Annotated in this window: 55 protein-coding genes (1 of these 55 running past the window's edge); 31 read left to right on the top strand and 24 right to left on the bottom strand. The window is 62.9% G+C overall.

Going from position 1 to position 56110, the window contains the following annotated elements:
• Nucleotides 1-414 (bottom strand): DoxX family protein, encoded by a 414-nt coding sequence (locus GGI60_RS22480; protein ID WP_183918648.1) that lies wholly within the window; start codon nt 412-414, stop codon nt 1-3.
• A 202-nt stretch (nt 415-616) separates the two neighbouring features.
• On the opposite strand from GGI60_RS22480, the gene GGI60_RS22485 reads away from it, so the two are divergent.
• Complete coding sequence (locus GGI60_RS22485; protein ID WP_183918649.1) at nt 617-1327, top strand: glutathione binding-like protein; 711 nt, start codon at nt 617-619, stop codon at nt 1325-1327.
• A gap of 66 nt (nt 1328-1393) precedes the next feature.
• Here GGI60_RS22485 and GGI60_RS22490 read toward each other — a convergent pair whose 3' ends face one another.
• From GGI60_RS22490 to groES, 3 genes are all read right to left on the bottom strand, one after another.
• On the bottom strand, nt 1394-1840 hold the full coding sequence (locus tag GGI60_RS22490; protein WP_183918650.1) for a hypothetical protein: 447 nt from the start codon (nt 1838-1840) through the stop codon (nt 1394-1396).
• Nucleotides 1841-2532: 692 nt separating this feature from the next.
• Complete coding sequence (gene groL / locus GGI60_RS22495) at nt 2533-4170, bottom strand: chaperonin GroEL (RefSeq protein ID WP_125843878.1); 1638 nt, start codon at nt 4168-4170, stop codon at nt 2533-2535.
• A gap of 71 nt (nt 4171-4241) precedes the next feature.
• A complete protein-coding gene (groES, locus tag GGI60_RS22500) occupies nt 4242-4538 on the bottom strand; it encodes a co-chaperone GroES (protein WP_004675403.1) in 297 nt (98 codons plus the stop codon).
• A gap of 334 nt (nt 4539-4872) precedes the next feature.
• On the opposite strand from groES, the gene GGI60_RS22505 reads away from it, so the two are divergent.
• From GGI60_RS22505 to GGI60_RS22520, 4 genes are all read left to right on the top strand, one after another.
• Entirely contained in the window at nt 4873-5721 is an 849-nt protein-coding gene (locus tag GGI60_RS22505) for a TIGR01459 family HAD-type hydrolase (RefSeq protein ID WP_183918651.1), read from the top strand.
• A gap of 14 nt (nt 5722-5735) precedes the next feature.
• Complete coding sequence (locus GGI60_RS22510) at nt 5736-6719, top strand: bifunctional riboflavin kinase/FAD synthetase (RefSeq protein ID WP_183918819.1); 984 nt, start codon at nt 5736-5738, stop codon at nt 6717-6719.
• Between the two features lie 281 nt (nt 6720-7000).
• A complete protein-coding gene (gene ileS, locus GGI60_RS22515) occupies nt 7001-9907 on the top strand; it encodes an isoleucine--tRNA ligase (RefSeq protein WP_183918652.1) in 2907 nt (968 codons plus the stop codon).
• A 131-nt stretch (nt 9908-10038) separates the two neighbouring features.
• Nucleotides 10039-10668 carry a hypothetical protein gene (locus GGI60_RS22520; protein WP_183918653.1) on the top strand — a complete coding sequence of 210 codons (630 nt, stop codon included), beginning with the start codon at nt 10039-10041 and terminating at the stop codon, nt 10666-10668.
• 38 nt (nt 10669-10706) lie between these two features.
• Here the strand turns inward: GGI60_RS22520 and GGI60_RS22525 are convergent, their stop codons facing one another.
• Nucleotides 10707-11144 (bottom strand): nucleoside deaminase, encoded by a 438-nt coding sequence (locus GGI60_RS22525; RefSeq protein ID WP_183918820.1) that lies wholly within the window; start codon nt 11142-11144, stop codon nt 10707-10709.
• Nucleotides 11145-11234: 90 nt separating this feature from the next.
• On the opposite strand from GGI60_RS22525, the gene GGI60_RS22530 reads away from it, so the two are divergent.
• From GGI60_RS22530 to GGI60_RS22540, 3 genes are read left to right on the top strand one after another with little or no spacing between them, the layout of a single operon-like run.
• On the top strand, nt 11235-13226 hold the full coding sequence (locus GGI60_RS22530) for a pseudouridine synthase (RefSeq protein ID WP_183918654.1): 1992 nt from the start codon (nt 11235-11237) through the stop codon (nt 13224-13226).
• Nucleotides 13207-13767 carry a 16S rRNA (guanine(966)-N(2))-methyltransferase RsmD gene (gene rsmD, locus GGI60_RS22535; protein ID WP_183918655.1) on the top strand — a complete coding sequence of 187 codons (561 nt, stop codon included), beginning with the start codon at nt 13207-13209 and terminating at the stop codon, nt 13765-13767. Before GGI60_RS22530 ends, rsmD begins: the two co-directional genes overlap by 20 nt.
• Before the next feature lie 13 nt (nt 13768-13780).
• Nucleotides 13781-14662, top strand: a complete 882-nt coding sequence (locus tag GGI60_RS22540) for a patatin-like phospholipase family protein (RefSeq protein WP_183918656.1) — start codon at nt 13781-13783, stop codon at nt 14660-14662.
• Nucleotides 14663-14666: 4 nt separating this feature from the next.
• On the opposite strand, the gene GGI60_RS22545 is transcribed toward GGI60_RS22540, so the two are convergent.
• From GGI60_RS22545 to GGI60_RS22570, 6 genes are all read right to left on the bottom strand, one after another.
• On the bottom strand, nt 14667-15125 hold the full coding sequence (locus GGI60_RS22545; RefSeq protein WP_183918657.1) for a copper uptake system-associated protein: 459 nt from the start codon (nt 15123-15125) through the stop codon (nt 14667-14669).
• Nucleotides 15126-15138: 13 nt separating this feature from the next.
• The gene (locus GGI60_RS22550; protein WP_183918658.1) at nt 15139-16512 is read right to left on the bottom strand and encodes a PepSY-associated TM helix domain-containing protein; all 1374 of its coding nucleotides are present in this window, start codon (nt 16510-16512) and stop codon (nt 15139-15141) included.
• Nucleotides 16513-16602: 90 nt separating this feature from the next.
• Nucleotides 16603-17025, bottom strand: a complete 423-nt coding sequence (locus tag GGI60_RS22555; RefSeq protein ID WP_183918659.1) for a DUF2946 family protein — start codon at nt 17023-17025, stop codon at nt 16603-16605.
• Nucleotides 17026-17090: 65 nt separating this feature from the next.
• Nucleotides 17091-17597 carry an EVE domain-containing protein gene (locus GGI60_RS22560; protein WP_183918660.1) on the bottom strand — a complete coding sequence of 169 codons (507 nt, stop codon included), beginning with the start codon at nt 17595-17597 and terminating at the stop codon, nt 17091-17093.
• A gap of 3 nt (nt 17598-17600) precedes the next feature.
• On the bottom strand, nt 17601-17972 hold the full coding sequence (locus GGI60_RS22565; protein ID WP_183918661.1) for a VOC family protein: 372 nt from the start codon (nt 17970-17972) through the stop codon (nt 17601-17603).
• An 87-nt stretch (nt 17973-18059) separates the two neighbouring features.
• On the bottom strand, nt 18060-19874 hold the full coding sequence (locus tag GGI60_RS22570; RefSeq protein WP_183918662.1) for a monovalent cation:proton antiporter-2 (CPA2) family protein: 1815 nt from the start codon (nt 19872-19874) through the stop codon (nt 18060-18062).
• A 119-nt stretch (nt 19875-19993) separates the two neighbouring features.
• Between GGI60_RS22570 and GGI60_RS22575 the strand changes: the two genes are divergently transcribed.
• From GGI60_RS22575 to lpxK, 6 genes are all read left to right on the top strand, one after another.
• On the top strand, nt 19994-21340 hold the full coding sequence (locus GGI60_RS22575) for a TldD/PmbA family protein (RefSeq protein WP_183918663.1): 1347 nt from the start codon (nt 19994-19996) through the stop codon (nt 21338-21340).
• A 29-nt stretch (nt 21341-21369) separates the two neighbouring features.
• Nucleotides 21370-22179, top strand: coding sequence for a 3'(2'),5'-bisphosphate nucleotidase CysQ (locus GGI60_RS22580; RefSeq protein WP_183918664.1), 810 nt, complete (start codon nt 21370-21372; stop codon nt 22177-22179).
• Nucleotides 22180-22242: 63 nt separating this feature from the next.
• Nucleotides 22243-22491, top strand: a complete 249-nt coding sequence (locus GGI60_RS22585; RefSeq protein WP_004673745.1) for a DUF4170 domain-containing protein — start codon at nt 22243-22245, stop codon at nt 22489-22491.
• A gap of 185 nt (nt 22492-22676) precedes the next feature.
• Entirely contained in the window at nt 22677-23996 is a 1320-nt protein-coding gene (waaA, locus tag GGI60_RS22590) for a lipid IV(A) 3-deoxy-D-manno-octulosonic acid transferase (RefSeq protein WP_183918665.1), read from the top strand.
• A gap of 9 nt (nt 23997-24005) precedes the next feature.
• Nucleotides 24006-24728: an HAD family hydrolase gene (locus GGI60_RS22595; protein ID WP_183918666.1), complete on the top strand. Its 723-nt coding sequence runs from the start codon at nt 24006-24008 to the stop codon at nt 24726-24728.
• Nucleotides 24729-24842: 114 nt separating this feature from the next.
• Nucleotides 24843-25886: a tetraacyldisaccharide 4'-kinase gene (gene lpxK, locus GGI60_RS22600; RefSeq protein ID WP_183918667.1), complete on the top strand. Its 1044-nt coding sequence runs from the start codon at nt 24843-24845 to the stop codon at nt 25884-25886.
• Between the two features lie 48 nt (nt 25887-25934).
• Here lpxK and GGI60_RS22605 read toward each other — a convergent pair whose 3' ends face one another.
• Together GGI60_RS22605 and mutL are read right to left on the bottom strand one after the other, a co-directional pair.
• The gene (locus tag GGI60_RS22605) at nt 25935-26165 is read right to left on the bottom strand and encodes a DUF2093 domain-containing protein (RefSeq protein WP_183918668.1); all 231 of its coding nucleotides are present in this window, start codon (nt 26163-26165) and stop codon (nt 25935-25937) included.
• Between the two features lie 67 nt (nt 26166-26232).
• On the bottom strand, nt 26233-28050 hold the full coding sequence (mutL, locus tag GGI60_RS22610; protein WP_183918669.1) for a DNA mismatch repair endonuclease MutL: 1818 nt from the start codon (nt 28048-28050) through the stop codon (nt 26233-26235).
• Nucleotides 28051-28234: 184 nt separating this feature from the next.
• Between mutL and GGI60_RS22615 the strand changes: the two genes are divergently transcribed.
• Both GGI60_RS22615 and GGI60_RS22620 read left to right on the top strand, forming a co-directional pair.
• Nucleotides 28235-29965, top strand: coding sequence for a response regulator (locus GGI60_RS22615; RefSeq protein WP_183918670.1), 1731 nt, complete (start codon nt 28235-28237; stop codon nt 29963-29965).
• 164 nt (nt 29966-30129) lie between these two features.
• A complete protein-coding gene (locus GGI60_RS22620; protein WP_183918671.1) occupies nt 30130-31494 on the top strand; it encodes a putative bifunctional diguanylate cyclase/phosphodiesterase in 1365 nt (454 codons plus the stop codon).
• Nucleotides 31495-31660: 166 nt separating this feature from the next.
• On the opposite strand, the gene GGI60_RS22625 is transcribed toward GGI60_RS22620, so the two are convergent.
• The 5 genes from GGI60_RS22625 to GGI60_RS22645 form a co-directional block, all read right to left on the bottom strand.
• A complete protein-coding gene (locus GGI60_RS22625; RefSeq protein ID WP_183918672.1) occupies nt 31661-32266 on the bottom strand; it encodes a PRC-barrel domain-containing protein in 606 nt (201 codons plus the stop codon).
• Nucleotides 32267-32483: 217 nt separating this feature from the next.
• Complete coding sequence (locus tag GGI60_RS22630; RefSeq protein ID WP_183918673.1) at nt 32484-33371, bottom strand: SMP-30/gluconolactonase/LRE family protein; 888 nt, start codon at nt 33369-33371, stop codon at nt 32484-32486.
• A 4-nt stretch (nt 33372-33375) separates the two neighbouring features.
• The gene (locus GGI60_RS22635; protein ID WP_183918674.1) at nt 33376-34008 is read right to left on the bottom strand and encodes a 2-dehydro-3-deoxy-6-phosphogalactonate aldolase; all 633 of its coding nucleotides are present in this window, start codon (nt 34006-34008) and stop codon (nt 33376-33378) included.
• 13 nt (nt 34009-34021) lie between these two features.
• Complete coding sequence (locus GGI60_RS22640; protein WP_183918675.1) at nt 34022-34936, bottom strand: 2-dehydro-3-deoxygalactonokinase; 915 nt, start codon at nt 34934-34936, stop codon at nt 34022-34024.
• Entirely contained in the window at nt 34936-35706 is a 771-nt protein-coding gene (locus GGI60_RS22645; protein ID WP_183918676.1) for an SDR family NAD(P)-dependent oxidoreductase, read from the bottom strand. Before GGI60_RS22645 ends, GGI60_RS22640 begins: the two co-directional genes overlap by 1 nt.
• Nucleotides 35707-35806: 100 nt before the next feature.
• Between GGI60_RS22645 and GGI60_RS22650 the strand changes: the two genes are divergently transcribed.
• From GGI60_RS22650 to GGI60_RS22700, 11 genes are all read left to right on the top strand, one after another.
• On the top strand, nt 35807-36604 hold the full coding sequence (locus GGI60_RS22650; RefSeq protein ID WP_183918677.1) for an IclR family transcriptional regulator: 798 nt from the start codon (nt 35807-35809) through the stop codon (nt 36602-36604).
• A gap of 220 nt (nt 36605-36824) precedes the next feature.
• Entirely contained in the window at nt 36825-37556 is a 732-nt protein-coding gene (locus GGI60_RS22655; RefSeq protein ID WP_183918678.1) for a LuxR family transcriptional regulator, read from the top strand.
• Between the two features lie 530 nt (nt 37557-38086).
• The gene (locus GGI60_RS22660) at nt 38087-39271 is read left to right on the top strand and encodes an Mrp/NBP35 family ATP-binding protein (protein WP_183918679.1); all 1185 of its coding nucleotides are present in this window, start codon (nt 38087-38089) and stop codon (nt 39269-39271) included.
• Nucleotides 39272-39724: 453 nt separating this feature from the next.
• Complete coding sequence (locus GGI60_RS22665; protein WP_183918680.1) at nt 39725-40702, top strand: magnesium transporter CorA family protein; 978 nt, start codon at nt 39725-39727, stop codon at nt 40700-40702.
• 18 nt (nt 40703-40720) lie between these two features.
• Nucleotides 40721-42619 carry a potassium transporter Kup gene (locus tag GGI60_RS22670; protein WP_183918681.1) on the top strand — a complete coding sequence of 633 codons (1899 nt, stop codon included), beginning with the start codon at nt 40721-40723 and terminating at the stop codon, nt 42617-42619.
• A gap of 274 nt (nt 42620-42893) precedes the next feature.
• Nucleotides 42894-44123, top strand: coding sequence for a cell wall hydrolase (locus GGI60_RS22675; protein WP_183918682.1), 1230 nt, complete (start codon nt 42894-42896; stop codon nt 44121-44123).
• A gap of 271 nt (nt 44124-44394) precedes the next feature.
• Nucleotides 44395-44733: an AtpZ/AtpI family protein gene (locus GGI60_RS22680; protein ID WP_183918683.1), complete on the top strand. Its 339-nt coding sequence runs from the start codon at nt 44395-44397 to the stop codon at nt 44731-44733.
• Between the two features lie 62 nt (nt 44734-44795).
• Entirely contained in the window at nt 44796-45548 is a 753-nt protein-coding gene (locus tag GGI60_RS22685; protein WP_183918684.1) for a F0F1 ATP synthase subunit A, read from the top strand.
• A gap of 67 nt (nt 45549-45615) precedes the next feature.
• Nucleotides 45616-45843: a F0F1 ATP synthase subunit C gene (locus tag GGI60_RS22690; protein WP_010026583.1), complete on the top strand. Its 228-nt coding sequence runs from the start codon at nt 45616-45618 to the stop codon at nt 45841-45843.
• Nucleotides 45844-45920: 77 nt separating this feature from the next.
• Nucleotides 45921-46544 (top strand): F0F1 ATP synthase subunit B, encoded by a 624-nt coding sequence (locus tag GGI60_RS22695; protein WP_183918685.1) that lies wholly within the window; start codon nt 45921-45923, stop codon nt 46542-46544.
• 3 nt (nt 46545-46547) lie between these two features.
• On the top strand, nt 46548-47039 hold the full coding sequence (locus GGI60_RS22700) for a F0F1 ATP synthase subunit B (protein ID WP_097605506.1): 492 nt from the start codon (nt 46548-46550) through the stop codon (nt 47037-47039).
• 450 nt (nt 47040-47489) lie between these two features.
• Here GGI60_RS22700 and GGI60_RS22705 read toward each other — a convergent pair whose 3' ends face one another.
• Complete coding sequence (locus GGI60_RS22705) at nt 47490-48179, bottom strand: ribonuclease HII (RefSeq protein ID WP_183918686.1); 690 nt, start codon at nt 48177-48179, stop codon at nt 47490-47492.
• Between the two features lie 164 nt (nt 48180-48343).
• Nucleotides 48344-49501: a PA0069 family radical SAM protein gene (locus GGI60_RS22710; RefSeq protein WP_183918687.1), complete on the bottom strand. Its 1158-nt coding sequence runs from the start codon at nt 49499-49501 to the stop codon at nt 48344-48346.
• A gap of 139 nt (nt 49502-49640) precedes the next feature.
• On the opposite strand from GGI60_RS22710, the gene GGI60_RS22715 reads away from it, so the two are divergent.
• Complete coding sequence (locus GGI60_RS22715; protein WP_183918688.1) at nt 49641-50159, top strand: glycosyl transferase; 519 nt, start codon at nt 49641-49643, stop codon at nt 50157-50159.
• A 395-nt stretch (nt 50160-50554) separates the two neighbouring features.
• Entirely contained in the window at nt 50555-50890 is a 336-nt protein-coding gene (locus GGI60_RS22720) for a hypothetical protein (protein ID WP_183918689.1), read from the top strand.
• A 28-nt stretch (nt 50891-50918) separates the two neighbouring features.
• On the opposite strand, the gene moaB is transcribed toward GGI60_RS22720, so the two are convergent.
• The 4 genes from moaB to GGI60_RS22740 form a co-directional block, all read right to left on the bottom strand.
• A complete protein-coding gene (gene moaB / locus GGI60_RS22725; protein WP_183918690.1) occupies nt 50919-51470 on the bottom strand; it encodes a molybdenum cofactor biosynthesis protein B in 552 nt (183 codons plus the stop codon).
• Complete coding sequence (locus tag GGI60_RS22730) at nt 51470-52366, bottom strand: 4-(cytidine 5'-diphospho)-2-C-methyl-D-erythritol kinase (RefSeq protein ID WP_183918691.1); 897 nt, start codon at nt 52364-52366, stop codon at nt 51470-51472. The genes moaB and GGI60_RS22730 overlap by 1 nt, the downstream gene beginning before the upstream one ends.
• Before the next feature lie 12 nt (nt 52367-52378).
• Nucleotides 52379-54214 carry a tetratricopeptide repeat protein gene (locus tag GGI60_RS22735; protein WP_183918692.1) on the bottom strand — a complete coding sequence of 612 codons (1836 nt, stop codon included), beginning with the start codon at nt 54212-54214 and terminating at the stop codon, nt 52379-52381.
• Nucleotides 54215-54345: 131 nt separating this feature from the next.
• Nucleotides 54346-55362, bottom strand: a complete 1017-nt coding sequence (locus GGI60_RS22740) for a polyprenyl synthetase family protein (protein ID WP_183918693.1) — start codon at nt 55360-55362, stop codon at nt 54346-54348.
• A gap of 108 nt (nt 55363-55470) precedes the next feature.
• Here GGI60_RS22740 and GGI60_RS22745 point away from each other — a divergent pair, with 108 nt between their 5' ends.
• Both GGI60_RS22745 and GGI60_RS22750 read left to right on the top strand, forming a co-directional pair.
• Entirely contained in the window at nt 55471-55698 is a 228-nt protein-coding gene (locus GGI60_RS22745; RefSeq protein WP_097663693.1) for a DUF2007 domain-containing protein, read from the top strand.
• A 7-nt stretch (nt 55699-55705) separates the two neighbouring features.
• Nucleotides 55706-56110 carry the 5' portion of a tRNA1(Val) (adenine(37)-N6)-methyltransferase gene (locus GGI60_RS22750; protein ID WP_183918694.1) on the top strand. The gene runs 393 nt beyond the window's last position, so the window shows 405 of its 798 coding nt (coding positions 1-405); it begins with the start codon at nt 55706-55708; its stop codon lies off the right edge, out of view.

Below are 56110 nucleotides of genomic sequence, written 5' to 3' on the forward strand. Positions count from 1 at the left end.
TCAGGCAGCCGCATAGGCGCCGCGGCGGGCGTCAATCGAATAGGCACCGGCACCGACGGTGGCGAGCAGGATGTACGCGCCGGCCAGCGTGATGTTCTTCATGACCATGATCTGGTTGAGAATGTTCACGAGTTCCGTGCCGCTTGCGTAGGGCAGGTGGAAGGCAATGCCCGTGAAGACGCAGAAGCCGGCGAGCAGCCAACCGGCAATGCGGACCTGGAAGCCGGTGAGAACTGCAAGGCCGGCCAGCAATTCGAAGAGGCCCGCGACGTAGGCCAACAGGGTTGCTGCCGGCAGGCCGGCACCGGCGATCATGCCGGCAGTACCGGCAGGATCGGTTAGCTTCATGAAGCCGGAAAGAACGAACATGAACGACAGAAGAATGCGGGCAATCAGGATAATGGCGTTCGACATGGATGTAGTCTCCGTTGAATGGCTCTCAAGATCTTGGTGCCCCCGGGCACACTGTGGATCTCTGATATCCCTATCTCGCCGATTTCCTTCGTTATGCAAAGATAGACGGGAGGGGACACTTCGTTCAATAATATGAAACGATGTCTCGCTTGCGTTTCCAAAGCCTCGTCTCCTATGGTCGGCGCCTAACATGGAGACTCCGATGGCAGATCTTTCCGCTTTTCCGATCACGAGGCGATGGCCGGCTAGAAATTCCGACATCATCCAGCTCTATTCCCTGCAGACGCCGAACGGGGTGAAGGTGTCGGTCGCCCTCGAAGAACTCGGCCTCGCCTATGAGCCGCATTACATTTCCTTCGACGCCAACGAGCAGAAATCACCCGAATTCGAATCCCTCAATCCGAACGGCCGTATTCCCGCGATCATTGATCCGAACGGGCCGGACGGCAAACCGATCGGGCTGTTCGAATCCGGCGCAATCCTGCTTTATCTCGCGGAAAAGACCGGGAGGCTCATCCCTGAGAATGCCGCCGGTCGCTATGAATGCATTCAGTGGGTGTTTTTCCAGATGGCCGGCATCGGCCCGATGTTCGGTCAGTTCGGCCATTTCTACAAATCCGCCGCCGACAAGGTCGCCAACAATTCCTATCCGGTCGAGCGCTATCGCGACGAATCCAAACGGCTGCTCGGTGTGCTCGAAGGCCGGCTGAAGGGTCGGCAGTGGATCATGGGCGATCTGTATACGATCGCCGACATCACCACCTTCACCTGGGTTCGCGGCGCCGATATCTTCTATGGTGGCCGCGAGGTCCTCGACTATGCGAGTTTCCCCGCCGTTTCCGATTGGCTGGAGCGCTGCATCGCCCGGCCGGCAAGCGAAAGGGGCCTGAACATCCCGGTCAAGCCGGAGTAGCAGGCGATCGGCTGGAAACACGAAAGGCCGCCCCTGCGAGCGGCCTTTTCTGTTCGCGGTGCCGGTTTATCGCCGACCTGTGATCTGCCTAGCACCTTCGAGCTTGAAGCGGGGAAAGATGAAGACACCGGTCATGCAGCCGCTGTATTTCTCCTCGAGCCCGTTCGACTCGCCCATGCAGAACAGCGGCTGGCGCAAGCCGTTCGGCATGATGATCGTCGTTGAAAAGCAGAAAGAGGAGCAGTGCGTCGCCGCCTGCTCGAACAGTTCCAGCACGCGGGCGCGATCCTTGGTATCGTAGCAGCGGATCAGATTCAGCAGCCCGCATTCCTCGGCGGAGAGGCCGTGCAGCATCGCGCTCCATTTGCCGAGACGGATCAGGCCGCTCGAAAAATCTCCGGTCCAGCTTTCGGAAACCGACAACTGCGCCAGCATCTGGTGATTTTGATGGTTGTCGTTCAGCGAGCCGGTCATCAAGGGCACAGCTGCATTGGCTTTGGCGATCTTAAACAAGGGGTTCCCCAGTTCGGATGCGGCTCCTCCGCCGCACGCTCGGCAAACACAAGAAACAGGATCATGTAGCAGCGGGCATTATGTCCGCGCGGGCGTTCGCCGTTCATCGCCACAGAATCGGGCCCCCGAAATGGAGCCTTCGCCGAGCGCTATGGCGTCGCTTTTCGCACTCCGGCCTCGTTTGCGACTAAAATGTCGCCGGGGCGCACGTCAATTGCTGCGGCGGATTTATAGGAGCTTTTAAACAAACGGCAACGCCTTTTTCAGGGGCGGTTGGGCCGTTGTCTTCTCTGAGGCTTCCGTACTGTCCCGGCCGTTTTGCCAAAAAAATCGGAAAAATCGCTTCTTTTGGCGGTTTGAAACGTTTTTGATCCGCAGTGTACGACAGATGACGCCATCTGCCGCCCATTTCCTCGGATAGGAAAACAAGCGGTGACGCAAGCCTGACGAAAGCTCCGAGATCGGCTGACGCGCTGCACGGCATAAAATAGTGCGCAACGGATCGAATCGTAGCGGGCAAGCGAAAAGGGCGACCCGAGGGCCGCCCTTCCTGTCCAGTTTCATGAACGATGTGCGAAAGGCCTTTGGCCGATCACATCATGTCCATACCGCCAGTTCAGCGCGCTTGACGCGCTGAACCATCTTAGTGATGGGCGGTTTCATGGACGATGCTGTGAAAGGCCTGAGGCCTATCACATCATGTCCATACCGCCCATGCCGCCCATGCCGCCCGGCATAGCCGGAGCGTCCTTCTTCGGCAGCTCGGCGATCATGGCTTCGGTGGTGATCAGCAGCGATGCGACGGAAGCGGCATCCTGCAGGGCGGTGCGAACCACCTTGACCGGGTCGATGATGCCCATGCCGATCATGTCGCCATATTCGCCGGTCTGGGCGTTGTAACCCCAGTTGTCCTGATCCTTGTCGAGGATCTTGCCGATGACGATCGATGCTTCGTCGCCAGCGTTCTCAGCGATCTGGCGGGCCGGAGCCTGCAGAGCGCGGCGAACGATGTTGATGCCGGCTTCCTGGTCGTCGTTGACGCCCTTGGAGGTGATCTTGACGGAAGAACGCAGCAGGGCAACGCCGCCGCCCGGTACGATGCCTTCCTGAACGGCAGCGCGCGTCGCGTTGAGGGCGTCGTCGATGCGGTCCTTCTTTTCCTTGACTTCGACTTCCGTCGAACCGCCGACGCGGATGACGGCAACGCCGCCGGCGAGCTTGGCAAGGCGTTCCTGCAGCTTCTCGCGGTCGTAATCGGAGGTGGTTTCTTCGATCTGGGCCTTGATCTGGGCAACACGGCCTTCGATGTCGGACTTGGCGCCCGAACCGTCGACGATCGTGGTGTTTTCCTTGGAGATCGAAACCTTCTTGGCACGGCCGAGCATGTCGAGCGTGACGCTCTCGAGCTTGATGCCGAGGTCTTCGGAGATGACGGTGCCGCCGGTCAGGATGGCGATGTCTTCAAGCATGGCCTTGCGGCGATCGCCGAAGCCCGGCGCCTTGACGGCAGCGATCTTCAGGCCGCCACGCAGCTTGTTGACGACGAGCGTTGCGAGGGCTTCGCCTTCGACGTCTTCTGCGATGATGAGGAGCGGCTTGCCGGTCTGGACGACGGCTTCGAGAACCGGCAGCATCGACTGCAGGTTCGAGAGCTTCTTCTCGTGGAGGAGAATGAAGACGTCTTCGAGGTCGGCGATCATCTTTTCCGGGTTGGTCACGAAGTAGGGGCTGAGATAGCCGCGGTCGAACTGCATGCCTTCGACGACTTCGAGTTCGGTTTCCGCGGTCTTGGCTTCTTCAACCGTGATGACGCCTTCGTTGCCGACCTTCTGCATGGCTTCGGCAATGTCGAGACCGACCTGACGTTCGCCGTTTGCGGAGATCGTGCCGACCTGGGCGACTTCTTCCGAGGTGTTGATCTTCTTGGCCTTGGCCTGGAGATCCTTGACGACTTCGGCAACGGCGAGATCGATGCCGCGCTTCAGGTCCATCGGGTTCATGCCGGCGGCAACCGCCTTGGCGCCTTCGCGAACGATTGCCTGGGCAAGGACAGTTGCCGTCGTGGTGCCGTCACCGGCGATGTCGTTGGTCTTCGAAGCAACTTCGCGGACCATCTGGGCGCCCATGTTTTCGAACTTGTCTTCGAGTTCGATTTCCTTGGCGACCGAAACGCCGTCCTTGGTGATGCGCGGCGCGCCGAAGGACTTGTCGATGATGACGTTGCGACCCTTCGGGCCGAGCGTGACCTTCACTGCATCGGCGAGAATGTCGACGCCGCGCAGCATCTTTTCGCGCGCGGTGCGGCCAAACTTGATTTCTTTAGCTGCCATGTTTGTGACTCCTGAATTCGATTTGTTCGGGCAAAAGCCCGTCAGTCATTTCGGGAAAGCGGATCGGCCAATCAGCCGATGATGCCCATGATGTCGGCTTCCTTCATGATCAGAAGGTCTTCGCCGTTGATCTTGACTTCGGTGCCGGACCACTTGCCGAACAGCACGCGGTCGCCAGCCTTGACGTCGAGTGCGACGACCTTACCGGACTCGTCACGAGCGCCGGAACCGACGGCGACGATTTCGCCTTCCTGCGGCTTTTCCTTGGCGGTGTCGGGAATGATGATCCCGCCCTTGGTCTTCTCTTCGGACTCGACGCGACGAACGACGACGCGGTCGTGAAGCGGACGGAAATTGGTGCTTGCCATTGTCTAATCCCTCGATCGAATGACATTCGCGGGCCGGAGCGGCCCACATGGATAGGTGTTAGCACTCCCTTGCGGTGAGTGCTAGCGACGTGCATTTAGGGATGGCTCCGAAAGGAGTCAATGAGAGCAATCACGAATTTTTGTGCCGGAATTGTGAAGAGACCGGAGAAATGCCGGAGATTTCCGCCGAGCCCTCTGTCGGGCCGAGCCTTGCCGATCACGCGCCGGATTGTCGCGACAGGGCTTTGCGGTGGCTGATGGCGAAGAAAATGCCTTGCCATCGTCCTGCGCCTTTGCAATGTCACCGGTGACTGCAGCAACTCGGGAAATTGGAATGGCCAAGCGGATAGAAACCTTCTCTGAGATCACCGATCGCTATGATGTAGTGCTCTGTGATGTCTGGGGCGTCGTTCACAACGGCGTCGATCCGTTCCCCAAGGCTGCCGCGGCCCTTCAGGCCGCCCGCGAGAGCGGCCTCGCCGTCGTCCTTATCACCAACTCGCCGCGGCTTTCCTGGCAGGTCGTCGAGCAGCTGCGCCAGATCGGCGTGCTCGACAGCGCCTATGACAGGATCGTCACCTCCGGCGACGTCACGCGCGGGTTGATTTCCGAGGGTCCGAAGACGGTCTTTCTTCTCGGCCCCGAGCGCGACAAGGCGCTTCTCGAAGGCATCGGCGTCGAGCGGGTGCCGGCCGGCGAAGCGCAATCGCTCGTCTGCACCGGCTTTTTCGACGATGAGACCGAGAAGCCCGAGGATTACACCGACATGCTTCTGGATTTTCAGGCGCGCGAAGTGCCGATGATCTGTGCCAATCCCGACCTCGTCGTCGAGCGCGGCCACCGCATCATTCCCTGCGCCGGCGCCATGGCCGCCTATTACGAACAGCTGGGCGGCAAAACCCGCATCGCCGGCAAACCGCACCGGCCAATTTACGAGGCGACGCTGGCCGCAGCCCGCGAGCTTCGCGGCGATTTCTCCGCCGAGCGCGTGCTGGCAATCGGCGACGGCATGCCGACCGATGTCCGCGGCGCCTTGAATTTTGGCCTCGACCTTCTCTACATCAGCGGCGGGATCCACGCCAAGGAATACACCTTGAACGGCGAAGCCGACGAGGCAATCCTCAAAGCCTACCTCGAACGAGAAAACGCCGCGCCGAAGTGGTGGATGCCGCGCCTTGCATGAAGAGAAGCCAGCCGATGACCGTCTTCCACCGCAATGAAACCCGGGATCCCTTGCCCGCCCATCTCAAGGGCGGGGTGATCGCCATCGGCAATTTCGACGGAGTGCATCGCGGCCATCAATCGGTGCTGGACCGCGCGCTTGAGATCGCAAGGGCGCGCGGCATTCCCGCCTTAGTGCTGACCTTCGAGCCACATCCGCGCACGGTTTTCCGGCCGCAGGCGCCGGTGTTCCGCCTCACACCCGCACCGCTCAAGGCCCGCATCCTGGAAACGCTGGGGTTCAACGCCGTCATCGAATATCCCTTCGACTATGAATTCTCGCAGCGCTCGGCCAATGATTTCATCCATTCGATCCTGAAGGACTGGCTCGGCGCCTCCGAAGTCGTCACCGGCTTCGATTTCCACTTCGGCCGCAACCGCGAAGGCGGCCCCGCCTTCCTGATGAATGCCGGCCAGACCTACGGCTTCGGCGTCACCCTGATCGATGCCTTCCGCGACGAAAACGCCGACGTCGTCTCGTCGAGCCATATCCGCACGCTGCTGAAGGACGGCGAGGTCAGCGAAGTCGCCGGCATGCTCGGTTACCGTTATACCATCGAAGCGGAGGTTATCGACGGCGAAAAACTCGGCCGCCAGCTTGGCTTTCCCACCGCCAACATGCGCCTGCCGCCGGAGGCCGAGCTTGCCGCCGGCATCTACGCCGTCCGCTTCCGCCGCCAGGACGGAACGCTTCACGACGCGGTCGCAAGCTACGGCCGCCGCCCGACGGTGACGGAAAACGGTGCGCCGCTGCTCGAAACCTATATCTTCGATTTCAGCGGCGATCTCTACGGTCAGCTCTGCGCCGTCTCCTTCTTCGGCTATATTAGACCGGAGCTGAAATTCGACGGCCTCGATCCGCTCGTCGCCCAGATCAGGCGGGACGAGGAGGAGGCGCGGGCGCTGCTGGCGGGTGTCAAGCCGCTCGGCGAACTCGACCGGAAGCTCTGCTTTTCCTGAGGCCGTGGTCAGCGCAAGGTCCTTTGAGCGCAAAAACTCCGGCGACCGGGGATCGCATCGCAGAATTCTTCTCTTCCTTTTCCGCCGAAAAACGCCTATGAACCGGCCCGATGAGAAAATTTCGGCTGGCGATCACGATACGAATTATCGGCCCGGCCTTCCGCGCGCGCTAAGCGGCCGGGAGGTCCGGGTTTTCGGCGCTTGGATACAAGCGCTTCCGTCACCAGCTTTTTCATACCCGTTGCGCCCCTTTCTGGGCCGCCAGAAACGATTGTCCCGATATGACCGACACAGCCGAAAAGATCGATTACTCGAAGACCCTCTATCTGCCCGAAACCGATTTCCCGATGCGCGCCGGCCTGCCGCAGAAGGAGCCGGAGCTTGTCAAGCGCTGGCAGGAGATGGATCTCTACAAGAAATTGCGCGCCTCTGCCGCCGGCCGCGAGAAATTCGTCCTGCATGACGGCCCGCCCTATGCCAACGGCAACATTCATATCGGCCACGCGCTGAACAAGATCCTCAAGGACGTCATCAACCGTTCGTTCCAGATGCGCGGTTATGACGCCAACTACGTGCCCGGCTGGGATTGCCACGGCCTGCCGATCGAATGGAAGATCGAGGAGGAGAACTACCGCGCCAAGGGCAAGGCCAAGCCGGATCTCAAGGAGCCGGCGGCGATGATCGAGTTCCGCCGCGAGTGCCGCGCCTATGCCGAAAAATGGATCAAGGTCCAGGGCGACGAATTCCAGCGCCTCGGCATCGTCGGCGATTTCGACAACCCTTATCTGACGATGAATTTTCACGCTGAGAGCCGCATCGCCGGCGAGCTGTTGAAGATCGCCGCAAGCGGCCAGCTCTATCGCGGCTCCAAGCCGATCATGTGGTCGGTGGTCGAACGCACCGCGCTTGCCGAAGCCGAAGTCGAATACCACGACTACGAGAGCGACACGATCTGGGTGAAATTCCCGGTCGAGAAGGGTTCCGACGGCGTCAAGGATTCCTTCGTCGTCATCTGGACGACCACGCCCTGGACGATCCCCGGCAATCGGGCGGTCGCCTATTCCTCGCGTGTTGCCTATGGTCTTTACGAAGTCACGGCTGCCGAGAATGATTTTGGCCCGCGCCCAGGCGAGAAGCTGATCTTCGCTGACAAGCTGGCCGAGGAATCCTTTGCCAAGGCGAAACTGCAGTACAAGCGTCTTGCCGATGTTACGGCTGCCGATCTTGCCGGGATCACCTGCGCGCATCCGCTCAAAGGTCTCGGCGGCGGCTATGAATTTCCCGTGCCGCTGCTCGAGGGCGACCATGTCACCGACGATGCCGGTACGGGCTTCGTGCATACGGCGCCCAGCCACGGCCGCGAAGACTTCGACGTCTGGATGGCGCATGCCCGCGAAATCGAAGCGCGCGGCATCGAGACCAAGATCCCGTTCCCGGTCGACGACGGCGGCTTCTACACATCGGATGCCCCCGGCCTCGAAGGCGCACGCGTCATCGACGATAACGGCAAGAAGGGCGATGCCAACGATCGCGTCATTAAGGCGCTGATCGAACGCAGCGCGCTCTTTGCCCGCGGCCGCATGAAGCATCAGTATCCGCATTCCTGGCGCTCGAAGAAGCCGGTCATCTTCCGCAACACGCCGCAGTGGTTCGTCTATATGGACAAGACGCTGCCGGATGGAACGACGCTGCGCACCCGTGCGCTCAGCGCGATCGACGATACCCGCTTCGTCCCGGCTGCAGGCCAGAACCGCCTGCGCGCCATGATCGAACAGCGTCCGGACTGGGTGCTTTCTCGGCAACGAGCATGGGGCGTGCCGATCTGCGTCTTCGTCGATGAGCACGGTGCCGTGCTGCAGGACGAGGCCGTCAACGCCCGCATCCTCGATGCCTTCGACGCCGAAGGCGCCGACGCCTGGTTTGCAGAAGGCGCCAAGGAGCGCTTCCTCGGCAATGAGCATGACCCGGCCAAGTGGTCGCAGGTCATGGATATCCTCGACGTCTGGTTCGATTCGGGGTCGACGCACACCTTCACGCTGGAAGACCGCCCGGACCTGAAGTGGCCGGCCGATCTCTATCTCGAGGGCTCCGACCAGCATCGCGGTTGGTTCCATTCCTCGCTCCTGGAATCGGCTGCCACCCGCGGCCGCGCGCCTTACGACGCCGTCCTCACCCATGGCTTCACCATGGATGAGAAGGGCGAGAAGATGTCGAAGTCGAAGGGCAACGTCACCTCGCCGCAGGAAGTGATGAAGGACGCCGGCGCCGATATCCTGCGCCTTTGGGTGATGACCTCGGACTATGCCGACGACCTGCGCGTCGGCAAGACGATCATCCAGACCAATGTCGATGCCTATCGCAAGCTGCGCAACACCATCCGCTGGATGCTCGGCACGCTGGCGCACGACAAGGGCGAGGAGATCGCGCTTGCCGATCTGCCGGAGCTGGAGCAGCTGATGCTGCATCGGCTTGCCGAGCTCGATCAGCTCGTGCGCGAAAACTACGACGCTTTCGACTTCAAGAAGATCGCCCGCGCGCTCATCGATTTTGCCAATGTCGAACTCTCGGCCTTCTACTTCGACGTCCGCAAGGATGCGCTCTATTGTGACGCGCCCTCGAGCCTGCGCCGGCGCGCCAGCCTGCACGTCATCCGCCAGATCTTCGATTGCATGGTGACCTGGCTTGCCCCGATGTTGCCCTTCACCACCGAGGAGGCCTGGCTGTCGCGCAATCCGTCCGCCGTTTCCGTGCATCTGGAGCAGTTCGCCACCGTTGCCAAGGAATGGCGCAACGATGCCCTGGCCGAGAAGTGGAAGAAGATCCGCGCCGTGCGTTCGGTTGTAACCGGCGCGCTGGAAATCGAGCGCAAGGACAAGCGCATCGGCTCCTCGCTGGAAGCAGCTCCCGTCGTCCATATCGCCGATGCCGAGCTTCGCAAGGCGCTCGCGGGTCAGGACTTCAGTGAGGTCTGCATCACTTCGGGCATCACAATCAAGGCAGACGTCGGTCCGGCGGAAGCCTTCCGCCTGGCCGAAGTGGCTGACGTCGCCGTCGTGCCGAAGCTCGCTGAAGGTGTCAAATGCGCGCGTTCCTGGCGCATCACCACCGATGTCGGCTCCGATCCTGATTATCCCGACGTCTCGGCGCGCGACGCTGCGGCATTGCGCGAACTCGGCATCCGCGCCTGAAGATATTTGCCGGGTGAATTGCCTTTATGGCGTTCATCCGGTAAAAGCTGCCTGAAAATGGCCGGATTTTTGCGTCAGGGGGACGGTTGTCCGGTTGGGCAACGATTGCACCGGTGGCTGGAAGGGTTTTCATGTTCGCAACGCATTGGTTCCGTATGGGCGCCTGCCTGTCTTTTGTGGTGGCGGGATGCTCCCTGGTCTCCAGTTGCGCCAGCAGCCCGACCTACGGCACCGACAAGACCGCCATGGAGCAGCTGACTGACGACCTCGGCCAGTCGGTGTCGCTGACCGGCCCTGATCCGAAGAACAAGGGCGTCAAGTACACGCCGCGCCCGACGCTGGTGCTGCCGGCTGAGGCGCAGCGGGAGACCCTCGTTCAACCGCAGCAGACGGTTGCCAACAAGGACAATCCCCAATGGCTTGAATCGCCGGAGGAAACCCGCGCCCGCCTCGTTTCGGAGGCCGACGCGAACTCCGACAATCCGAACTACCGCTCGCCGCTCGCCAGCTCCGCCATCGAAGGCGGCCGGCGCACGACGGAAGCCCAGACCCAGGCCTATCGCGAGGCTCGCGCGCTGCAGAAGGGCTCCTATCTCGATCAGCGCCGCTATATTTCCGATCCGCCGCCCGGTTACCGCACCGTCGACGACCCGGCCAAGCTCGATGACCTCGGCGAGCCCGAGCTCAAGAAGCAGAAGAAGCGCAAGAAGGATGCGGCAATCGCCAACAGCGGCAAGCAGTGGTGGAACTTCCTGCAATAGCGGCAAGCTCGAAGGCCGAAGATGACGCGTGCCGCGGATTACGGCGCCTCCCTCTTTTGCGAAAAGAACCTCCGTAAAATCTCCGCCGACTGCACCTCGTTGAAGCCGGAATAGACCTCCGGGACGTGGTGGCAGGTCGGCTGCGCGTAGAATCGGACGCCATTGTCGACGGCGCCGCCCTTCGGGTCCTCGGCGCCGTAATAGAGCCTGCGGATACGTGCAAACGAGATGGCTGCCGCGCACATGGTGCAAGGCTCCAGCGTCACATAGAGATCGGCGCCGGCAAGGCGCTCCTGTCCGAGCGCTTCGCAGGCGAGCCGGATCACGGCGATTTCGGCATGGGCGGTGACGTCATTGAGCTCGCGCGTGCGGTTTCCCGAGCGTGAAACCGCAATATCGTCGATGACGACCACCGCGCCGATCGGCACTTCGCCGCGCTCGCCGGCGGCTCGCGCCTCTTCGAGCGCCATCTCCATGAAACGATTTGTCTTCACGATCGCAAGAATTTCCACTTAACCGCAGATGCGTGACCTGATAGACAGGCCCAAAAGGCAGGCAAACAACAAATGACACCCAAAGACAAGCCAAAACGCCCGGGCGCAAAGCCCTTTTCACGCGACGCCGGGGCCAAGGCCGGCCCGAAAGCGGGCGGCGCGAAGCCGGCAAAGGCTGCGGCCGCGCGCCCGGCCGCCGCCGAAACGGACGGCGAGGCCAAGGCCGAACGCATTTCCAAGGTGATGGCGCGCGCCGGCGTCGCCTCCCGCCGCGACATCGAACGCATGATCATGGAGGGCCGCGTGACGCTGAACGGCAAGGTTCTCGACACCCCGGTCGTCAACGTCACGCTTGCCGACCGGATCGAGGTCGACGGCGTGCCGATCCGCGGCATCGAGCGCACCAGGCTGTGGCTCTATCACAAGCCGGCCGGTCTCGTGACCACCAATGCCGATCCGGAAGGGCGCCCCACCGTCTTCGACAACCTGCCGGAAGAACTGCCGCGCGTCATGTCGATCGGGCGCCTCGACATCAACACCGAAGGCCTGCTGCTGCTGACCAACGATGGCGGTCTTGCCCGGGCGCTCGAACTGCCGGCGACCGGCTGGCTGAGGCGTTACCGCGTGCGCGCCCATGGCGAGATCGATCAGGAGGCGCTCGACAAGTTGAAGGACGGCATCGCCGTCGAAGGTGTGCTCTATGGTTCGATCGAGGCGACGCTCGACCGCACACAAGGCTCGAATGTCTGGATCACCATGGGCCTTCGCGAGGGCAAGAACCGCGAAATCAAGAACGTGCTCGGCGCCCTCGGTCTCGACGTCAACCGCCTGATCCGCATTTCCTACGGCCCGTTCCAGCTTGGCGATCTGCCGGAAGGCCATGTCATCGAAGTGCGCGGCCGTACGCTGCGAGACCAGCTCGGCCCGCGCCTCATCGAGGAAGCCAAGGCGAATTTCGACGCGCCGATCTACAATGCGCCGGCTGTTGCCGCCGAGGAAGTGGCTGAGGCCGCGTTACCGGAGAAGCGTGAGCGGCCGCGCCGGGACGAGGACAAGCGCGAGCGGGCGCTGAGCCGCCTCGACACCAAGCGGGACGACCGCCGCGGCGCGGGGCGCAGAGATGACGACCGCCGCGACGGCGGCCGCCGGGATGACGAGAAGCCGAAGCGCTCCCAGCCGCTCGGCCAGCGCCGCAGCGCCAATGTCTGGATGGCGCCCGGCGCCCGGCCGCTCGGCGAAAAGGCAGCGGCCAAGGCTGCCAAGAACGCGCAGACCGCGCGCCGGCGCGGCGAAGAGCGGCCGGCAAAGGGTACTGGTTTCGATCGCATCGAGGATCGTCCGCGCACCCAGATCAATCGCGTGCGCGAAGAGGACGGCGAATGGATCCGCTCGAGCGAGCAGCCTCACCGTAAGGATGAGGGCGAGGGCTCCGGCCGCAAGCGCTCTTTCGGGGACCGCCCGGCGCGCGGCGAACGCCGCCCCCGCGAAGGGGCTGACGAACGCCCGCGTGCCAGAAGCTCTGCCGGTGAAGGCCGTCCGGAGCGTCCGCGCGGCGACCGGCCTTTCGGCGATCGTCCCTCGCGTGGCGACCGGCCCTTCGGCGACAAGCCGCGCGGTGATCGCAAACCGCGTGCGGATGGCGACGAACGTCCTCGTGCCGCCAGAGCTTCCACCGGTGAGGCCCGTTCGGAGCGTCCGCGCGGCGATCGGCCTTTCGGTGACCGGCCTTCGCGTGGCGACCGTCCATTCGGCGACAAGCCTCGTGGCGACCGCAGGCCGCGCGAGGACGGAGATGGGCGTCCGCGGGCAGCCAGAAGTTTTGCTGGTGAGGGCCGCTCCGAGCGTCCGCGCGGCGAGAGATCGTTGGGCGATAAGCCTTCGGGTGACAAGCCGCGCGGCAAGAGCTTTGGCGCCAAGCCGGGCGGGGCGAAGAGTTTTTCGGGCAAGCCGAAGGGCGCCAAGCCAGCCGGCGACAGGCCGGGTGGTGACAGGCCTGCTGGCGGCCCCTCCAGAGGTGGTGCAAAAGGAAAGGGAATGACGCGCGGTGCGGATCGTCGGCGGTGAGTTTCGCGGACGGCCTCTTGCCGTGCCAAAATCCAACGATATCCGGCCGACTGCCGACCGGACGCGCGAGAGCCTGTTCAATATATTGAGCCATGCCTATCCGGAATGCGTCGACGGCACCCGGATCCTCGATCTTTTTGCCGGAACCGGCGCCGTCGGCCTCGAAGCCGTGTCGCGCGGCTGTCGCCATGCGCTCTTCGTCGAAAACAGCGTCGAGGGCAGGGCGCTGCTCTGGGAAAACATCGACGCACTCGGCCTGCACGGCCGCACGCGCATCCTGCGCCGCGATGCGACCGATCTCGGCAGCGTCGGCAATCTCGAAGCCTTCGACGTGCTGTTTGCCGATCCGCCCTATGGCAAGGGGCTCGGTGAAAAGGCGATGGCGGCGGCGGCCGAAGGCGGCTGGCTGAGACCGGGCGCGATTGCGGTGCTCGAAGAGCGCGCCGACGTTGTCGTTTCCGTGCATCCTTCCTATGTTTTCCTCGAAGACCGCATCTTCGGCGATACCAGGGTGCATTTCTTCCGGTATCAGCCGCAATAAGCGGGGGCGGGGCGTGCAGCAGGCAGAATTCATCAGCCCGAAACTGCCCGCGATCAGCGACCTTCCGACGGTCGCGGTCGCTTTCGGCGGCGGCGGTGCGCGCGGACTTGCCCACATCCATATCATCGAGACGCTCGACGAACTCGGCATCCGCCCGGTGGCGATATCGGGCTCGTCGATGGGGGCGATCATGGGGGCGGGTATGGCCGCCGGCATGTCGGGGGCCGAAATCCGCGAACATGCGCTGACGACCGTCGGCAACAAGACGGCGGTCGTCGCCCGCATCTGGGGCCTGAGGCCGGCGACGGTGCGCGATGCGGTGGCCAAGGGCATCCGCATCGGCCAGTTCAATCTGGAGCGGATCCTCAAGGCCTTCCTGCCGTCCGAACTGCCGGCCCGCTTTGAGGATCTGTTGGTGCCGATGAAGGTCATCACCACGGATTATTACGGGCAGAACGAGGTCATCATCGAAGACGGCGAGCTGTTTCCGGCGCTCGCCGCCTCATCCGCTATCCCCGCCGTCTTCATGCCGGTGCGCCTGCGCGGCCGGGTGATGATCGACGGCGGCATCAGCAATCCGGTGCCCTATGAACCCCTGATGGATCTTGCCGATATCGTCGTCGGCATCGATGTCGTCGGCGCGCCGGAAGGCGACGGCACCCATATTCCGAACCGCATGGAGAGCATCTTCGGCTCCGGCCAGTTGATGATGCAGACGGCGATCTCGCTGAAGCTGAAACTCTGCCAGCCGCACATCTTCCTGCGCCCGACGGTCGGCCGCACCGGCGTCATGGATTTTTTGAAGGCCCGCGACGTGCTGGCCATGTCGGTCGGCGTCAAGGACGAGCTGAAATTCGCCCTTGACCGGGAAATCGAAGCGCGGCTGAAGCGCTGAAGCATTACTGGGCGTGGCCTTCATGGCCTCCGCCCGCGTCATCCGATGCTTCGTTCATCATCATCATCACCGTGCCCTCGAAGCTTGAGAGCAGTGCAAGCGCGGGGGGATCGATGTTTGCCTCGGCATCGCGCAGTTTCGCAGCCAGCGCGGCCGCGTCATTCGCCGGGAGCCCGATCTTTTGCAGCGTACCGGCATCCTTCAGGCTATCGCCGCTGCAGAGATAGATGCTCCAGCCGTGATGCGTCCTCTTCAACAGGGCGCGTCCGCCGCGTCCGTCCTGCCGCCAGCCGACGATCGCCCAATCGGCCTGAACGGCGACGACCGGCGTGAGCTCCAGGGGCTTGTCCGCCGTTTCGAACATCAGCTTCAGCCTTGCCGGGATCACCTGCTGCGGATCGTCGTCCGCGGACGCCATGGATGCGAAGAGCATGCAGGCAAGAAGAGCAATGATCGACTTCATCTCTTGGTCTCCTTCAGGCGAGAACGCGTTTCAATACGGGCACGAAGCGCACGACGATCTGGTCGAAGGCGATCATGACGACAATGGCAAGCCCGCTCATCGGGAAAGCGACGGCGAAGATAGCGGTAATCACCCATAGGCCGTGGTAGACCGAGCGCCTTGGCGGCATGGGTGGCACGCCGAGCCGGCCCGCCGGGCGCCGTTTCCACCACATGACGACTGCTGTCACGCAGCTGAGCACAATGGCCAGGCAGGTTGCGAGCATCAGCAACTGGTTGAAACGCCCCCATTCCTGTCCCTGGTGGACATTGATGCCCCATTCGATCGCCTTGCCGAGGAGCGGATACTGGCCGAAGCCGATATCGATCAGCGGTTTGCCGGAATACTGGTCGATATGGATGGTGCGTTCGTCTGCGAGATCGTCGGGATAAAGCGAGGCGGTATAGACGCCGGTCTCGTCGGAGGGGATCGCCATGTCGAAACCCGGCGCCATGCCCAGCCGCCTGGCGATCTCCACGGCCCTGTCGAGCCCGATCGGCCTGGCCGATTGCGCTGCGGCGATATCGGAAAGCGGAACCGGCGCTTTCTCGACGATCCAGCCGCTCTTCGGCAGGATGTCCTCGGTGACTTTCTGCGACTTCGGCACGTCGTCCCAGAGCTGGACGGGATAGCCGAGGCCGTGTTCGGTCAGCCAGGCATTGGCATTCGTGCCCCAATAGCCCGACCACGGCATGCCTGTGATCGCCAGGAAGAAGATCAGCAGGCCGGCAAAAGCCCCTGTCACCGCATGCAGATCACGCCAGAAAACCCGGCGCCCCGGCGTTCCCCGCACGCTGACGACGCCACCCGTCTGGCGGCGCGGCCACCAGAGATAAATGCCGGTCGCGACCAGCACCATGGCAAAGCCGCCGGCGATCTCGATCAGCCGGTTCGCCGCCTTGCCAAAATAGGCGAGGCTGTGGATACGCTTGACGACATAATTGAACTCGTCCGTCGACCCGACCACATCGAGCACCTTGCCATCATAGGGATTGACGAAGACCAGCATTGCGCCGGCATCTCCGGAGAGGGTGACAATGGCCGATCGTTCGGGTCCGGCCGGGTCCTTGTAGGCGGTCGCCGTCGAGCCCGGCACGGCGGCGGCGGCGATCGCAGCAACCCTCTCCGCCGGCAGCGCCTGGCCGGCCGGCTGGACAATGTAGCGGTGGGCGAAGACGGTGCTGTTGATCTCGTCCTTGAAGAGATAAAGCGACCCGGTCACGGCCAGATTGAGCATGAAGGGAATGACGAGAAGCCCGGCAAAGAAATGCCAGCGCCAGATGGCGCGGTAGAGCGAAACGCCACTGGCGGCGTGCTGCTCCGGTTCGGCGGCAGTAATAGTCGACATGAGAATGGATCCGAATCCACGGGCGACTGCGGGAGCGCAGCTCGGCCGGCGTTGAAAGGCGTGTTGCGGCGCCTGCCGCAACACGGGAGTTCAGGCAGGGATAGGATCGGAAGGGGGCGCGCGAGGGCCGGTATTGGGCGCAAAGAGCTGGCGATGGAAGGCCCCGGCCCGGATCGGCAATTCAACCGCAACTGCAAAGCCGATCGGCGCGCCGGCCACATCCGTCGGCGCCGGCAGCAGTGTGGCGGCGCCGATCCGGCAGGCTTCGCAGCCATGCGAATGCGCCTTGTCGTGCTCGCCGGTGCCGGATTTGTCGGTGCCTGACTCATCCGCAACGGTCACACAAAGCGTCGGCAGGGTCCCGTCCGGAAGGACGTATTGGGCGAGCTCGGCCGGATCGAACGCGGCGGCGGCAGCAGCGGGGGCCTGGTGGGCGATCCCGACGAAAACAAGCGCGACGGCGCACAGGATGCGCAGTGCCCATTGCTCGATCTGTTTCGCCCGCCTGATCAAATTTCCCTCTCTGATCGCACCGATCGCGCGTTTGAATAAACGCCGCTCTCGTCAGATTCAATGCGTCAATTTCGCAAATGCTCGATGCGTGGTCGAGGAAGCCGTGGCTCTCCTGAGGCTCGATGCAGGTCGAGCAGCTGAAACGCCTCCGACATTGCTTCGATCATCGCTTCGGCTATCAGGTCGGCATCGTTATTGCCGATTTCGAACAGACCAAAGCGGAGTTGATAACCCCAGCCTGGCCGGCCACTTGTGAAGGACAGTCGGTCGAGCAGTGGCCGGATAGGTGTTTCCACCGCCGGCCACCACGCGACATCCCGCCTCCAGGGGTGAAAGTCGGCGCTGACTTCTACCTGATATGCATCGGCTGCCTTGACGATGCCAATTGCCGTAAATGCTTGCAGGCGATCCGTGCCGCCGAATGTTTCGGTCGGCGAGTAGTAGATTACGCGATCGCCGGGCGCGCTCCGCCGAAGCGGAGCCGCCTTTCCGTGACAGACCTGCATGAACCCTGCTTCGCGCCCGGTGCGGACGTGATTTGCTGAGGCAACGGCGATCCAGCTCCGGGACATGACTCAGTTCTCAGTCACGTTATAGACGCGCAGGCGATGCCCATCGGGATCCGCGGCGACAAAGCTGCGGCCGAAATCGAGGTCGCTCGGCGGAAAAAGGATGGTCGTTCCCTTGCCTTGCCATTCGGCATGCAGCGTATCGACCATGTCCGCGGTCGCCACCTTGAAGCCGAGATCACAGCCGCCGCCTGCCGCCGTCGGCGCCGGCTTAACACCCGCTTTGCCCCAGAGACCAAGCGCCAAGCCCGAAGGCAGGACGAACATGGCGAAGGTTGGGCCGGACTCGACGGGATCCAGTCCGAGCAGTTGCTTGTAGAAGCTGGCGCTTTTTGGCGCGTCGGTTACGAAGAGGAGAATGCTGTTGCTGTCGATCATGGTAGGCTCCTGTTTGTGGGACAGGAGGGCTTCTACAGATACCTACTGACAGGATCTGGCAGTAGCAACCGTCTGAGCGATGTCGTTCTACGCGTCCGCTGTCGCGTCCGCCGTGCCCGCCAGCGGGTCTTCCTCGAAAAGATCGGCGGCGCGCTTCGGTTTGACCAGCGGTTCGGGTCGCACCGGATGGGAAAACAGCATGTCGCGTCCGGCCTGCAACCCTTCGGTGACCTGCAGGGCAAGCCGCGCCTCGTCGCGCTTGCGGATATCCTCGCCGATCTCATAGGCGTCGACCTCGGAGACGCCGAGCGCCTCCAGCGTCCGCCGTCCGAAGAGCAGGCCCGATTCCAGCGTTTCGCGCAGCTCGTAATCGACGCCCTTGTTGCGCAGCTCGATCGAATGGATGCGGTCGTAGGAGCGCACATAGAGCCTTGTGTGCGGATAGTCGGCCTGCACCAGTTCCACCACCTTGTCGGTGATCTCCTTCTTCTGCGTGCAGACGAGCACGATCTTTGCCCGGTCGATGCCGGCCGAGCGCAGCACGTCCTTGCGCATGCCGTCGCCGAAATAGATGCGGAAGCCGAAGGAGGAGGCTTGGCGGATGCGGTCGGCCGAAAAATCGATGACGGTGACGCTGCGCCCGCCGGCAAGCAGGATCTGGGCGGCGATCTGGCCGAAGCGCGAGAAGCCGACCATCAGCACGTCGGCGCCCGCACCCTCGAAATCCTCGTCCAGCTCCTCCTGTGCGTCGCCGCTGAGCAGCCGCTTCGAAAGGGCCGCTCCGATCGGTGTCAGCGCCATGGAGAGCGTGACGATCGCCACCAGCAGCGATGCCGTGCTCGTCGACATCAGCCCGGTCGCTCCCGCCGTTGTGAACAGCACGAAGCCGAATTCACCGCCCTGCGGCAGCAGGAAGGCAATGCGGATCGCGTCATCGTGCGGCGAGCCGGAGATCCGGCAGAGCCCATAGATGATGGTCGCCTTGACGGCCATGACGATCGGCACGGCGACGATGACGAAGAGCGCATTATCGAAGAGAACGTCGAGCTCCAGCGACAGGCCGACGGCGATGAAGAAGATGGCGAGCAGTACGCCGCGGAACGGCTCGATATCGGCCTCCAACTCGTGCCGATACGAGGATTCGGCCAGCATCACGCCGGAGAGAAAGGCACCCATCGCCATTGAAAGTCCGGCAAGCTGCATCAGGCTTGCCGATCCCATGACGACGAAGAGGGCGGCAGCGATCATTGCCTCGCGCGCGCCGGTGCGGGCGATGACCTGGAAGAGCGGCGTCAGCAGGTAGCGTCCGGCGACGACCATCGCCGCCACCGCGCCGACGGCGACCGCAAAATCGGTCAGCGGTGCGTTGCTGGCTTTGTCGCTGCCGTCGAGGACGGTGATCAGCGCCAAGAGCGGCACGATCGCCAGATCCTGGAACAAGAGCATCGAGAAGGAACGCTGCCCGTATCTCGTATTGACGTCGCCGTCGCCCTCGAGGATCTGCATGGCGAAGGCGGTCGAAGACAGCGCCAGGCCGAAGCCGGCGACGATGCTGCCGCGCCAGTCGAGAACGCCGGAGAGAAAGGCAAGCGCAGTCAGCGCCAGCCCCGTCACCACCACCTGCGCCGTGCCGAGGCCGAAAATGTCGCGCCGCATCTGCCAGAGGCGGCTGGGCTTCAATTCCAGCCCGATGATGAACAGCAGGAAGACGACGCCGAGCTCGGCGACGCCGAGGATCTGTTCGCCGTCGGTAATGCCGTGGAAGACAGGACCGATAACGATGCCGGCAGCAAGATAGCCGAGGACGGTGCCGAGCCCGAGCCTCTTGAAGATCGGAGCGGCGACCACCGCACCGCCGAGCAGCAGGATCGTTTCGGAAAAAAGGTCATTGGGCGCTGACATGCTGGCAATTTCTTTCAGGTGGCGGGAAACATCCGGCAGCTCTGATAAAGAATCGGCGGCGGCGGCCTTGATGCATGGGAGAGTGCACAATAAATGGAAGCCGAAGGAAAGGCCAAATCATGTCCTCTGAAATCGATTCCTCGACACTTCTTTCCCGCGCAAGTCAATTGATCGATCTGGCAAGGAAGGCAGGGGCCGACGCCGCCGACGCCGTCGTCGTTCGCTCGCGGTCGCAATCGGTCAGCGTTCGTCTTGGCAAGGTCGAGGGAACGGAATCCTCCGAAAGCGATGATTTTTCCCTGCGCGTCTTCATCGGCAAACGCGTCGCCAGCGTTTCGGCCAATCCGGGCTTCGATCTGCAGGCGCTTGCCGAACGCGCCGTCGCCATGGCCAGGGTTTCCCCGGAGGATCCCTTCGCATGCCTCGCCGATGAGGCGAGCCTTGCGAAATCATATCCCAACCTGCAATTGTTCGATGCCACAGAGGTGTCCTCCGAGATGCTGCGCGAGGCGGCTCTTGCCGCCGAGGCTGCGGCCCTTGCGGTCAAAGGTGTGACCAATTCCTCCGGCGCCGGCGCATCCGCCGGCATGGGCGGCCTTGTCCTCGCCACCTCGCACGGTTTTGCGGGCAGCTATATGGGCTCCCGGTTCGGCCATTCCGTCAGCGTCATCGCTGGCGAAGGCACCGGCATGGAACGCGACTATGATTTCGACAGCCGCCTCTATTATGCCGAGCTCGACGACCCTGCCGACATCGGCCGCCGTGCCGGCGAACGGGTGGTGAAGCGTATCAATCCGCGCCAGGTGCCGACCGGCAAGAACGTCACCGTCATCTTCGACCCGCGTGTCGCCCGCGGCTTCGTCGGCCATATCGCCGGCGCGATCAATGGCGCCGCCGTCGCCCGCAAGACCAGTTTCCTGCGCGACAGGATGGGTCAGCAGGTGCTGAAGTCGGGCCTGTCGATCACCGACGATCCGCTGATCGTGCGCGGCCCCGCCTCGCGGCCCTTCGACGGCGAGGGTGTGTCCGGCGAGCGGCTGGCGATGATCGAGGACGGTGTTCTGAAGCACTGGTTCCTTTCGACCTCGACCGGCCGCGAGCTCGGCCTTCCAACCAATGGCCGCGGCGTGCGCGGCGGCACCGCCGTTTCGCCGTCCTCCACCAACCTCGCCCTCGAACCCGGCGACATCTCGCCGGAGGAGCTGATCCGCAGCGTCGGCAACGGCTTTTACGTCACCGAACTGATCGGCCACGGCGTCAACATGATCACCGGCGAATACAGCCGCGGTGCCACCGGCTTCTGGATCGAGAACGGCGAACTCACTTTCCCGGTTTCCGAGGTGACGATTGCCTCGAACCTCAAGGACATGTTCATGCGCCTGACGCCGGCAAACGACGTCGACCGCAAGTTCGGCGTCGCCGCACCCACCCTCGCCATCGAAGGCATGACCCTCGCGGGACAGTGAGGAGCGGCGAGAAGGAAGTGATTGACGCGATGAGCGATAGCGAAAAGCTCCGCTGGCAGGGCGATCTCGCCTTGATCGCCGAGGCTGCGAAGGAGGCCGGCGCGGTCGCCTTTGGCTTCTTCAACCAGTCTCCCGAGGTCTGGTGGAAGAACGGGGATCGCTCGCCCGTCAGCGCTGCCGATTTCGCCGCCAACAAGACGCTCGAGTCGATCCTGCGCAAGGCCCGTCCGGATTACGGCTGGTTGTCGGAGGAAACGGAGGACGATGCCGAGCGCCTCTCGCGCGAGACGCTGTTCATTATCGATCCGATCGACGGTACACGCGCTTTTCTCGCCGGGCAGAAGGTCTGGTGCGTCAGCGTCGCGGTCGTCCATCGCGGCCGGCCGGTCGCCGGCGTGCTCTACGCCCCGGCGCTCGAAGAGCTTTATGAGGCCGCCGATGGCAGCGCGGCGCTGAAGAACGGCGAGCCCTTCATCGTCTCCGCCGCAGGGCCGGAGGAGACGAGCCGGCTGGCGATCGGCGAAGACGTGCTGAAGACCCTTCCCGCGACGTTCCGCGAGCGGGTCAGGCGCGAAAAACATGTTCCGTCGCTTGCCTATCGCATCGCCATGGTGGCGGACGGCCGCCTCGAAGCCACCTTCGTCAAGGGCAATTCACATGATTGGGACCTTGCCGCCGCCGATCTGATCCTTAGCCGTGCCGGCGGCCGCCTCGTCGACCTCGACGGGAATCCGGTCGTCTATAATCGCTCCGAAGTCACCCACAAGGTGCTGTGTGCGGCGCCGGCGCCTCGCATCGATGAGTTCCTTGCGGCCTTTGCCGGGCGACGAGACAGTTGACGTTTCCGTCAAAATCCCGCAGATGGGGTGGCGGAGGAGAATGGGCAGAAAGAGAACAAGAAAATGACTGAGTCCGGTGACAAGAAGCAGCTTTTGCATCTCGTTTTTGGCGGCGAACTGGAAAGTCTCGATGACGTCCAGTTCCGTGACCTGAAGGGTCTCGATATCGTCGGCATCTTTCCCGATTATGCCACGGCGCTGACGGCCTGGAAGGCGAAGGCGCAGCAGACGGTCGACAATGCGCATATGCGCTATTTCATTGTCCACATGCATCGTTTGCTCGATCCGCAGGAAAAGGCCGGCGGCCACTGACCTCGGCCATCGATTCCCCACCAAGTGCCGGCGGCGGCTGCCATCGGTCGCGCCGGCTTGCTGCATCGGGCGCCGTCGATCCGGATCGTTTGACGCATTCTGAACAAATTAATCGGCCATTTCGGCCGCAACGATAATCAGGGAATGGGTTTGATGTCGATCGTCTTGGATCGGAGGCTGGCGCAATGAGCTCCCGGATGGCGCGGTTCGGTCTGAGCGCATATCGTCTGGCGGGAACCGTAGCCTCTCCGGTCGTCGGCCTTTATATCACCTACCGCACGGCCAAGGGCAAGGAAGACCGCGCGCGCCGCCTGGAACGCTTCGGCTATCCGAGCGCCAACCGGCCGCAAGGCCCGCTCGTCTGGTTTCATGCCGCAAGTGTGGGCGAAACCAATGCCGTCATTCCGCTGATCCGCGAAATCCGCCGCCGCGATATTCACGTCATCCTGACGACCGGCACCATCACTTCGGCCAGGCTCGCCGCCGAGCGCCTCGGTGATGAAGCGATCCATCAATATGTGCCGCTCGATCTGAAGCCGTCGGTCAGCCGCTTTCTCGATTATTGGCAGCCCGATTGCGCCATCATCGCCGAATCCGAGATCTGGCCGGCAACCGTGCTGGAGCTCGGCCGCCGCCGCATTCCGCAGATCCTGATCAATGCCCGCATGTCGGACCGCTCCTTTGCCCGCTGGCGCCGCCGCCCAGCGATTGCCGAAGCCCTGTTCGAAAATCTCGCCCTCGTCATCGCCCAGTCCGATGTCGATGCCGAGCGTTTCCGCGATCTCGGCGCCGTTCCCGTCATCACCTCGGGCAATCTCAAGGTCGATACCGACGCTCCGCCCTATGACAGCGCTGTCCTCGCCCGCTACAAGAAGCAGATCGGCGATCGTAAGACCTGGGCGGCGATTTCGACCTTCGACGGCGAGGAGAATGCCGCCGGCATTGTCCATCGCGCCCTGAAGGAACGTGACCGCCAGTTGACGATCATCGTGCCGCGCCATCCCGAACGCAGCGACGAGATCGAGGCGGCTCTGGTCAAGCAGGGCCTCAAGGTCGCCCGCCGCACCCGCGACGACGTCCTGTCGGCCGATATCGATATATTCCTCGGCGATACGATCGGTGAAATGGGCCTTTATCTTCGCCTGACGGAGATCGCCTTCGTCGGTCGTTCGCTGTTTGCCGAAGGCGGCCAAAACCCGCTGGAGCCGGCCATGCTTGGCTGCGCCATCCTCTCCGGCGGCAATGTTCAGAATTTCCGCGAGGCCTATCAGAAGCTTGCCCGCAGCGGCAGCGCCCGCATGGTGCGCGATACCGAAATGCTGGCCAAGGGTGTGCATTACCTTTTGATCAATGACGACGCCCGCCGCAAGATGATCGAAGCCGGCATCGCCACCGTGCACGAGATGCGCGGCGCGCTCACGGCGACGGTGAAGGGGCTGGAACCCTATATCAATCCGCTGACGGTCAAGGCGCGCCTGCTGCCCAAAGCCGTCGCCCAGCTCTGAGGAGGCGCGATGTCAGGCCCGGCGCGTATCAAAGGGATCCTCTTCGACAAGGACGGCACGCTGCTCGACTATGACGAGAGCTGGTTGCCGGTCAATCGCGAGCTTGCCCGCATCGCCGCCGAGGGCGATCCGCTTCTCGCAGACCGGTTGCTTTTCGCTTGCGGCATGGATCCTCAGACCGGCCATATCGTTCCCGACAGCCTACTCGCTGCCGGCAATACCCGACAGATTGCCGAGGGGCTCGTCGCCGCCGGCTCGATGGTCGATGTCGGCGAACTGACGACCCGCCTCGACGATCTCTTTTCCGGCGCTGCCGAGTTTTCCGTGCCGGTGACCGATCTTGCCGGCTTCTTCGCAAGGCTGCATCGGCGCGGCTTCAAGCTCGGCGTCGCCTCTAGCGACAACGAGCGCTCCATCCGCCAGACGGCCGAACGCTTCGGTTTTGATCGCTATGTCGATTACATCGCCGGCTACGACAGCGGTTTCGGCGTCAAGCCGGAACCCGGCATGGTGCTCGGCTTCTGCGCCGCGACCGGTCTTTTGCCGGAAGAGGTCGCGATCGTCGGCGACAACAATCATGATCTGCATATGGGCCTGAATGCCGGGACGGGGCTCAGGATTGCGGTGCTGACCGGCACCGGCTCGCGCGATTCGCTTGCCGCCGCTGCCGATCATGTGCTCGACGATATCACGGCCATCGAGTCATTGCTGCCGGACCTGCAACCGGCTTAAACCGCGCGCGATCTTGGCAAGGACTTGCATTTTCACCGGTTTTGGCTTCTCAATCCGGCCGGTCGAAAAGCAAGGGGCCGGTTCTGAAGCCGGGCAGGGGAGCGGGACGGCACGATGATATCCGAAGCGCCGCCGTTCTGGTGGAGGAAAGCCGATTGGCGGGCCTGGATACTGGCGCCGCTTTCCTTTCTCTACGGCCGTGTCGCCGGCTACCGAATGGCCCATGCGCGCCGCGCCTCCGTATCCATTCCCGTCATCTGCGTCGGCAATTTCACCGTCGGCGGCGCCGGCAAGACGCCGACGGCGCTGACGATCGCCCGCGCCGCAAAGGCGAAAGGCCTGAAACCCGGCTTTCTCAGCCGGGGCTACGGCGGCTCGCTCGACGTGACGACGGTGGTCGATCCTCATCATCACCGGGCCGTCGCCGTCGGCGACGAGCCGCTGCTGCTTGCCCAGGAGGCGTTGACGGTGATTTCCCGGCGGCGCATCGAGGGGGCTCGGCGCCTGGTCGCGGAAGGCGCCGACCTCATCATCATGGATGACGGTTTCCAGAGCGCCCGGCTGGCGATCGACTATGCCCTGCTCGTCATCGACGCGACGCGCGGTCTCGGCAACGGCCATATCGTGCCGGCCGGCCCGGTCCGCGCCCCGATCCGCCAGCAGTTGCGCTCGGCGACGGCTCTGCTCAAGGTCGGCGGCGGCCATGCAGCCGACAGGATCGTCCGCATGGCGGCGCGCGCGGCAAAGCCTTATTTCACAGCATCGCTCAAGGTACGCGGCGCCGATAGGCTCGCCGGCGTCAGGGTGCTGGCCTTTGCCGGCATCGCCGATCCCGCCAAATTCTTCCGTACCGTCGAATCGCGCGGCGCCGAAATCACAGTCGCCAAGACCTTCGGCGACCACGAGCACCTGACCGAGGAAGAGATCGGCGATATCCTGACGACAGCCGAGCGCCAGGATCTTCTGATCGTCACCACCGCGAAGGATTTCGTCCGCCTGTCCGGCCATCACGGCAAGTCGGAAGAGCTGGCGCAAAAGTGCCGGGTCATCGAAGTGGACATGGTCTTCGACGATCACCTCGCTCCAGGCTTAATCATCGACCGGGCAATAGTCGCCTGCCGCGAACGGCGCCTGCGGGAGATGAAGGCGAAAAAATAAAGACCTGAAGCGCAAGCAGCGACTCTGAACAATCGCGACGCGCCTGCTTTAGCGCCGCTGGTTCGGCAGCACGCCGGCGCGTTTGTCGCCTTCGATCGCCGAGATCACGTCGGCATAGGGTTCCTGGCGGGCGACGCTCCAGTAGCGCAGTTCGTCAAGCGGAATTTGTTTTCCGGTCATCGCGCAGACGACATAGGAGCCGGGCGAGACAATCTGGAAATCGCCGTCGAGATAGCGGATCTTCGCCTCGCGGTTTCCGTGCCCTTCGAACAAATTCATGCGCTCCGTTCCCTGCTGCCTGTCATGCGTCTGCCATACTCCCGCAGCAGCGGCTTTGCCAGCTTTTTTAGCTTCTGCCGAAAAGCCGCTCGATATCGCTGAGCTTCAATTCGATATAGGTCGGCCGGCCATGATTGCACTGGCCGGAGCCGGGCGTCACTTCCATTTCTCTCAGCAGCGCGTTCATTTCCTCCGGCCGCAGGCGCCGTCCGGAGCGAACTGATCCATGGCAGGCCATGGTCGCCGCCACATATTCGAGCTTTGCCGACAGGCCGGACGCCGTGTCCCATTCGGCGATCTCGTCGGCAAGCTGGCGGATGAGGCCATGGGCATCGACCTCGCCGAGCATTGCCGGCGTTTCGCGCACGGCGATCGCCCCGGGACCGAAGCGCTCGATTGCCAGGCCGAGTTCCGAAAGCTCGGCCGCATGCTGCATCAGCCGGTCGCAATCCTCCTCGGGAATATCGATGATCTCAGGGATGAGCAGCACCTGCGAGGCCAGCCGCTTCGAGTGGAGCGCCTTGCGCATCGCCTCGAAGACCAGCCGCTCATGTGCCGCATGCTGGTCGACGATGACGAGCCCGTCCTCGGTCTGGGCGACGATGTAGTTGGCATGGATTTGCGCTCGCGCCGCGCCGAGCGGATAGCGCCCGGTTGCTTCGGGAGAGGCCGGTTCGGGCGCGGCCGGCTGCGGCGAAGGCGGCGGCTCGGCCCGCGCAGTCGGCATTGATAATCCGTCGAAAGAGGCCTGCGGCCGTTCGCTGAGACCGCTTGCCGGCTGGTAGGGCCGAAAGGGCGAGGTTTCGGCCGACCATGGCGCTTGCGGCCGCTGCGCAAAAGGTTGGAAGCCGGGGCGAAAGGCGCGCAGCATCTCGCTCGCTCCTGTTGTCGCTGCTCGGCTGCCATCGCGCGCCAGCGCCTCGCGGATGGCGCCGACGATCAGGCCGCGCACCAGGCCCGGGTCGCGGAAGCGCACGTCGGATTTAGCCGGATGCACGTTGACGTCGACGAGAGCCGGATCAAGCGTGATCGACAGCACCGCCACCGGATAGCGTCCTGAAGGAATCGTCTCGGCATAGGCGCCGCGGATCGCCGAGAGGATCAGCTTGTCCTGCACCGGCCGGCCGTTGACGAAGGCATATTGATGAGCGGAGTTGCCGCGATTGAAGGTCGGCACACCGGCAAAGCCGGTCAGCGCGATATCCTCGCGCACGGCATCGAGGAGAATGGCGTTGTCGCGGAATTCCTGGCCGAGCACCTGCGCCATGCGCGCCAGATGATCGTCGCCCGTCGCCGGAAATTCCAGCGTCGTGCGGTCCGAACCCGACAGCACGAAGCGCACGGCGGGAAAGGCAATCGCCATGCGCTTGACGATTTCGGTAATAGCGCCGGCCTCGGCCTTTTCGCTCTTCAGAAATTTCAGCCGCGCCGGCGTGGCGAAGAACAGGTCGCGCACTTCGACGATGGTGCCGGGATTGGCGGCGGCCGGCCGGAGATGCACGATCTTGCCGCCGGCAACGGTGATCTCGTGGCCGCCGGCGCTGTCGCGCCTGCGGCTGGCGATGCTGAGCCTGGCGATGGAACCGATCGACGGCAGCGCCTCGCCGCGGAAGCCGAGTGTGCGGATATCCTCGAGCGTCTCGGAGATCTTCGAGGTGCAGTGGCGCCGGACCGCCAGTTCCAGATCGGCCGCCTCCATGCCGGAGCCGTTGTCGCTCACCCGCAGCAGCGCCTTGCCGCCGCCTGCCGTGGCGATCTCGATGCGCGTCGCCCCGGCGTCGAGCGCGTTTTCGATCAGTTCCTTGGCAGCGCTCGCCGGCCGTTCGATGACCTCGCCGGCGGCGATCTGGTTGATGAGCGTTTCGGAGAGCTGTCTGATGGCCATGGGCTATTTTCGGGGATTCGCGGGCTGGAGGGAAGGGGATTCCATAGGCTTTACAGAAGCGTGATCTGTGGCTCCCCAGTTTCGACTGATCGGCGGTGTTAAGCCGGTTTTAACAGAAAAATGGCATTTTTATTCATATACCTCCGGAAGCTGCGAAAATCGAACAAATGTGGGACGCAAGAGAATGAGTGCCGGCTTCGAAAAGGCGGACACGTCATCGGAAGTCGACGGGACTCCCGCCGAGGCCGATCTGCAGACGGCGCTTTTCGATGTCGTATGCGACGGTCTTTCGGCAGCGTTCATCATCTACGACAAGAACGATCACCTGATCTTCGCAAGCCGCCAGATCCTCGAATTCTTCCCGCTGCCGGCCGAGATGCTGAAGCCGGGCACACGGCTGCGCGATTTCCTGGGCGCGATCTACGATACCGGCGTTCGTCAGCAATATGATGTCAGGCAGGGCGGCTCGCTCAGCCGCGAGGACTGGCTGTCGCAGAAGATTGCCTCGCATTGGCGCGAGCGCTTCGATGCGGTCGAGCGTCATGGCGCCGACAGCTGGGTCCGCTTCGTCAAGCGCAGGCTGCCGGGCGGTTACGGCGTCACCATCGTCTCGGACATTTCCGAAGACAAGAAGCGCGAGGAGCAGTGGCGCTCGGATCTGGAACGGGTGCAGCTCACCGAGGATATTCTCGACAATCTGCCGTTTCCGCTTTTCGTCAAGGACCGCAATCTTACCTATGTCGCGGTCAATCTCGCCTTCTGCGAGAAGTACCAGACCACCGCCGACGAGGTGCTCGGACGCAAGAGCGGCGATCTTTTTTCGCCCGAGATCGCCAAACGCTTCGAAGAAAGCGACCGTCACGTGCTGGAAACCGGCGAGATGTCGATCTCCCGCCAGCGACAGATCTCCCGAGACGGCATCGAGCGTGACATCGTCAGCCGCAAGCACCGTATCGGCAAGCCCGGTCGCTATTTCCTGGTGTCGACGACGCAGGACCTGCCGCGCGACGGCGCTGATCTCGAGGAGTTCGACCGCGCCTCGGCGATGACCACATCCGCCAACCAGAGCTATCGCCGCGCCTATGTGCCGGTGCCGAGCGCGGTGGAGCGTCGCGAGCCGGCGGCGATGGAAGCGATCGTTCCGGAGAATTTCTCCGGCCGCAAGATCCTTGTCGTCACCGCCGACCTCGCCGCCGAGGCCGCGGCCTTGCGCACGCTGTCGAAATACGGTTTCGAATCCTGTTCGGTGCGCGGCGAGGACGAGGAGGAGCGCTTCCTGGAAATCGCCACCTCCTCCGGCATCTCGCTCGATCTCTTGATCATCGACAATCAGATGGGCATGCGCTGCCTCGAGCTCTCCGAGCAATACGGCATACCGGCGCTCGTCATGGACGGCTTCCAGATCGCCAACGAACTCACCTTCCAGATCGCCCGCCATTTCAATCGCAACAGCCGCAACGACGGCGCCGGCACGGATGCCGATTGGGAAATCAGCATCTCCGATGACATGGTCGGCCTGCAGGTTCTCGTCGCCGAAGACAATGATATCAACCAGATCGTCTTCACACAGATCCTCGAGGGACTCGGTTATCGCCATATGATCGCTGCGACTGGCGACGAGGTCGTGCGCCTCTGGGCCGAACACAGGCCGCAGGTGGTGCTGATGGATATTTCCCTGCCGGGCTTCAACGGCTTCGAAGCCGCGCGCCTGATCCGGCAGATGGAGGAAGTCGGGGCCGCAGCTCGCACCCCGATCATCGGCGTGCTTACCCAGGCCTTCGAGCGCGATCGAGCCGAATGCGTCAAATCGGGTATGGACGATGTCATCATGAAACCCGTCAGCCCCGACATGCTCGAGGCGATATTTCAGAAATATCTGGTGGAAGAGGGCGCCCGGGTTCGAACGAGCGCGTGATACTGAAATATGGCCGTCTCCTCATGACGGCATCCTGGTCTCGCCGATAGCGTCAGCTCCTAAATTTAGGGCGAATCGGGCTGTCCGAGCAGCTGATTTACTAGCGAATTGTTAAGAAATGCCGGTCATTCTTTGCTCGGCTGCGGAGGAAAGCTCGGGTTTGCATGAAGAAATCGGCGGACATGGCTTCCTTGACCGTGAGTCACAATGAGCTTCAGGCGATGGCCTATACCGATCCGCTGACCGGATTGGGGAACCGCAATCGCATGCGCGAAAAGGTCCTGCAGATTTCTGCCGAGCGCGCCAGCGATCCGGCTCCCTTCACCATCGGCATTGCCAATCTCGACAGCTTCAAGCCGATCAACGATCTTTTCGGCTCGTCGGCCGGCGATGAAATCCTCTGCCAAGTCGCCCATCGCCTCAAGGCCTGTATTCCGGACGGCGCGCTGGTCACCCGTCACGACGGCGACGAATTCGCTTTTGTGCTGCCGTTGATTTTCGAACGGGCGAGCGCGGAGAAATTCGGCCAGATGATCCGCGAGGTGCTGTCGGCGCCTTATGATCTCGGCGATCGCAACGTCCGTCTCTCCGCCTCCTTCGGCTTTGCCATCTATCCTTTTGCCGGAGAGGACTGCGAGGAGCTGCTGAAGAGCGCCGAAACGGCGCTCTATCGGTCCAAGCGCCGCGGCCGCGGCCAGATCACCGTCTATTCGCGCGAGATCGCCCAGGAGATGAAGCGCGCCACGCAGCTGGAGCAGGCGCTGAGAAACGCCATCATATCGGACGCGATCGATGTGCATTTCCAGCCGATCGTCTCGCTATCAAACAATCAGGTCGTCGGCTTCGAGGCGCTGGCGCGCTGGAACGATCCCGATCTCGGCTTCGTTTCGCCCGGCGTCTTCGTGCCGCTCGCCGAAGAGCGCGGTTTCATTGACGCCCTGTCGGAAACGCTGCTGCGCAAGGCCGCGGAAGCGGCGCTCTCCTGGCCGCGCGAACTGTTCCTGTCGTTCAATCTTTCTTCGGCGCAGCTGATGGATCCCGGCACGAGCGGCAGCATCCTGTCGATCCTCGGCCGGGTCGGCTTCGATCCGCATCGTCTGGAATTGGAGATCACCGAGACGGCGGTGATGGGTTCGGCCGACACCGCCCACCGCATCATCGCCGATCTGCGCGCCGCCGGCGTGCGCATCTCGCTCGACGATTTCGGCACCGGCCAGTCGAGCCTCGGGCGCCTGCGCGACTTCATCTTCGACAAGATCAAGATCGACCGCGCCTTCGTCTCGCGCATCAATTCCGACCGCGCCTCCGAACACATCATCAAGGCGATCCTTGCCATGTGCGACGGCCTGGAACTGGAAGTCGTGGCCGAGGGAATCGAGGATTACGCCGAGGCGGTGAAACTGCGCACACTCGGCTGCGGCATGGGCCAGGGCTATCATTTCGGCCGCCCGGCCGACGGCATCGCCACACTGCGTTTCCTGCACGAGAACTACTACGATGCGGCGATGGCCGAGCGCGTCAGCGCATAAGCAATTCCAGCAAAAGTGCACAGCGGTTTTGCGTCCGGAATTGCGTAGAGCAGGCAAGCCCAATTCCAGCAAAAGTGCAACGGTTTCGCTTTGCCATCAAGCGAAACAGAAATAGCGATGGCGCCCCTAGGAGCGCCATCGCCTACGCTATACTACCGCGCGTGGTTTACTTAGGCGTGGTCGAGCCGGTTGCCGTCGTATCGGTACCGGTTGCGGCCGGGGCCTTTTCTGCGGCCTGCATTGCCAGCGTCTTGAATTCAGGCGCGGCCTTCAGCGATTCGGCCGTTTCGGTGGTCGTCAGCTTGAGGCTGCCGTCCTGGGTGTTCTGGGCGACCGTGATCTTTTCCATCGGAACGGCAACATCCTTTTCGCCAATGCCAAGGAAGCCGCCGACGCCGACGATCGCGGCAATGATGCCGCCGTCCTTCTTCAGAATCAGGTCGTTGATGCTGCCGATGCTTTCGTTGTTGGCGTTATAGACCGACTGGCCGATATAGGTGTTGGCGCTGATCTGGTCCGGAGCCTGCTCCGTCAAATAAGTGCCCTGAGCCATATCGGTGCTCGGGGTTGCGGCCGGAGCCTGTGCGGCATCGCCTGCCGGTTTGGTGACATCAGGAGTGACCGGTTTCGGCGCTGCCGGATCAGCAGGCGCTGCCTGGGTTGGAGCAGCGGGATCCGCAGGCTGCGGCGCGGTCTGCGAGAATGCCGCTGGTGCGAAAGCCGTGGCAAACAGCGCGCCAGCGGCAACGGTCGTCAAAAGTTTGCGTGTCATTTCGAACCTACTTTCATTTCCCTAGAGTGAGCGCGACCCGGCAATGATCCTTGCCACGCCGGTTCCTAGGGAAAATGAGTGGTGCGCCGATTGGTTCCGGTTGAAAACACGGAAAATTTCTCGATTTTCACGGAACTTTTATCCACGGATGGCGGCTGAAACGAAAAAGCGCCCCCCTTTCGGGGGCGCCTCGAATTGTGGTCCCAAGGCGCCGTCTTCAGATGACGTAGACGGGATCGAACACACCCTTGACCTCGATGCCGAGTTCGAGCAGCGCGCCGGCCGAGGGCTGGGCCGAACGGGCGTCCTCGTCGAGCCCTTCCCAGGCTGTCGTCACCGCCAGCCGGTCGGCATTGACGCCGATGAAGGCCGGGCAGGAGGGTTGGACGGCGGGAACCTTGTAGCGCGAGATGCGCAGCCCATCGGGATTGTAACGATCGACGACGCCGGCGCCCCAGCGGGCATTCCAGATATAGCCGTCGGCATCGACCACCGAGCCGTCGATGTCGCCGGGCTCGTTCATGCTGTCGACGAGCACGATCGGCTCGCCCGCCGGCAGGCCGGTGTGCGGATCGACCATGACGCGCATCAGCCGGTTGATGCGGGAATCCGTGTAGTAGCCGATCGCGCCGTCGGGCGAGAAGCAGATCGAATTCGGGATGCTGATGCCATTGAAGATCTTCGTCACCTTGCCGCCAGCGACATGATAGATGGCGCCGGCCTGGTTTTCCGCCCGCTTGCTCATCGTCCCGATCCAGAGTGCGCCGGAGGGATGGGTGCGGCCGTCATTGGAGCGGTTTTCCGGCCTGTCGTTTTCGAGAGCGGCGTAGAAGGTGAGGTTGCCGCTTGCGAGATCGCGCACGAAAAGCCCTTCTTCGGTCGCGATCAGCTGCCGTCCGGCGTCGATGCGGGCGAGCACGCTTGCCATCACCGGCAGCGGGTGGACCTTTTTTTCCCCCGTCGCCAGTCTGAGTTCGTGCAACTCCTTGCCGAGGATGTTGAACCACCAGACCGTATTGCTGTCCGGATCATAGGTCGGCCCTTCGCCAAGGACGGAATTGGTGTTGCAAAGGGTCTTGCCTTCGAACTCGTAGATGTCGGTCATACCTTCACGCTCCTATGGCTGCATCATAGGCGTAAATGGTCGTCTTGGCACGCTCGGCAACCTCTGCCGCGCTCATTCCCGGCTTGTAGAGGCTGGTGCCGAGGCCGAAGGCGAAGATGCCGGCCTTGGTGTAATCGGCGAAATTCTTGTCCGATACGCCGCCGACGGCGGCAATCGTCAGTTCCGGCGGCAAGATCGCGCGGATCGCCGTGATCCCGGAGGGACCGAGCACGCTCGCCGGAAAGAATTTGAGCCCGGTGGCGCCTGCCCGCGCTGCGGCCAGTGCCTCGGTCGGCGTGAAGACGCCCGGCATCGTCACCATGCCGTATCGGCGCGCCCGGATGATCACCTCGGGTTCGACATTCGGCGTCACCAGCAGCTTGCCGCCGGCCGAATTCAGGCTGTCGACCGCCTCGACCGTCAGCACCGTGCCGGCGCCGATCAGCACCTCAGGCGGCGCCATCTTGGCGGCGATCTCGATGGATTTGAACGGCTCCGGCGAGTTCAGCGGAATCTCGATCGCCGTCAGGCCGTTGTCGATCAGCGCGCCGACGACGCTTTCGGTCTCGTCCGGCCGGATGCCGCGCAGGATGGCAATCAGCGGGCGCTTCATATCGGGGAAGGGGATACGGTTCATCGTGTCAGCTTTCTCAATTCGGCCAGATGGCTTCGGCGGCGGCCGACAGCCCGCGGCGCACGGCGGCGTCCGCATCGATGGCGGTGAAGGCGAGGGAAAGGATTTTGAAGGCCTGTTCGTAGAGCGCCTGCAGGCGTCCGGAGGCGACGAGGATGATGCCTGAGTCGGTGGCATCCTGCAGCGCGCCGGCGATTTCGAGGCCGATCAGCGTGCCGGAGAGCCGGGCTTGCGCGGCAGCGGCGGAGATCCCGTGCAGCAACTGGCCGGAGCGAGCGGTAAACAGCAGGTTGGAGGCAAGAGCCGGGCGCGCGAAGGCGGCCGAGACCGCCGCCTCGAAGGCCGCCGCATCCGCCGGCTGCGCCTCGGCCCCGGCAACGGCATGCGCAAGGATCGTGTGTTTGCTGACCGCGTCGAAGAGTTCGCCGGTCATGAAGGTGGAAAAGCCGCTGACCTTGCCGTCGCTGACATGCACCCATTTCGAATGCGTGCCGGGCATGCAGACCGCCTGGGCGCCGGCACTGGTGCTGCCGAGTGCGCCGAGAAGCTGGGTTTCCTCGCCGCGCATGACGTCGGGTGTCGCCGCCTGCCGCTGGGCAAGGCCCGGCAGAATGCGGATGTCGCGGCTTTCGCCGGGCACGGAGACCGCGCCGGTGAGGATGGCGGCAAGCGGCGCGGGCACGTCGACGTAACCGGCCTCGATCCAGCCCTGCCTGGCGCCGGCCATGCCGCAGACGATAACCGGCAGATTTTCCGGTGCCTCGACAGCGGCGAGATGGCTGGCAAGTACGGCGGAAAAGCCGGTTTTTGCCGCGCTCGTCATGCCTTCGCCGCTGCGGCGCTCGGCAAGGACGCTGCCGTCCCGGCCGATGAGCCACAGCCGGAAGCTGCTGGTGCCCCAGTCCACCGCGACATAAGCGGGATTCGTCATTACAGAATGCCTCCATCGACAATCAGGGACTGGGCGGTCATTCCAGCCGCGCAGTCGGATGCAAGAAACAGGCAGGGGCCGACAATCGCATCGGCTTTGAGCGCGACCTTTAGGCATTGCTGCTCGACTGAGCGGGCGATGCTCTCTTCGGTCAGCCAGAGCTGCATCTGCCGTTCGGTGACGACCATACCGGGCAGAATGCAGTTGACCCGGATATTCTCCGGGCCGAGCCTGCCGGCCATGCTCTTCGTCAATCCGACGACCGCAGCCTTCGCTGCCGCATAAGAGGGAAAACCGCCCATGTTGAGCTTGAAGGCGATCGACGACATATTGATGATCGCGCCGCCACCGGCGGACCGCATCGATGGCGCCACAGCCTGCGAGGCGAAAAACACATGCCGCAGGTTGACTGCCTGGTTGTTGTCCCAATAGGCCTCGGTGACCGCGTCGAATTCGTGGCGGTCGTCCCAGGCGGCATTATTGACGAGCACCCGGATCGGCCCGGAAGCGGCAACGACGGCATCGACGGTGCGCCGGATCGCCGCGATGTCGCGCAAGTCGGCATGATAAAAGGAAACCGAATACGCCGTCTCACGCGACAGCCTCTCGGCAAGTGCGCGCCCGGCGGTCTCGGCAATGTCGATGAAGGACACCTTGGCGCCCTGGCGCGCGAAACCTTCGACGATCGCCGCGCCGATGCCCGATCCGCCGCCCGTCACGAGCACGGCTCGGTCTTTGAACTCCGGAAACTGGGCTGACGTCGCGGTCATCGTCTTCTCCCGAAGAGGTGTTGTTCCATTATTCGGAACTTAATTTGACTATATGGAATTATCGAATTATGCTGCCCTTTCTGTCAAGGGCGATGAGACGATGAATGCAGACGGCGACGGCATGGCGCAGGCACGCGAGACCGGCACACTCGGCAAGCTGATGGTCCTGCTCGATCTCGTCACCCATGCGGATGGGCCGCTGCGTTTTACCGATATCCTGTCGCTCGCCGGCCAGCCCCGCGGCACGCTGCATCGCCAGCTCAGCCACCTGGTCGAGGAGGGGCTGCTCGAGCTCGACGGCGACGGCCGCTATGCGCCGGGCCTGCGCCTGCTCGATTTCGCCGCTCGCAGCTGGGCGCGCAACGAGTTCCGCCTGATCGCCGAACCGCATCTTGTCGATCTGCAGCAGGCGACCGGCGAGACCGTGCATCTGGGCGTTCTCAGGGGGCAGTCGATCATCTACCTCGACAAGGTCGAGGGCCGCCAGCCGGTGCGCATGTATTCGCAGATCGGCAATGCCTCGCCCTGTTACTGCACCGGCGTCGGCAAGGCCGCCCTTTCGCTGCTTCCGGCCGAAAGCCTGGTCGATCTCCTCGCCGGCGTGAATTTCACCCGCTTTACCGCCGCCACCCACGCAACCGCAGCAAGTCTGCTCGCTGAAATCCGTGAGATCGCCGATCAGGGCTATGCGTTCGACCGTGAGGAGCACGAGGCCGGCATCCGTTGCGTCGCCGCGCCCATCTGGTCGGAAGATCGGACTTTTCTCGGCGGCGTCTCGATCACCGGCCCGGCCTACCGCCTGTCGATGGAACTTCTCGCCCAATGGGTCGTTCCGGTTCAGCGGGCAGCCGAAAGGATCATGGAAGGCATGCGTATCCGCCTCGGCCCCCGTCGCTAGCCAGATGGGATGAGCCGCGGTCCTGGAATTAACGACATGGATAAGACAAAAGACTGACACGGAAAAAATTGAGATTTGCCGACGAATCACGACACTGCAAATCGTCCGCGAAATCGATGACACTTAACGGCCGAATGCTTAAACGCCGCGGCCGATTGACCCACGGCAATCGTCATTCCCCCACAAGCAACGGCCGCGGCGCGGAAGATGAAGAAATGTGATGGAACCCTTGTCGCAAACGGAAGAAGAAGTCGATTACATCAACGAAATCGCCGGCCTGAAGACGCAGTTTGATATATTCCGCTTCTTGAAACGTGTTACCGAAGCCTATCGCAGCCGCGCCTTCATGGTTCTCAACCTGCCGCCGATCACCTCTCTCGACCTGCAGGGCAGCACCGTCATCACCAGTTGGCCGGCTGAGCTTCTGGCGCTCTACGATCAGGAAGCGCTGATGGTGAACAGCCCTGTTCTGAGGCGGCTGAGAACATCGACGCGGCCGTTCTTTTACGACATGTCACGGGAGGCCTGGTCGCGTGACGACGGGAAGTCCGCTCTGGTCACGGGGTTGTTCGAGCGTTTCAGGATGATACGCGGGGCCTATTTCCCAACGCATGAGGCCTCCGGCCTGCGCGGCGCCGTCTCCTTCTCCGGCGACCGCGAACCGTTCAGCGCCGCTGAGATGCGCGAGCTTTGCTACATCGCCATCCATGTCTTCGATAGGCTTGCCGAGGTCCGCAACCTCGATACCCGCATAACTGATGCGCTGACCGACCGTGAGATCGATTGCCTGAACTGGACGGCGGCGGGCAAGACCAGCGCCGAGATCGCCGAAATCCTGGCGCTGTCCGAGCATACGATCAATCATTACCTCAACCGCGCCACCAAGAAGCTCGACACCGTCAACCGCACCCAAGCCGTCGCCAAGGCGCTGCGGATCGGCCTGATCAAATAAGTTGCAAAGACGGCGATCCGCTCCGGCCGGCCGCCCAGCGCGTAGGCAAATCGGAGCGTCGTCCCGGCGCTTCCGACCGCGTTTCCCGGTTTTTCCAGCTGGCACGCTTTCTGCATCTCTTCTGCCAGAGGTCCGGAGGGGACTTTGATGACCAGCGCCAGCAAATGGCGCGGCCGACACACTGCTCGCCGACGCCGATGCCGCTTCTCTCCCGGCACTCGGCGTCGGCGGCGGTTGTTGCCTTTCGGCACCGCTTCTCGCGCAGCTGTTCACGATCTCCTGCTGCCGGTCACTTTTTTTCTGGCCTTTTTTTCCCCTTGCGCTAGTTCGCCCCGCATTGTGCCGGTTCTCGGGGAGAGAGGCCGTTGCGGCCATCAGGGCGAAAGCCCGGCGGACTTGATGGCCGCAACGGATTCAATCCCGGCCGGCGTTTTTGAAAGCCGGCAAATCGATTTTCCTCCCGATGATTTTGTTTGGCGAAGACGTGCGCCTCCACTATCTGTGATCCAAGAAGAAGCAGTGAGGGTGGAATGACCGACGTCACCAAGGAACAGGTTCTCGAAACGCTGAAGACCGTGCGCGGACCGGATCTCGAGCACGACATCGTCGCGCTCGGCATGGTCTCCGATGTGTTCATCTCCGACGGCAAGGTCTATTTCTCCATCACCGTCCCGGCCGAGCGCGCCAAGGAGCTGGAGCCGATGCGGCTCGCCGCCGAGCGCGTCATCAAGGAGATGCCGGGTGTCAAGGGTGCGCTCGTCACGCTGACGGCGGACAGGAAGGCGGCGGCCGCAGCACCCGCTGCCCGCCCGGCGCCGAATCCGCCGCACGGCCATGCCGGTCATGATCATGGCCGCCACGATCATCAGCATCACGCTCATGCGCCCCAGCAACAGCCGCCGCGGGCCGGCAAGATCGGCGTGCCCGGCATTGGCGCCATCATCGCCGTCGCCTCCGGCAAAGGCGGGGTCGGCAAGTCCACCACCGCCGTCAACCTGGCGCTCGGCCTGCTCGCCAACGGCCTTCGCGTCGGCATTCTCGATGCCGATATCTACGGGCCTTCCATGCCGCGGCTCCTGAAGATATCCGGCCGCCCGACGCAGATCGACGGCCGCATCATCAATCCGATGGAGAATTACGGCCTCAAGGTCATGTCGATGGGCTTCCTCGTCGACGAGGAGACGGCGATGATCTGGCGCGGGCCGATGGTTCAGTCGGCGCTGTTGCAGATGCTGCGCGAAGTCGCCTGGGGCGAGCTCGACGTCCTCGTCGTCGACATGCCGCCCGGCACCGGCGATGCGCAATTGACCATGGCCCAGCAGGTGCCGCTTGCCGGCGCCGTCATCGTCTCCACGCCGCAGGATCTCGCTTTGATCGACGCCCGCAAGGGCCTCAACATGTTCCGCAAGGTTGAGGTGCCGGTGCTCGGCATCGTCGAGAACATGAGCTATTTCATTGCACCCGACACCGGCACCCGTTACGACATCTTCGGTCACGGCGGCGCGCGCAAGGAGGCCGAGCGCATCGGGGTGCCCTTCCTCGGCGAAGTGCCTCTGACGATGAATATTCGTGAAACCTCTGACGCCGGCACCCCGCTCGTCGCCTCCGACCCGAACGGCGTCGTCGCCGGCATCTATCGCGGCATCGCCGCCAAGGTCTGGGAGCAGCTCGCCGGCCAGTCCCAGCGCCCGGCTCCGGCGATCGTCTTCGAATAACGCTGGCCTGCCGGAACTGGCATGGTGGAGCCGGCGTAAGGGCATACCGGACGGCCAAGCGCCGAATCACCGCGGCGATCACCCCAATCGGGGGCGAAACGTGGTGAAAAGCCGCGCTTCACGGAAGATGTCTTGATTATTTTACGGCTTTGCTTCATATGCCGCGGCGCCATGATGGCGTTGCTGCAGATGCTCAAGACGGCCGTCTTCGTTTTCGAAGGGTCCGGCCCGCCTGCAAGATCGAAGGATTGGTAACTGCGATGCGGTGGAGCACAATGCGCATGCTGGCCTTGAAGGCCGGATGCAGCCGGAGTTTTATGAACTTTCTTGATCCGCTTCCGTTTGGACCTGGGACGAGCCGCCCTCGCATTGCCGCGATGGCGGCCGCATGGAAAGGCTTTCGATGACAATGGCGATGACCACGAAGTGTCGTGAGCATCGGAGACGCTGCCGGTGATCACCGCTTACAGTTCCAGTTGTAAATCGGTCGATATCCGGGATCTGTCGCAGCCGGCATCCTTTCCCAAGGATGTCGTGTGGATCGACATGATTGAGCCGACCCGCGAAGAGGAACTTTATATCGAGAAAGTTCTCGGCATCGAGGTGCCGACCCGCGACGACCTCAAGGATATCGAGCCTTCGGCCCGTCTTTACGTCGAAAGCGACGCCGTTTTCATGACCGCCTCGCTCGTCTGGAAAGCCGATACTGACGCGCCGACGCTCACCGATGTCGCCTTCATTCTGGCCGGAGACCGCCTGGTCACCATCCGTTACGCCCACCCTAAATCCTTCGCGCTTTTCATCGCTGCCCTTCACCGGCTGCCGGAAAACTGGCGCAGCGGCGCGGCTCTCCTCGCCAAGCTCCTGGAGACGATCGTCGACCGGACCGCCGAAATCCTCGAAATCTCCGTCTCGCGCATCGACATCCTGTCAATCCATGTCTTCGGCGACCGGGCGAAAAAAGTGCGCAAGCCATCGAACTACCTTGAGGAAAAGTTGCGGGATATTGCCGGTTATCACCGCATGATCAGCAAGCTGCGCGACAGCCTCGGGTCGCTGTCCCGGCTGCTGACCTTCTTTCACACGATCCCGGCGATCCAGCAGGATCACGAGGCGAAGGAACTCTGCCGCACCATCTCGCGCGATATCCAGTCGCTGTCGGAGCATGCCTCCTTCGTCGCCGCCAACATTACCTTCCTGCTCGACGCCTCGCTCGGCCTGATCAACATCGAACAGAACTCGATCATCAAGATTTTCTCCATCGCCTCGGTCGTGTTCCTGCCGCCGACATTGGTCGCATCCGTCTATGGCATGAACTTTCAGGTCATGCCGGAGCTGGCCTGGACGGCGGGTTACCCCTTCTCGCTGGCTTTGATGGTGATATCAGCCGTGATCCCCTTTTTCTTTTTTCGCTGGAAAGGCTGGCTCTGAGGAGCCTGTTGAAATTTCATGTCCGAAGAGAGCCATCAGCACGACCGCCATATGACGCCGCGCAAGCTGTTCTATCTCGCGCTCGGTTCCGTCGGCGTCGTCTACGGCGATATCGGCACCAGCCCGCTCTATGCATTTCGCGAGGCGCTGAAGCCCGTTGCCCATGACGGCGTCACCCGTTTCGAGGTGATCAGCCTGATCTCGCTGATGATCTGGGCGCTGACGATCATCGTCACCATCAAATATGTACTTTTCCTGCTGCGCGCCGATAACGACGGAGAGGGCGGCACGCTGTCGCTGCTTGCTCTTCTGATGAAGACCGCCAACGGCCATACCGCCCTACTGATGCTGCTCGGCCTGATGGGCGCTGCCCTCTTCCTCGGCGATGCGATGATCACGCCGGCTCTGTCGGTGCTGTCGGCGGTCGAGGGCCTGAAGCTCGTCACACCAAGGCTGTCGGAATATATCGTGCCGATTTCGGTGGTGATCCTGGCGCTGCTCTTCGTCGTGCAATCGCGCGGCACCGGCGCCGTCGCCAAGTTCTTCGGCCCGATCACCGCCGTCTGGTTCCTGGTCATGGCCGCCGCCGGCATTTCCCACATCTCCGATGACTACGGCATCCTTGCCGCCTTCAATCCCTATTATGCTGTCAGCTTCCTGCTGCATGAGGGCTTTTACGGCGTCGTCGTGCTCGGCGCCGTCTTCCTGACGGTGACCGGCGCCGAGGCGCTTTATGCCGATCTCGGCCATTTCGGCCGCCGCCCGATTCAATGGGCCTGGTTCGCACTGGTGTTTCCGGCGCTGACTCTGAACTATCTCGGCCAGGGCGCCCTCGTTCTCGGCAATCCGATGACGATGTCCGATCCCTTCTACCTGATGTATCCGAAATGGGCGCTGCTGCCGGTCGTCATCCTGGCGACCGCCGCGACGATCATCGCCAGTCAGGCAGTCATCACCGGCGCGTTCTCGATGGTGCGTCAGGGCATCAATCTCGGCTTCCTGCCGCGCATGGAAATCCTCTTCACCTCGGAAACCAATACCGGGCAGATCTTCGTACCGTCGGTCAATGCCGTGCTGTTCTTCGGTGTCATCTTCCTGGTATTGGGCTTCAAGACCTCGGACGCGCTGGCGACCGCCTACGGCATTTCCGTCACCGGCGCCATGGTCGTCACCTCGATCATGGCCTTCGAATTCGTCCGCGCCCGCTGGAACTGGTCGCTTCCCCTCGCGGTGGTCGCGCTTGCGCCGCTGGTCATGCTCGAATTGATCTTCCTTGGCGCCAATCTTTTGAAGATCCACGATGGCGGCTATATCCCGATCCTGATCGCCACCGCCTTTACCGTCGTCATGTGGACCTGGCGCCGCGGCACCGCGATCCTGCTGGAAAAGACCCGGCATACAGATATTCCGCTCGCTTCCTTCGTCAGTTCCATCGAGCGCAAGAGCGAGCATTCGCCGGCCCAGGTTCCCGGCACAGCGATCTTCCTGACCAGCGATCCGGAATCGGCTCCCGCCGCGCTGCTGCACAATCTCAAGCACAACCACGTGCTGCATGACCGCAACGTCATCCTGACGATCCGCACGGTCAACAAGCCGCGCGTGCCGAGCCACGACCGCTACAAGGTCGAGCAGATCTCCGAGCGCTTCTCGCGCGTCGAACTGCTGTTCGGCTTCATGGAATCGCAGAATGTTTCGCAGGCCTTAGCGACGCTGCGCAAGACCGGGCTGAAGTTCGACATCATGTCGACCTCCTTCTATCTCGGCCGCCGCAAGCTGGTGCCGGACGCCAAGTCAGGCATGCCCTACTGGCAGGACCGGCTCTACATCGCCCTTGCCAACGCCGCCGCCAACCCTTCGGACTACTTCCGCCTGCCGGCAAACCGCGTGGTGGAACTGGGATCGCACGTCATTATTTGATGGGTGCGGGCGACGGCCTTGACGCGGTTCTTCCCGCTGTTTTGCACTTCCGTCACCTCGTCCTCCGTCACGCTCGGCCTTGAGCCGAGCATCCACACGGCACCCACCATCAGCCGCGGCATGGATCCTCGGCTCAAGGCTGCTCAAGGCCGAGGATGACGGAGATTGGGAGATGCGTCCCGTCAAACCAGCCAAATTAGAATATCCAAAACCGCGATGGTCACATTCCGGCACGGCTCGTTAACCGGACGTCAAGGTTAATGAGAGATTTTCGATGGAATGTTCCCGCGTTCCATGCCCGGAGTTGGTGTTGCGTCGAAAGAGCTCTTCCCGTAGCAAGCTGCGTCTTCTTCCCGAGAACTGGGTGTCACCTGTCATCTTCGGGCTCGCCGGCTGGCTGATCTTCCCGAGCGTTGCCTCTCACGCGGATCTCGCCACCATGCTCGCCGGTCTCGATCGTGAGGGCGAGAGCTGGCGCATGGTTCTGACCAATTCTCCGGCCGGCTCCATTCATCAGGCCGAACTCGCCTTTGCCGATCCTGATGTCACGGGCTCGATCTCGTCGGGCGCCGGCATGGTGCTGCCCGATGGCCGCAAGGTCGCTTTCTCTGCCCAGGACAAGGGCACCGCCAAGGAGAAGGGGCACGAAGACACGCCGGACGAGGATCGCGTCAACCGCAGCATGAAGAAGAGCCGCATCGTCGCGGTGGAAAAGATGCAGCCGCCGAAGGATTTTTCCGCCGGCTCCATTCTCGAGCGCACCAAGATGCTGTTCACGCCGAGCTTCGACCTCAAGGACCGATCGGCCTTCGTCAAGCCGAAGATCCAGGGCAAGGAAATCGAGATCGCCACGTCTTTTTATAAGAAGCAGCCGGTGATCGAGGAGAACGGCGTGCCGGCGATGCTGGCAAGCCTCGTCACCAGCAACAAGGCCGATGTGCTGGCCACGGCTTACGCGCCGGCAGCACCCGACTATGCCCGCCAGTCGCCGTTCGATTCGATCCTGAGCGAACCGGATAGCGGCCGCTTCGTACCGGAGATCGGCCCGCGTGATCACGCCTGGGCCGCAAGCGTGCTGCCGGCAAGCGTCTTTTCCGCCCGCGAGCAGCAATGTCTTGCCTCCGGCATCTATTTCGAGGCGCGGGGAGAATCGGTGAAAGGGCAGGCGGCCGTTGCCCAGGTCATCCTCAACCGCGTCCGCAATCCTGCCTATCCGAAGAGCATCTGCGGCGTCGTCTATCAGAACGAGGATTGGCGCAACCGCTGCCAGTTTTCCTTCGCTTGCGACACCATCAAGGACAGGGTGAATTCGGAATATCACTGGCGGATGGCCCGCGACGTGGCGATGGCGGTGACATCAGGCAAGATCTGGCTGCCGCAGGTGGGCTCGGCGACTCATTACCACGCCGTCTACGTCCGACCGAAATGGGCAAAGACCATGGAAAAAGTCGGCCGCATCGGTCTCCACGTCTTCTACCGCACCTATGGCGGCGGCTGGAGCTGAGATAAATCGTCCGGGTCCGGCCGATTTCCCGCCCCGAAAAGCGGATTCTTTCCGTCGAATTTACGCGATCGACTAGTGATCGCTTTATCCGTTTGATTCTATAGGATTATTTTCTCGCTGGACAGAAGCTGTCTACGCCTTGACTATACTAATCCCTAAAACTATGTTGCGCGCGACTTCAGAACGGGCCGGAAGGGTCTCAACCTTCGCGTCCGGCGTCCGAATGACCGGGGTAGCGGGAGTGCGGGCGACGGCAGGTGAGGATAGATCCATGGCGGATGACCGCGAGGAAAGTCTTGAGAAGCGCCGTGCGCAACTGGAAGCGGAACTCGCGACCAAGCGCGTCGAGGCGAAAGTGGACGAGGCAAACGAAGCCCGCGCCGAGGTAAGCCGCAAAGGTTATGCCCAGGCGATGAAGCTTTCCAGCGAGTTCATTGCCGCCATCATCGTCGGTGCCGTCCTTGGCTATCTCCTCGACCGTTTTGTTGGCACGGCGCCTTGGGGGTTGATTGTTCTTCTGCTTCTCGGATTCTGTGCCGGCGTTCTGAACGTGTTGCGGTCTGCGGGGGTGGTGGCCCATCCCCTGGACGACAAGGACGACAAGAAATAAGGACCGGTCCCGGTCCAGTGCAATGACCCCGCGTCCTGCGGGCCAAAGAGAGAGAACAAGCGGTGTCTAACGATCCGACTCATCAGTTCCTGATCCAGAAGATTGTCCCGATCGAAATCGGCGGAATTGATTTTTCGTTCACCAACGCCTCGCTCTTCATGGCCGCTTCGGCTGCCGTTGCCGTAGGCTTCCTCTATTTCGCGACCTCGAACCGCGCCATCGTGCCGGGTCGTTCGCAGTCGGTCGCTGAAATGTCCTATGAATTCATCGCCAATATGCTGAAGGAAGGCGCGGGCAAGCAGGGGATGAAGTTCTTCCCGCTGGTCTTCTCGCTCTTCATGTTCGTCCTGACGGCGAACCTGCTCGGCATGTTCCCCTATTTCTTCACGGTGACGAGCCAGATCATCGTGACCTTCGCGCTGGCGATCCTCGTCATCGGCACGGTCCTGGTCTACGGCTTCTATAAGCACGGCTTTCACTTCCTAAACGTCTTCGTGCCCTCCGGCGTGCCGGGCCTTCTGCTGCCGCTGGTCGTCCTGATCGAAATCATTTCCTTCCTATCCCGCCCAATTTCGCTCTCCGTTCGTCTTTTTGCAAACATGCTCGCCGGTCACATCACGCTGAAGGTGTTCGCAGGCTTCGTTGCCTCGCTTGGAGCCCTCGGTGCAGTTGGTATTGGCGGAGCCGTTCTTCCCCTCATCATGACCGTCGCCCTGACCGGTCTCGAGTTCCTCGTTGCCTTCCTCCAGGCTTACGTCTTTGCGGTGCTGACTTGCATGTACCTCAACGACGCGATCCATCCGGGCGGGCACTAAGGATAACGACATCGACGTCAAAGGGCGTCAGTCATTCGCCGCAACAACCAATTCAAAGGAGTTCAACATGGAAGCGGAAGCAGCAAAGTTCATCGGTGCAGGTCTGGCTTGCTTTGGTATGGCCGGTACGGCTCTCGGCCTCGGCAACATCTTCGGCAACTACCTCTCCGGCGCTCTGCGCAATCCGTCTGCCGCTGACAGCCAGTTCGGCCGTCTGGTATTCGGCTTCGCCGTTACGGAAGCTCTGGGCATCTTCTCGCTGCTCGTCGCTCTCCTCCTCCTCTTCGCCGTCTGATTTCGGCGGATAGATGGATCACGGCCTGCGACCGCAAGCCGTGATCCTTTGCATTTGCAGTCCACCTGGAGGTGAGCATGTTTTTTGTGACCCCGGCTTACGCTGAAGAAGCACCGGCGGCAGCGACCGGCACGGATGCGCATGCCGCACCGGCCGCAGGCGAGGTCCATACCGAGACCGGCGTAGCCGAAGGCGAACACGCCCGTGGCCCGTTCCCGCCCTTCGATTCGACGACCTTCGCGTCCCAGCTGCTCTGGCTGGTGATTACGTTCGGCGTCTTCTACCTCCTTATGCAAAAGGTCATCGCGCCGCGCATCGGGGCCATTCTCGATCAGCGCCACACGCGCATCTCCCAGGACCTGGAAGAAGCAGGCCGCCTGAAGGCGGAAGCTGACGCTGCCGTCCAGACCTACGAAGGCGAACTGGCGGCTGCCCGCGCCAAGTCGAATGCGATCGGCTCCGCCGCCCGCGACGCCGCCAAGGCCAAGGCCGAAGAGGAACGCCGCGCCGTCGAGACGAGCCTTTCGGAAAAGATCAAGGCTGCCGAAGTCCGCATCGCAGACATCAAGGCGAAGGCTTTCGCCGATGTCGGCACCATTGCCGAGGAAACGGCGGCTGCCGTCGTCGAACAGCTGATTGGCGGCAACGCTGCCCAGGCTGATGTCGCCGCCGCCGTCGCGGCCGCCAAGAAGGAGGCTTGATCGATGGAATTTGCTTTTGACGCGACTTTCTTCGCCTTTGTCGGCCTCGTTCTCTTCCTGGCGCTGGTTGTCTACCTGAAGGTCCCCGGCATGATGGCGCGCTCCCTCGACGACCGCGCCGACCAGATCCGCAACGAGCTGGCCGAAGCCAAGCGCCTGCGCGAGGAGGCCCAGCATCTGCTCGCCGAATACCAGCGCAAGCGCAAGGAAGCGGAAGCCGAAGCGGCGCACATCGTTGCCGCCGCCGAGCGCGAAGCCGAGATGCTGACTGCCGAAGCGAAGAAGAAGACGGAAGAATTCGTCGCCAATCGCACGGCGCTCTCCGAGCAGAAGATCCTGCAGGCCGAGGCCGAAGCGATGAAGGCGGTCCGCTCCGCCGCCGTCGATCTGGCGATCGCGGCCGCCGAAACGGTGCTCGCCAAGAAGGCGGATGGCAAAGTCCAGTCCGAGCTCTTCGGCAATGCCGTCGGCCAGGTCAAGACACGGCTCAACTGAGCGGTATCGAATGGAATGAAGAAAGGCCGGGCATGTCCCGGCCTTTTTGTTTGTTGATGAAGACTCAGTCCCGGTCGAGGGCATGCCGCTCCCTCTCGATTCCCTCTTCTCCCCTCGGGGGTCCGAAGGACGGGTCGAGATACATGGCTCGACCCAGGTCGGTGCCCGTAGGGCGGAGGAGGGGGCCGAGGAAACCGGTCTTTCCAAATGAGACCGATGCGGGCTTCGACCGTTCCGGCCTGGTATCAAACCGTGTTCAGGGCGGTGGGGCGCGGCGTTACCGCTGGCGTGGCGGATAGGTTTTCCGTGAGGGGTGTGCCGTGCGGCCCCCTCATCCGCTTGCCGGCACCTTCACCGGGGAGAAGAGGATATGCCGCGGCCTCTCTTTTCCTCGCGCGCCTCCAACAGTGCTCGTCCGGCTTCTCATTGCCCGGATTTCTTGTGGGCGACCTATTCCGGGATCAACTCATCCATCTCGGGCCCGTCCTCGCCCTTGCGCAGCGGCCGGAAGCTCATTCGGTGCAGGGAGCAGGGGCCATGCTTCTCGATACCGGCGCGGTGCTGCGCCGTGCCGTAGCCGACATGCGCGGCAAAGCCGTAATCCGGAAAGACATTGTGGGCGCGGGCCATCATCCGGTCGCGCGTCACCTTGGCGACGATCGAGGCGGCGGCGATCGAGACCGAGCGGGCATCGCCCTTGACCACGGCCTGCCCGGGGCAATCGAGGCCGGGCGGCACGTCGAGCCCATCGGTCAGGACGTAGCTTGCCGGAACGGCGAGGCTGCAGATGGCGCGGCGCATCGCGTCGAGGCTTGCCTTGCGGATATCCGTCTCGTCGATGCGCGTCGAGCTGGAAGAAGCGATCGAGACGGTCGCGGTCGCGAGAATCTGTACGAACAATTCCTCGCGCCGCTGCGCCGAAAGCTGTTTGGAATCGTTGAGGCCCTCGGGGATGCGTTTCGGGTCGAGGATGACGGCGGCGGCGACGACCGGCCCGGCAAGCGGCCCGCGGCCGGCCTCGTCGGCGCCGGCAACCGGCCAGTGGCCGGCCTTGCGGGCTTTGAGCTCCAGGCGGAAATCCGGCACGAGCGGAGCCGTGTCGAAAAGCAGGGGAGAATCGGGTGGCGTGCGAGGTTTCATGCGGCTGAACCTCGCACGCCAACCCGATTTCCCGCAAGTCCCCGGATCGGGGCGGCGGCCGGGGACGGTCCGGCGGATGGTAGCGGTCAGGGCCATCCGCGGGAATTGCGCTCGGGCTCGAAAACAGGGCGGTTTCTCGATGGGCCGATGCGCAAATCTATAAATCAGAGCAGCGACAGCTGGACGCCGCTGCCATCAGGCGGCACGAACAGATCGTCGCGCAGCGGCAGACCACGCCGCGTCAGGCCGAAACGCCTCGCCGCCATTTCGAAGCGCCGGGCGATCTGCCATGCATAGGGGCCGGCGCCCTTCATGCGCTTGCCGAATTCAGCGTCGTAATCCTTGCCGCCGCGCATCGAGCGCACCAGCGACATCACATGCCGGTAGCGATCGGGATAATGCTGCAACAGCCAGTCGCGGAAGAGCGGGCTGACCTCGAGCGGCAGCCGCAGGATGACATAGCTCGCCTCGACGGCGCCGGCCACCTTGGCCGATTCGAGGATGCGCTCCAGCTCGTGATCGTTCAGCGCCGGGATCAGCGGCGCGGCCATCACGGCCGTTTGGATCCCTGCTTCCGACAGCGTGTGAATGGTCTCCAGCCGACGCGGCGGCGTGGCGGCGCGCGGCTCCATCGTCCGGGCAAGCTTGCGGTCGAGCGTTGTCACGGAGATGCCGACGCGCACCAGGTTCTTCGCCGCCATCTCCTGCAGAATGTCGAGATCCCTGAGGATCATCGCTGACTTGGTGACGATCGAAACCGGATGGTTCGCCTTGTTCAAAACCTCGAGAATGCCGCGCATGATGCGCCATTCCTTCTCGACCGGCTGATAGGGGTCGGTATTGGTGCCAATCGCGATCGCCCGCACCTTGTAGCCTGGCTTGGCGAGCTCCCGCTCCAGCAGCTTTGCCGCATCCGGCTTGGCGAACAGCTTCGTCTCGAAATCGAGCCCCGCTGATAGCCCCATATAGGCGTGTGTCGGCCGGGCGAAACAATAGATGCAGCCATGCTCGCAGCCGCGATAGGGATTGATCGAGCGGTCGAAAGCGACGTCGGGCGATTCGTTGCGGGTGATGGCCGTGCGCGGCTTTTCGATCTGCACCTCGGTCTTGAATGGCGGAAGCTCTTCCAGCGTCTGCCAGCCGTCGTCAAAGGTCTCCCGCTGCAACGCCTCGAAGCGGCCGGTCGGGTTCAGCCCTGCGCCGCGCCCGCGGCGCCGGTCGACCTCGACCCTCAGCCCCGAGGATACGATCATCGCATCGGCAATATCTGCCGTATTGGCAGTCGCGAATGCGGCCTGCCCTGCCAGGGACTGCTCTCTCATCGGAATCTCCCGCAGCGGGAAGCGATCGCCTCCGCCCGTTTTGCTGATTAAATTCCTATCGGCAAAATGAGAACAATGCAAGAACAAAATGCGGAAAACGCCGCTGGCAAAAATTTGTGCGGCGCATTATGACTAGACAATGTTGACAGTTGTTCTCGAATGTCAGGATCAGGAATCCGAGCTGGCCCAGACCTTATCGGTTTTGGTGGCGGGTGCGGTGGAGGGTCTTGTCAGCGATGTCGTGGTGCTCGATCACGGCTCGCGCGACGGCACTTCGCGGGTCGCCGACGCGGCCGGCTGCCGGTTTCACTCGCAGTGGGATATCAAGGACATCGTCGGTTCCGCCCGCGGCGACTGGCTGCTTTTCGTCGAGCCGGGTGCCCGTCCGCAGGCCGGCTGGATCGACGCGATTGCCGAATATATCGCGCTTAATAAGCTGCCGGCCCGCTTCACCGCATCGCGCGGTTACCGGCGCCCGTTTTTCGAGCGCGTCGGCCGCGCCGCGCCGCCGCTGGAGCTTGGACTGCTGATGCCGAAAACCCAGGCGCTGGCCGCCGCCAGGAGCGGCATGCGCCTTGCCGAGTTCGTTAAGGGTCAGAAGCCGCGCAAGCTCGCGTGTGAATTGATTCCTTCCTGGGTGGCGAGCGCGGCGCGGTAGGCAATTCTACGCTTCACCCGCCCAAAACCACTCCCACAAGGGGAGGGGCTAACGTGTCGCACCGCTTCACGTGAGCCGCTGTCGTAACCATCTGTCAAACGATAGCAGTCAGCAAGACTTCTCTCTTCGGTCGCCGCCGGGCATCACCGCTTAGTCCCTCCGCCTTGTGGGGAGGCGGTTGGGGAAGGGTTTTCTCTAAGAGGCGGGTCGCCTTCGGAGAAGCATCCCACATCGCGCAAAAAATGGCGCCCAAACAGATTTCGCGCTATAATTCGCCCATGGCGCCGCCGAAGCGCCTCGCTTCGCAACGGATGGCCATGGAATGCCGGTGGACGGCGGAACAGGTCAGCGAAAATCTCCTCTTCTGCCGGGTTCCCGGCGAGAGGAGGTGCGTCATGACACGCGGTAGGTTCTACGGCGTACGCGGTATGGTTTACGGCTTGGCGGCCGTCATATTGCCGACATTGATGATCGCGCATCCGCATTCGGCAGCGTCGCAGACGATGCTCAGTTGCGCAGGCCGATCCGACGTCGTCAAATTCCTTGATAGAAACTTCACTGAAAAGCTCACCGCAGTCGGATTGATAAACCAGAACTCCGTTCTTGAGGTTTATGCCGCCAAAAGCGGTACCTGGACGCTCGTCGTCACCGATGTCCACGGCATAAGCTGCATCCTGCTGTCAGGGGACGGCTGGGATACGATGCCCGCCTTGCCAGGCCTTGCCACATAAGAAAAGCCGTCCGCTTTTTGCCGGCAGTCTACTTCGTTGCGCCGCGTTTCAGGTGCTCGTCGAGACGCGGCATGATCTCGACGAAGTTGCACGGCGTGCTGCGGTAGTCGAGCTGCCCCTTCAGAATGCCGTCCCAGGCATCCCGGCAGGCCCCGGGCGAGCCCGGCAGGGCGAAGATGAAGGTGGCATTGGCGACACCTGCCGTGGCCCGCGACTGGATCGTCGCCGTACCGATCTTTTCGTAGGAGATGCGGTGAAAGACGGCGGAAAAGCCGTCCATGCGCTTTTCGAACAAGGGCTCCAGCGCCTCGGGTGTCACATCGCGACCGGTAAAACCGGTGCCGCCTGACGTGATGACGACATCGACGTCGTCCCGTTCGGTCCAGGCCTTGACCTGGGCGGCGATTTTGTCCCGGTCGTCAGGCACGATCGCCCGGTCGACCAGCCGGTGACCCGCTTCGGTGATCCGCGCCGCCAGCGTATCGCCGGATTTGTCGGTTTCCGGCGTGCGCGTATCCGAAACGGTGAGGACAGCGATGCCGACGGCGATAAAAGGCCGCTTTTCGTCCAGACCTGCCATTACATGCCTCCCGAAACCGTCTCCGTCGCCTGGACATACCAGTCGGGCCGCTCGCCGTGAAGAGCTGACGCCGCCTCTTGCGCCGCCGCCATGCTCGTAAAAATGCCGAAGCAGGTGGCGCCGGAGCCGGACATGCGGGTGATGAGCGCGCCGCGGGCCTGCAGCATCTGCGAGATCATTGTAATCTCAGGCACCAGTTCGCGCGCCGGCGCCTCCAGATCGTTGCGGGCCGAGCCGATCGCCGTGAGCCAGCCGGAAGTTCCGGACAGACCGGGGGCAAGGTGCAGGACCGGATTGTTCTTTGCCGCCAGACGGCGGAAGACCTCGGGCGTCGAAACGCCCTTCAGCGGGTTGGCGAGCACCATGGCAAAGGCCGGCAGATCAGGCACGGCTTCGATCCGTTCGCCGATACCGCGGGCAATCAGCGGCCGGCTTTCAAGGCACATCGGCACATCGGCGCCGAGCTTCAGCGCGAGGCCGGCAAGCGATTCCACCGGCAAGCTCATGCCCCAGAGCCGCATCAGTCCGCGCAACGTCGCGGCCGCATCGGCCGAGCCGCCGCCGATGCCGGAGGCGATCGGCAGGTTCTTTTGCAGGTGGATGTGTACGGGGAAGGCGAGGGCGCCAACCGTCTCGCGCAGGAGGTCGCGGGCCAGCAGCACCAGGTTGCTGCCGCCGTCGCCGGCAAGTGTCTCGCCGAAAGGGCCTGACAGCGTGAAAGCGTCGGCCTGTGCAGGCAGAAAGCCCAGCCGGTCGCCGCAATCGGCGAATGTCACCAGCATATCGAGCAGATGGTAACCATCTGCCCGCTGGCCGGTGACATGCAAGGCGAGATTGATCTTCGCGCGCGCCTCTTCGGTGACCCCAAAAGCCTCGGCCAGGCCCGCTTCAGGCATGTTTGCCGCCCGTCAGGATTTCTTGTCCACCGGCGGCGGGGTGACGGGTGCCGGATCCGGCTGCTTCTTGTCGGCCGCCTTGGCATCGTCGCTGGCAGGAGGCAGGCCGTTGGCGACCTTGTCCTTGATCTTCGGAATTTCGGCGGCTTCCGGCTCGGAGGCGAGCGCCCGGTTCCACTGATAGACGGCCTCAAGCTTGCGGCCGACGCGCCAGTAGGCGTCACCGAGATGGTCGTTGATCGTTGCGTCACCGGCCTTGATCTGTGCAGCCCGCTCCAATTCGTCGACGGCATCGTCGAAGCGGTTGAGGCGGAAATAGGCCCAGCCAAGCGAATCGATGATGTAGCCGTCGTCAGGGCGAAGCTCGACGGCCTTCTTGATCATGCCGAGGCCTTCATCGAGGTTCCGGTTCATGTCGATCCAGGAATAGCCGAGATAGTTCAGCACCTGCGGCTGGTCGGGATTAAGCTCCAAGGCCTTGCGAAAATTCGGTTCGGCCTGGTCCCACTTTTTCAACCGCTCATAGGCAATGCCGCGCTGGAAGAAGACGCTCCAGTTGGCGCGGCCGGGGATGGGGCCGATCGCCTCGACCGCCTTGTCGTAATTGGCCGCCATCGCCTCATAGTCCTTGGCGTCGGAGAGCACGCTGCCATAGGCGAGGTAGCTGCGGATGTCCTTGGGGTCGGAGGCGATCAGCGCCTGCAGGTGCTTGCGCGCCTCGTCCACCTTGCCGCCCTGGGCAAGGGCAAGGCCGAGCTGCAGCTCGGAGATGCGGCGCATCGGCGAATTTTCCGGCACCTTCTTGTAGAGCGCGATGGCGCGGTCCATCTGGTTCTGCTTTTCGGCGATGCCGCCGAGCAGCACCAGCGTATCGGCACTGTTCGGGTCGAGTGCTTTGGCCGTCTGCAGGTAGAGCGAGACGATGTCCTCGGCGCCGTCGCGGTTCAGCGCGCCGCCGACCGAGAACAGCACGCCGGCAGCCCCTTCCTCAGCGGTCTTGACCTGCTGCTCCTGCTTCTCGCCCTTTTCGATGCTGTCGCGCAGCGCGTTCAGCGGCGCGTAGTTCGGCAGCAGGTTGTCGCCGACCGACACGGCGTCGAGCGCCTTCTGCTTGTTGCCCTGTGTCGCTTCGAGCCGGGCAAGCGCCATCACCGCGCGCATGAAGGTGTCGGGCGCCGTCGCACCGCCTTCCTTGTCGAGCACGGCGTCGTTCAGGTGCTGGCGGGCGGATTTCACGTCGCCGGTGACGACGGCGATCGCGCCGGCATTGTAATTCTGGAAGATGCGGACCCAGTCCGGCCCCTTCATCTTCTCGACCATGGCAAGCGCTTCCTTGCCGCGGCCGGCGCCGACCCGGGCCCAGGCGAGCAGCAGGTCGTTCATCATCCGGTCGAGATCGTTCGGACCCTTGTATTTCAGGATGGATTCGGCGGTCTTGTAATCGTCGCGGCGCACGGCATCCATGCCGCGCACGATCGTGGTGATGCGCTCGACCGATGGATCGCCCTTCAGGTCGTTGGCATATTTGACGCCCTCCTTGATGTCGCCGTTGAGCAGCAGCGAGATCATCAGCCGCTGGCGAATCTCCGGATTGCCGGGCTCGATCTGCAGCGCCTTCTTGTAGAGCGCGATGGCCGTTTCGTAATCATGATCGACATCGGCCGTGCGCGCGGCGAGGAAGGCGCCGGAGAAGGTGGTGACGCTGTCGGCATCGAAGCTGTCGGTCTTGCCGGCATCGCCCGCCGTCTTGGCCGCATCTTCGGCGTTCACGCCGGCGACGACGCCGAGCGAAAGAACAGCCGCCAATGCTGCGCTCGTAAGAAGACGGATGGCAAGTCTCTGCCGCATGAGGAAACCTTTCTTCGAGAGCGTCCGGCCATGATGCCGGCCGCAAATCAGTTGCGATCACTGATTCATAACAGGATGGCTTTTTTGAAGCGGCGCCGCAAGAAAATCAGCCCGCGATCGAGAACGTTTGATCAGTTGACGCGCTCGATGCAGAAATCGATTACTTCCATCAGGGCGGATTTCCATGCCGTATCGGGAAGCGGCGCCAGCGCGTCGCGGGCGATCGTGCCGTAATGGACCGCACGGCCGATCGTGTCGCTGAGCGTGCCGTATTTCGTGATCAGCCCGAGGGCTTTTTCCAGATTGGCGTCGCTGCTGTTGCCGGCCTCGATCGCATCGCGCCAGAAGGCGCGTTCGTCCTGCGTGCCGCGGCGATAGGCGAGGATGACGGGAAGCGTGATCTTGCCTTCGCGGAAGTCGTCACCGACATTCTTGCCGAGATCGGCGGCCTTGCCGCCGTAATCCAGCGCGTCGTCGACGAGCTGGAAGGCGAGCCCCAGATTCATGCCGTAGGATTTCAGCGCGTTGCGGCCGGACCGGCCGGCTTCGGCGACGATCGGCCCGACTTCGGCGGCGGCGGCAAAGAGAGCCGCCGTCTTGGCGCGGATGACGGAGAGGTAGTCGTCCTCGGTCGTCTCCATGTTCTTGGCGACGGAAAGCTGCAGCACCTCGCCCTCGGCGATCACGCAGGCGGCGGAAGACAGCACATCGAGCGCATCGAGCGAACCGACATCGACCATCATGCGGAAGGCCTGGCCGAGCAGGAAGTCGCCGACCAGCACGCTGGCCTGGTTGCCCCAGATCATCCGCGCCGTCGATTTGCCGCGACGCAGGTCGCTTTCGTCGACGACGTCGTCATGCAGCAGCGTCGCCGTGTGCATGAATTCGACCGATGTAGCGAGCTTGACGTGATTTTCGCCGCGGTAGTCGAACAGCGAGGCGGACGCCAGCGTCAGCATCGGCCGCAGCCGCTTGCCGCCGGACGAGATCAGATGGTTCGCCACTTCGGGGATCATCTGCACGTCGGAGCCGGCCTTGGACAGAATGAGCTGGTTCACCCGCTCCATATCCGCCCTGGTGAGATCGACCAACGGCTTTATGGATGCCAGTTTGTTTTTGCTTTCTTCAAGCGGTATGACCACGCCCAACGACCCGGACTCCTGTTCATTCATTGCAGCTGACAATAGAAAGGGGCGATGGACGCGGCAAGAGGTGAATTGTCGCGCACGGCGAAATTGGAAGGAAAATGACGGCAAATGCATGAACTTATCCGCGCCAACGACCCCGTTCTGCTCTCCTATGCCGAGAGCCTGATGAAGGATGCGGGCATTCATTGCTTCATCGCCGATCAGGGCATGAGCGTGTTGGAAGGTTCGCTCGGCATGCTGCCGCGCCGGCTGCTGGTCGACGAGGAGATGGCCGACCAGGCCCGCCGCATCCTCATCGACGCCGGTCTCGGCGGCGAATTGCGCGACAGGAGGTGAGGGTGGGATGACCGGGAAGCCTGATCAAACCATCGATGCCTTCCATCGCGGCGCCTTTCATCTGGTGCAGCCGAAGGGCAGGGGCCATCGCGCCGGCATGGATGCGATGCTGCTTGCCGCCCTCGTCGCCGACGATCGTCCGGTCAGGGTGGCCGATCTCGGCGCCGGCGCCGGTGCGGCCGGCCTTGCCGTTGCTTCGCGCCTCACGAATGCGGACGTGGTGCTGTTCGAGCGCTCGGCCGAGATGGCCGATTATGCCCGTCGCAGCATCCTCCTGCCCGAAAATGCCCATCTCGCCGGCCGCGTCAGCGTCGTCGATGCGGATGTGACGCTGACCGCCAAGGCGCGCAACGATGCCGGCCTCACCGATGAGAGTTTCCACCACGTCATCATGAACCCGCCCTTCAACGAT

It is taken from the genome of Rhizobium lentis (assembly GCF_014200175.1).
GTDB classification, from domain to species: domain Bacteria; phylum Pseudomonadota; class Alphaproteobacteria; order Rhizobiales; family Rhizobiaceae; genus Rhizobium; species Rhizobium mulingense.

Bases quoted from the DNA above. Each gene is read 5' to 3' on its own strand.
- GGI60_RS22480 (WP_183918648.1), bottom strand. From the start codon at position 414: ATGTCGAACGCCATTATCCTGATTGCCCGCATTCTTCTGTCGTTCATG.
- GGI60_RS22485 (WP_183918649.1), top strand. From the start codon at position 617: ATGGCAGATCTTTCCGCTTTTCCGATCACGAGGCGATGGCCGGCTAGA.
- groL (WP_125843878.1), bottom strand. From the start codon at position 4,170: ATGGCAGCTAAAGAAATCAAGTTTGGCCGCACCGCGCGCGAAAAGATG.
- groES (WP_004675403.1), bottom strand. From the start codon at position 4,538: ATGGCAAGCACCAATTTCCGTCCGCTTCACGACCGCGTCGTCGTTCGT.
- GGI60_RS22505 (WP_183918651.1), top strand. From the start codon at position 4,873: ATGGCCAAGCGGATAGAAACCTTCTCTGAGATCACCGATCGCTATGAT.
- GGI60_RS22510 (WP_183918819.1), top strand. From the start codon at position 5,736: ATGACCGTCTTCCACCGCAATGAAACCCGGGATCCCTTGCCCGCCCAT.
- ileS (WP_183918652.1), top strand. From the start codon at position 7,001: ATGACCGACACAGCCGAAAAGATCGATTACTCGAAGACCCTCTATCTG.
- GGI60_RS22520 (WP_183918653.1), top strand. From the start codon at position 10,039: ATGTTCGCAACGCATTGGTTCCGTATGGGCGCCTGCCTGTCTTTTGTG.
- GGI60_RS22525 (WP_183918820.1), bottom strand. From the start codon at position 11,144: ATGGAGATGGCGCTCGAAGAGGCGCGAGCCGCCGGCGAGCGCGGCGAA.
- GGI60_RS22530 (WP_183918654.1), top strand. From the start codon at position 11,235: ATGACACCCAAAGACAAGCCAAAACGCCCGGGCGCAAAGCCCTTTTCA.
- GGI60_RS22545 (WP_183918657.1), bottom strand. From the start codon at position 15,125: ATGAAGTCGATCATTGCTCTTCTTGCCTGCATGCTCTTCGCATCCATG.
- GGI60_RS22550 (WP_183918658.1), bottom strand. From the start codon at position 16,512: ATGTCGACTATTACTGCCGCCGAACCGGAGCAGCACGCCGCCAGTGGC.
- GGI60_RS22560 (WP_183918660.1), bottom strand. From the start codon at position 17,597: ATGTCCCGGAGCTGGATCGCCGTTGCCTCAGCAAATCACGTCCGCACC.
- GGI60_RS22565 (WP_183918661.1), bottom strand. From the start codon at position 17,972: ATGATCGACAGCAACAGCATTCTCCTCTTCGTAACCGACGCGCCAAAA.
- GGI60_RS22570 (WP_183918662.1), bottom strand. From the start codon at position 19,874: ATGTCAGCGCCCAATGACCTTTTTTCCGAAACGATCCTGCTGCTCGGC.
- GGI60_RS22575 (WP_183918663.1), top strand. From the start codon at position 19,994: ATGTCCTCTGAAATCGATTCCTCGACACTTCTTTCCCGCGCAAGTCAA.
- GGI60_RS22580 (WP_183918664.1), top strand. From the start codon at position 21,370: ATGAGCGATAGCGAAAAGCTCCGCTGGCAGGGCGATCTCGCCTTGATC.
- GGI60_RS22585 (WP_004673745.1), top strand. From the start codon at position 22,243: ATGACTGAGTCCGGTGACAAGAAGCAGCTTTTGCATCTCGTTTTTGGC.
- waaA (WP_183918665.1), top strand. From the start codon at position 22,677: ATGAGCTCCCGGATGGCGCGGTTCGGTCTGAGCGCATATCGTCTGGCG.
- GGI60_RS22595 (WP_183918666.1), top strand. From the start codon at position 24,006: ATGTCAGGCCCGGCGCGTATCAAAGGGATCCTCTTCGACAAGGACGGC.
- lpxK (WP_183918667.1), top strand. From the start codon at position 24,843: ATGATATCCGAAGCGCCGCCGTTCTGGTGGAGGAAAGCCGATTGGCGG.
- GGI60_RS22605 (WP_183918668.1), bottom strand. From the start codon at position 26,165: ATGAATTTGTTCGAAGGGCACGGAAACCGCGAGGCGAAGATCCGCTAT.
- mutL (WP_183918669.1), bottom strand. From the start codon at position 28,050: ATGGCCATCAGACAGCTCTCCGAAACGCTCATCAACCAGATCGCCGCC.
- GGI60_RS22615 (WP_183918670.1), top strand. From the start codon at position 28,235: ATGAGTGCCGGCTTCGAAAAGGCGGACACGTCATCGGAAGTCGACGGG.
- GGI60_RS22620 (WP_183918671.1), top strand. From the start codon at position 30,130: ATGAAGAAATCGGCGGACATGGCTTCCTTGACCGTGAGTCACAATGAG.
- GGI60_RS22625 (WP_183918672.1), bottom strand. From the start codon at position 32,266: ATGACACGCAAACTTTTGACGACCGTTGCCGCTGGCGCGCTGTTTGCC.
- GGI60_RS22630 (WP_183918673.1), bottom strand. From the start codon at position 33,371: ATGACCGACATCTACGAGTTCGAAGGCAAGACCCTTTGCAACACCAAT.
- GGI60_RS22635 (WP_183918674.1), bottom strand. From the start codon at position 34,008: ATGAACCGTATCCCCTTCCCCGATATGAAGCGCCCGCTGATTGCCATC.
- GGI60_RS22640 (WP_183918675.1), bottom strand. From the start codon at position 34,936: ATGACGAATCCCGCTTATGTCGCGGTGGACTGGGGCACCAGCAGCTTC.
- GGI60_RS22645 (WP_183918676.1), bottom strand. From the start codon at position 35,706: ATGACCGCGACGTCAGCCCAGTTTCCGGAGTTCAAAGACCGAGCCGTG.
- GGI60_RS22650 (WP_183918677.1), top strand. From the start codon at position 35,807: ATGAATGCAGACGGCGACGGCATGGCGCAGGCACGCGAGACCGGCACA.
- GGI60_RS22655 (WP_183918678.1), top strand. From the start codon at position 36,825: ATGGAACCCTTGTCGCAAACGGAAGAAGAAGTCGATTACATCAACGAA.
- GGI60_RS22660 (WP_183918679.1), top strand. From the start codon at position 38,087: ATGACCGACGTCACCAAGGAACAGGTTCTCGAAACGCTGAAGACCGTG.
- GGI60_RS22670 (WP_183918681.1), top strand. From the start codon at position 40,721: ATGTCCGAAGAGAGCCATCAGCACGACCGCCATATGACGCCGCGCAAG.
- GGI60_RS22675 (WP_183918682.1), top strand. From the start codon at position 42,894: ATGGAATGTTCCCGCGTTCCATGCCCGGAGTTGGTGTTGCGTCGAAAG.
- GGI60_RS22680 (WP_183918683.1), top strand. From the start codon at position 44,395: ATGGCGGATGACCGCGAGGAAAGTCTTGAGAAGCGCCGTGCGCAACTG.
- GGI60_RS22690 (WP_010026583.1), top strand. From the start codon at position 45,616: ATGGAAGCGGAAGCAGCAAAGTTCATCGGTGCAGGTCTGGCTTGCTTT.
- GGI60_RS22695 (WP_183918685.1), top strand. From the start codon at position 45,921: ATGTTTTTTGTGACCCCGGCTTACGCTGAAGAAGCACCGGCGGCAGCG.
- GGI60_RS22700 (WP_097605506.1), top strand. From the start codon at position 46,548: ATGGAATTTGCTTTTGACGCGACTTTCTTCGCCTTTGTCGGCCTCGTT.
- GGI60_RS22705 (WP_183918686.1), bottom strand. From the start codon at position 48,179: ATGAAACCTCGCACGCCACCCGATTCTCCCCTGCTTTTCGACACGGCT.
- GGI60_RS22710 (WP_183918687.1), bottom strand. From the start codon at position 49,501: ATGAGAGAGCAGTCCCTGGCAGGGCAGGCCGCATTCGCGACTGCCAAT.
- GGI60_RS22715 (WP_183918688.1), top strand. From the start codon at position 49,641: ATGTTGACAGTTGTTCTCGAATGTCAGGATCAGGAATCCGAGCTGGCC.
- GGI60_RS22720 (WP_183918689.1), top strand. From the start codon at position 50,555: ATGACACGCGGTAGGTTCTACGGCGTACGCGGTATGGTTTACGGCTTG.
- moaB (WP_183918690.1), bottom strand. From the start codon at position 51,470: ATGGCAGGTCTGGACGAAAAGCGGCCTTTTATCGCCGTCGGCATCGCT.
- GGI60_RS22730 (WP_183918691.1), bottom strand. From the start codon at position 52,366: ATGCCTGAAGCGGGCCTGGCCGAGGCTTTTGGGGTCACCGAAGAGGCG.
- GGI60_RS22735 (WP_183918692.1), bottom strand. From the start codon at position 54,214: ATGCGGCAGAGACTTGCCATCCGTCTTCTTACGAGCGCAGCATTGGCG.
- GGI60_RS22745 (WP_097663693.1), top strand. From the start codon at position 55,471: ATGCATGAACTTATCCGCGCCAACGACCCCGTTCTGCTCTCCTATGCC.